The 55,973-nt window shown below is 62.9% G+C and carries 51 protein-coding genes (1 of these 51 running past the window's edge); 21 read left to right on the plus strand and 30 right to left on the minus strand.

Going from position 1 to position 55,973, the window contains the following annotated elements:
• Positions 1-297 precede the first annotated feature (297 nt).
• Positions 298-1,452, minus strand: coding sequence for a PA0069 family radical SAM protein (locus ACX3P0_RS04565; protein WP_459080755.1), 1,155 nt, complete (start codon positions 1,450-1,452; stop codon positions 298-300).
• 139 nt (positions 1,453-1,591) lie between these two features.
• Here ACX3P0_RS04565 and ACX3P0_RS04570 point away from each other — a divergent pair, with 139 nt between their 5' ends.
• The gene (locus tag ACX3P0_RS04570; RefSeq protein ID WP_459086882.1) at positions 1,592-2,095 is read left to right on the plus strand and encodes a glycosyltransferase; all 504 of its coding nucleotides are present in this window, start codon (positions 1,592-1,594) and stop codon (positions 2,093-2,095) included.
• Positions 2,096-2,126: 31 nt separating this feature from the next.
• Here ACX3P0_RS04570 and ACX3P0_RS04575 read toward each other — a convergent pair whose 3' ends face one another.
• From ACX3P0_RS04575 to ACX3P0_RS04605, 7 genes are all read right to left on the minus strand, one after another.
• Complete coding sequence (locus ACX3P0_RS04575) at positions 2,127-3,065, minus strand: alpha/beta hydrolase (protein WP_459086883.1); 939 nt, start codon at positions 3,063-3,065, stop codon at positions 2,127-2,129.
• A gap of 211 nt (positions 3,066-3,276) precedes the next feature.
• A complete protein-coding gene (locus tag ACX3P0_RS04580) occupies positions 3,277-4,059 on the minus strand; it encodes a carnitinyl-CoA dehydratase (RefSeq protein ID WP_459086884.1) in 783 nt (260 codons plus the stop codon).
• Positions 4,052-6,214 carry an acetate--CoA ligase family protein gene (locus ACX3P0_RS04585; protein WP_459086886.1) on the minus strand — a complete coding sequence of 721 codons (2,163 nt, stop codon included), beginning with the start codon at positions 6,212-6,214 and terminating at the stop codon, positions 4,052-4,054. The genes ACX3P0_RS04580 and ACX3P0_RS04585 overlap by 8 nt, the downstream gene beginning before the upstream one ends.
• Position 6,215: 1 nt before the next feature.
• Entirely contained in the window at positions 6,216-7,379 is a 1,164-nt protein-coding gene (locus tag ACX3P0_RS04590; protein ID WP_459086888.1) for an acyl-CoA dehydrogenase family protein, read from the minus strand.
• Between the two features lie 264 nt (positions 7,380-7,643).
• Positions 7,644-8,723: a carnitine 3-dehydrogenase gene (locus ACX3P0_RS04595; protein ID WP_459086889.1), complete on the minus strand. Its 1,080-nt coding sequence runs from the start codon at positions 8,721-8,723 to the stop codon at positions 7,644-7,646.
• Positions 8,720-9,349 (minus strand): HD domain-containing protein, encoded by a 630-nt coding sequence (locus tag ACX3P0_RS04600; RefSeq protein ID WP_459086891.1) that lies wholly within the window; start codon positions 9,347-9,349, stop codon positions 8,720-8,722. Before ACX3P0_RS04600 ends, ACX3P0_RS04595 begins: the two co-directional genes overlap by 4 nt.
• Positions 9,350-9,377: 28 nt before the next feature.
• Positions 9,378-10,295: a beta-keto acid cleavage family enzyme gene (locus ACX3P0_RS04605; RefSeq protein WP_459086893.1), complete on the minus strand. Its 918-nt coding sequence runs from the start codon at positions 10,293-10,295 to the stop codon at positions 9,378-9,380.
• A gap of 76 nt (positions 10,296-10,371) precedes the next feature.
• Between ACX3P0_RS04605 and ACX3P0_RS04610 the strand changes: the two genes are divergently transcribed.
• The gene (locus tag ACX3P0_RS04610; protein WP_459080746.1) at positions 10,372-11,352 is read left to right on the plus strand and encodes a GlxA family transcriptional regulator; all 981 of its coding nucleotides are present in this window, start codon (positions 10,372-10,374) and stop codon (positions 11,350-11,352) included.
• A gap of 9 nt (positions 11,353-11,361) precedes the next feature.
• Here ACX3P0_RS04610 and ACX3P0_RS04615 read toward each other — a convergent pair whose 3' ends face one another.
• From ACX3P0_RS04615 to ACX3P0_RS04625, 3 genes are all read right to left on the minus strand, one after another.
• Positions 11,362-11,571 carry a hypothetical protein gene (locus ACX3P0_RS04615; RefSeq protein WP_459080745.1) on the minus strand — a complete coding sequence of 70 codons (210 nt, stop codon included), beginning with the start codon at positions 11,569-11,571 and terminating at the stop codon, positions 11,362-11,364.
• Between the two features lie 211 nt (positions 11,572-11,782).
• The gene (xylB, locus tag ACX3P0_RS04620; RefSeq protein ID WP_459086895.1) at positions 11,783-13,237 is read right to left on the minus strand and encodes a xylulokinase; all 1,455 of its coding nucleotides are present in this window, start codon (positions 13,235-13,237) and stop codon (positions 11,783-11,785) included.
• A 148-nt stretch (positions 13,238-13,385) separates the two neighbouring features.
• A complete protein-coding gene (locus ACX3P0_RS04625) occupies positions 13,386-14,009 on the minus strand; it encodes a LysE family translocator (protein ID WP_459086897.1) in 624 nt (207 codons plus the stop codon).
• A gap of 186 nt (positions 14,010-14,195) precedes the next feature.
• Here ACX3P0_RS04625 and ACX3P0_RS04630 point away from each other — a divergent pair, with 186 nt between their 5' ends.
• The 4 genes from ACX3P0_RS04630 (at position 14,196) to ACX3P0_RS04645 (ending at position 17,583) form a co-directional block, all read left to right on the plus strand.
• Positions 14,196-14,960 carry a L,D-transpeptidase gene (locus ACX3P0_RS04630; protein WP_459080742.1) on the plus strand — a complete coding sequence of 255 codons (765 nt, stop codon included), beginning with the start codon at positions 14,196-14,198 and terminating at the stop codon, positions 14,958-14,960.
• Positions 14,961-15,056: 96 nt separating this feature from the next.
• Positions 15,057-16,223 carry a diphosphate--fructose-6-phosphate 1-phosphotransferase gene (locus ACX3P0_RS04635; protein ID WP_459086899.1) on the plus strand — a complete coding sequence of 389 codons (1,167 nt, stop codon included), beginning with the start codon at positions 15,057-15,059 and terminating at the stop codon, positions 16,221-16,223.
• A gap of 14 nt (positions 16,224-16,237) precedes the next feature.
• Positions 16,238-16,960 carry an MBL fold metallo-hydrolase gene (locus tag ACX3P0_RS04640; RefSeq protein ID WP_459087847.1) on the plus strand — a complete coding sequence of 241 codons (723 nt, stop codon included), beginning with the start codon at positions 16,238-16,240 and terminating at the stop codon, positions 16,958-16,960.
• A gap of 407 nt (positions 16,961-17,367) precedes the next feature.
• The gene (locus tag ACX3P0_RS04645; protein WP_459086900.1) at positions 17,368-17,583 is read left to right on the plus strand and encodes a DUF680 domain-containing protein; all 216 of its coding nucleotides are present in this window, start codon (positions 17,368-17,370) and stop codon (positions 17,581-17,583) included.
• A 126-nt stretch (positions 17,584-17,709) separates the two neighbouring features.
• On the opposite strand, the gene ACX3P0_RS04650 is transcribed toward ACX3P0_RS04645, so the two are convergent.
• The 10 genes from ACX3P0_RS04650 to puuE form a co-directional block, all read right to left on the minus strand.
• Positions 17,710-18,546, minus strand: coding sequence for an alkaline phosphatase family protein (locus ACX3P0_RS04650; RefSeq protein ID WP_459086902.1), 837 nt, complete (start codon positions 18,544-18,546; stop codon positions 17,710-17,712).
• Between the two features lie 89 nt (positions 18,547-18,635).
• Positions 18,636-20,225: an ABC transporter substrate-binding protein gene (locus tag ACX3P0_RS04655; RefSeq protein ID WP_459086904.1), complete on the minus strand. Its 1,590-nt coding sequence runs from the start codon at positions 20,223-20,225 to the stop codon at positions 18,636-18,638.
• A 234-nt stretch (positions 20,226-20,459) separates the two neighbouring features.
• The gene (locus ACX3P0_RS04660) at positions 20,460-22,121 is read right to left on the minus strand and encodes an ABC transporter ATP-binding protein (protein ID WP_459080737.1); all 1,662 of its coding nucleotides are present in this window, start codon (positions 22,119-22,121) and stop codon (positions 20,460-20,462) included.
• Entirely contained in the window at positions 22,114-22,944 is an 831-nt protein-coding gene (locus tag ACX3P0_RS04665; protein ID WP_459080736.1) for an ABC transporter permease, read from the minus strand. The genes ACX3P0_RS04660 and ACX3P0_RS04665 overlap by 8 nt, the downstream gene beginning before the upstream one ends.
• Before the next feature lie 9 nt (positions 22,945-22,953).
• Positions 22,954-23,913 (minus strand): ABC transporter permease, encoded by a 960-nt coding sequence (locus tag ACX3P0_RS04670; protein WP_459086906.1) that lies wholly within the window; start codon positions 23,911-23,913, stop codon positions 22,954-22,956.
• 15 nt (positions 23,914-23,928) lie between these two features.
• On the minus strand, positions 23,929-25,518 hold the full coding sequence (locus tag ACX3P0_RS04675; RefSeq protein WP_459086907.1) for an ABC transporter substrate-binding protein: 1,590 nt from the start codon (positions 25,516-25,518) through the stop codon (positions 23,929-23,931).
• A 256-nt stretch (positions 25,519-25,774) separates the two neighbouring features.
• A complete protein-coding gene (locus ACX3P0_RS04680; protein ID WP_459086909.1) occupies positions 25,775-26,368 on the minus strand; it encodes a nucleoside deaminase in 594 nt (197 codons plus the stop codon).
• Complete coding sequence (locus tag ACX3P0_RS04685; protein WP_459086910.1) at positions 26,368-26,871, minus strand: ureidoglycolate lyase; 504 nt, start codon at positions 26,869-26,871, stop codon at positions 26,368-26,370. The genes ACX3P0_RS04680 and ACX3P0_RS04685 overlap by 1 nt, the downstream gene beginning before the upstream one ends.
• A 2-nt stretch (positions 26,872-26,873) precedes the next feature.
• Positions 26,874-27,707: a bifunctional allantoicase/(S)-ureidoglycine aminohydrolase gene (locus ACX3P0_RS04690; protein ID WP_459087848.1), complete on the minus strand. Its 834-nt coding sequence runs from the start codon at positions 27,705-27,707 to the stop codon at positions 26,874-26,876.
• 26 nt (positions 27,708-27,733) lie between these two features.
• Positions 27,734-29,167 carry an allantoinase PuuE gene (gene puuE / locus ACX3P0_RS04695; protein ID WP_459086912.1) on the minus strand — a complete coding sequence of 478 codons (1,434 nt, stop codon included), beginning with the start codon at positions 29,165-29,167 and terminating at the stop codon, positions 27,734-27,736.
• Positions 29,168-29,361: 194 nt separating this feature from the next.
• Here puuE and uraH point away from each other — a divergent pair, with 194 nt between their 5' ends.
• The 4 genes from uraH to xdhC all read left to right on the plus strand — a co-directional run bounded on the left by uraH (position 29,362) and on the right by xdhC (position 34,496).
• Positions 29,362-29,730: a hydroxyisourate hydrolase gene (gene uraH / locus ACX3P0_RS04700; RefSeq protein ID WP_459086913.1), complete on the plus strand. Its 369-nt coding sequence runs from the start codon at positions 29,362-29,364 to the stop codon at positions 29,728-29,730.
• 3 nt (positions 29,731-29,733) lie between these two features.
• Positions 29,734-31,215, plus strand: coding sequence for a xanthine dehydrogenase small subunit (xdhA, locus tag ACX3P0_RS04705; RefSeq protein ID WP_459086914.1), 1,482 nt, complete (start codon positions 29,734-29,736; stop codon positions 31,213-31,215).
• Positions 31,215-33,569 (plus strand): xanthine dehydrogenase molybdopterin binding subunit, encoded by a 2,355-nt coding sequence (xdhB, locus tag ACX3P0_RS04710; protein ID WP_459086915.1) that lies wholly within the window; start codon positions 31,215-31,217, stop codon positions 33,567-33,569. Before xdhA ends, xdhB begins: the two co-directional genes overlap by 1 nt.
• 69 nt (positions 33,570-33,638) lie before the next feature.
• Positions 33,639-34,496 carry a xanthine dehydrogenase accessory protein XdhC gene (xdhC, locus tag ACX3P0_RS04715; RefSeq protein WP_459086917.1) on the plus strand — a complete coding sequence of 286 codons (858 nt, stop codon included), beginning with the start codon at positions 33,639-33,641 and terminating at the stop codon, positions 34,494-34,496.
• Between the two features lie 10 nt (positions 34,497-34,506).
• Here xdhC and dps read toward each other — a convergent pair whose 3' ends face one another.
• Both dps and ACX3P0_RS04725 read right to left on the minus strand, forming a co-directional pair.
• Entirely contained in the window at positions 34,507-34,995 is a 489-nt protein-coding gene (gene dps / locus ACX3P0_RS04720) for a DNA starvation/stationary phase protection protein Dps (RefSeq protein WP_459080726.1), read from the minus strand.
• A gap of 93 nt (positions 34,996-35,088) precedes the next feature.
• Positions 35,089-36,009 carry a LysR family transcriptional regulator gene (locus tag ACX3P0_RS04725; RefSeq protein ID WP_459080725.1) on the minus strand — a complete coding sequence of 307 codons (921 nt, stop codon included), beginning with the start codon at positions 36,007-36,009 and terminating at the stop codon, positions 35,089-35,091.
• A gap of 144 nt (positions 36,010-36,153) precedes the next feature.
• On the opposite strand from ACX3P0_RS04725, the gene ACX3P0_RS04730 reads away from it, so the two are divergent.
• The 4 genes from ACX3P0_RS04730 (at position 36,154) to ACX3P0_RS04745 (ending at position 40,778) form a co-directional block, all read left to right on the plus strand.
• A complete protein-coding gene (locus tag ACX3P0_RS04730; protein ID WP_459086918.1) occupies positions 36,154-37,371 on the plus strand; it encodes a urate hydroxylase PuuD in 1,218 nt (405 codons plus the stop codon).
• A gap of 1 nt (position 37,372) precedes the next feature.
• Positions 37,373-38,686 carry a guanine deaminase gene (gene guaD / locus ACX3P0_RS04735; protein WP_459086920.1) on the plus strand — a complete coding sequence of 438 codons (1,314 nt, stop codon included), beginning with the start codon at positions 37,373-37,375 and terminating at the stop codon, positions 38,684-38,686.
• A gap of 321 nt (positions 38,687-39,007) precedes the next feature.
• Entirely contained in the window at positions 39,008-39,511 is a 504-nt protein-coding gene (locus ACX3P0_RS04740; RefSeq protein ID WP_459086922.1) for a heme-degrading domain-containing protein, read from the plus strand.
• Positions 39,474-40,778, plus strand: a complete 1,305-nt coding sequence (locus ACX3P0_RS04745; RefSeq protein WP_459087849.1) for a glycerate kinase type-2 family protein — start codon at positions 39,474-39,476, stop codon at positions 40,776-40,778. The genes ACX3P0_RS04740 and ACX3P0_RS04745 overlap by 38 nt, the downstream gene beginning before the upstream one ends.
• A 74-nt stretch (positions 40,779-40,852) precedes the next feature.
• On the opposite strand, the gene ACX3P0_RS04750 is transcribed toward ACX3P0_RS04745, so the two are convergent.
• The 3 genes from ACX3P0_RS04750 to ACX3P0_RS04760 form a co-directional block, all read right to left on the minus strand.
• Positions 40,853-42,238 (minus strand): glutamine synthetase family protein, encoded by a 1,386-nt coding sequence (locus tag ACX3P0_RS04750; protein WP_459086924.1) that lies wholly within the window; start codon positions 42,236-42,238, stop codon positions 40,853-40,855.
• 61 nt (positions 42,239-42,299) lie between these two features.
• Positions 42,300-43,274, minus strand: coding sequence for a WD40 repeat domain-containing protein (locus ACX3P0_RS04755; RefSeq protein ID WP_459086925.1), 975 nt, complete (start codon positions 43,272-43,274; stop codon positions 42,300-42,302).
• Positions 43,275-43,277: 3 nt separating this feature from the next.
• Positions 43,278-44,366, minus strand: coding sequence for a CobW family GTP-binding protein (locus tag ACX3P0_RS04760; RefSeq protein WP_459086927.1), 1,089 nt, complete (start codon positions 44,364-44,366; stop codon positions 43,278-43,280).
• A gap of 173 nt (positions 44,367-44,539) precedes the next feature.
• On the opposite strand from ACX3P0_RS04760, the gene ACX3P0_RS04765 reads away from it, so the two are divergent.
• The 5 genes from ACX3P0_RS04765 (at position 44,540) to ACX3P0_RS04785 (ending at position 49,735) form a co-directional block, all read left to right on the plus strand.
• A complete protein-coding gene (locus ACX3P0_RS04765) occupies positions 44,540-45,718 on the plus strand; it encodes a BaiN/RdsA family NAD(P)/FAD-dependent oxidoreductase (protein WP_459086929.1) in 1,179 nt (392 codons plus the stop codon).
• 192 nt (positions 45,719-45,910) lie between these two features.
• Positions 45,911-46,399 carry a MarR family winged helix-turn-helix transcriptional regulator gene (locus ACX3P0_RS04770; protein ID WP_459080716.1) on the plus strand — a complete coding sequence of 163 codons (489 nt, stop codon included), beginning with the start codon at positions 45,911-45,913 and terminating at the stop codon, positions 46,397-46,399.
• 236 nt (positions 46,400-46,635) lie between these two features.
• Positions 46,636-47,520 carry a DMT family transporter gene (locus ACX3P0_RS04775; protein ID WP_459086930.1) on the plus strand — a complete coding sequence of 295 codons (885 nt, stop codon included), beginning with the start codon at positions 46,636-46,638 and terminating at the stop codon, positions 47,518-47,520.
• Between the two features lie 72 nt (positions 47,521-47,592).
• Positions 47,593-48,615 carry a LacI family DNA-binding transcriptional regulator gene (locus ACX3P0_RS04780; RefSeq protein WP_459080760.1) on the plus strand — a complete coding sequence of 341 codons (1,023 nt, stop codon included), beginning with the start codon at positions 47,593-47,595 and terminating at the stop codon, positions 48,613-48,615.
• A gap of 130 nt (positions 48,616-48,745) precedes the next feature.
• A complete protein-coding gene (locus ACX3P0_RS04785) occupies positions 48,746-49,735 on the plus strand; it encodes a 2-hydroxyacid dehydrogenase (RefSeq protein ID WP_459086932.1) in 990 nt (329 codons plus the stop codon).
• A 69-nt stretch (positions 49,736-49,804) separates the two neighbouring features.
• On the opposite strand, the gene ACX3P0_RS04790 is transcribed toward ACX3P0_RS04785, so the two are convergent.
• Positions 49,805-50,578, minus strand: a complete 774-nt coding sequence (locus ACX3P0_RS04790; RefSeq protein ID WP_459080713.1) for a gamma-glutamyl-gamma-aminobutyrate hydrolase family protein — start codon at positions 50,576-50,578, stop codon at positions 49,805-49,807.
• 220 nt (positions 50,579-50,798) lie between these two features.
• Here ACX3P0_RS04790 and ACX3P0_RS04795 point away from each other — a divergent pair, with 220 nt between their 5' ends.
• Positions 50,799-51,908, plus strand: a complete 1,110-nt coding sequence (locus ACX3P0_RS04795) for a TRAP transporter substrate-binding protein (protein WP_459080712.1) — start codon at positions 50,799-50,801, stop codon at positions 51,906-51,908.
• Between the two features lie 161 nt (positions 51,909-52,069).
• Here ACX3P0_RS04795 and ACX3P0_RS04800 read toward each other — a convergent pair whose 3' ends face one another.
• The 3 genes from ACX3P0_RS04800 to ACX3P0_RS04810 all read right to left on the minus strand — a co-directional run bounded on the left by ACX3P0_RS04800 (position 52,070) and on the right by ACX3P0_RS04810 (position 55,541).
• Positions 52,070-53,821 carry a TRAP transporter large permease gene (locus tag ACX3P0_RS04800; RefSeq protein WP_459086934.1) on the minus strand — a complete coding sequence of 584 codons (1,752 nt, stop codon included), beginning with the start codon at positions 53,819-53,821 and terminating at the stop codon, positions 52,070-52,072.
• Positions 53,818-54,402, minus strand: coding sequence for a TRAP transporter small permease subunit (locus ACX3P0_RS04805; protein WP_459087850.1), 585 nt, complete (start codon positions 54,400-54,402; stop codon positions 53,818-53,820). Before ACX3P0_RS04805 ends, ACX3P0_RS04800 begins: the two co-directional genes overlap by 4 nt.
• Positions 54,403-54,635: 233 nt before the next feature.
• A complete protein-coding gene (locus tag ACX3P0_RS04810) occupies positions 54,636-55,541 on the minus strand; it encodes a branched-chain amino acid ABC transporter permease (protein WP_459087851.1) in 906 nt (301 codons plus the stop codon).
• A 92-nt stretch (positions 55,542-55,633) separates the two neighbouring features.
• Here ACX3P0_RS04810 and ACX3P0_RS04815 point away from each other — a divergent pair, with 92 nt between their 5' ends.
• Positions 55,634-55,973, plus strand: partial view of a CGNR zinc finger domain-containing protein gene (locus ACX3P0_RS04815; RefSeq protein ID WP_459086935.1) — the 5' portion only. 269 nt of this gene lie beyond the right edge of the window; the window shows 340 of its 609 coding nt (coding positions 1-340); it begins with the start codon at positions 55,634-55,636; its stop codon lies beyond the right edge, outside the window.

The raw sequence follows: 55,973 nt of genomic DNA on the forward strand, positions 1-55,973 counted from the left end.
AGCTCGTCAGGCTCATAACCTGAAGGTCGTTGGTTCAAATCCAACCCCCGCAACCAAATCATAAAAGCCCGCCAGATAAACCTCCGGCGGGCTTTTTGCTGTTCAAGTACACACTTATTCAAAGAAAAACGGAGAACCGGATCGGGCAAGCCAGGTTGCGGCGAGGCTTGCGGCAGATCCGGTTCTCCGCAAATCCCTCCCAACCCGTTGGGGGGACGGGCGGGAGGGGCCGTCTTGAGGCCGGGGAGGGCCGGACGGATTGCTTTCGAGCAATGCCTATCGACGGGCGCGAACCCGTCAAAGCAGCATCAATTGCGCATTCTCCTTCACCGACGCGACGAACTGGTCGGTCCGCAGCGTTCGCCTTTCCACATTCAGGCCGAGCCGCTTGGCGGCAATCTCGAAGCGCCGGCCGATCTGCCAGGCATAGGGACCGGCGCCCTTCATGCGCTTGCCCCACTCCGAATCGTAATCCTTGCCGTCGCGCATCGAGCGGATCAGCGACATGACATGCCGGTAGCGATCCGGGTAATGGCGCAGCAGCCAATCCTTGAAGATCGGCGCCACTTCCAGCGGCAGGCGCAGCACGACATAGCCCGCCTCGCGCGCGCCGGCGGCCCGCGCCGAGTCCAGGATGCGCTCCATCTCCGGATCGGTAAGACCGGGGATGATCGGCGCGACCATCACAGAAGCCGGGATGCCCGCATCTGAAAGCTGCCTTATCGCTTCCAGCCGCTTGGTCGGGGTCGAGGCGCGCGGTTCCATCGTGCGCGCCAGCATGCGGTCCAGCGTCGTCACCGACAGCGCCACCTTGGCTAGTCCGCGCTCGGCCATGCGCGCCAGAATGTCGATGTCGCGGGTGACCATTGCCGACTTCGTCACGATGCCGACCGGGTGGCCGCGCGCCTCTAGCACTTCGAGGATTTCTCGCATGATGCGGTACTGTTTCTCGATCGGCTGGTAGGGATCGGTATTGGTGCCGATGGCGATGGTGCGCGGCTGGTAGCCTTCCTTCGACAATTCCTTGTCCAGCAGGCGCGCGGCGTCCGGTTTGGCGAACAGCTTCGATTCGAAATCCAGTCCCGGCGAAAGACCCATGAAGCTGTGCGTGGGCCGTGCGAAGCAATAGACGCAGCCATGTTCGCAACCGCGATAGGGATTGATCGAGCGGTCGAAGGAAATGTCGGGAGAGGAGTTGCGCGTGATGATGGTGCGCGGCTTTTCCACCTGAACCTCCGTCTTGAACGGCGGCAATTCCTCCAGCGATTCCCAGCCATCATCGAAGACATGACGGCTGACCGGCTCAAAGCGGCCCGACGGATTGATCCCGGCTGCACGGCCGCGATTGCGGTCCGGCCGCACCCGCATTCCGCTCTGTTCGATCATCGCATTGGCCATCTCTGCTCTTCCAACCCCAAAGGCTGCAATGTCCGCGCGCGCGATCTGTTCCATTTTCGCCCTCTCGAAAGGGTTGTCTTCTGTTTGGCGAATCGCTGTTATCATGAAATTATTCCTATCCCTGAAATGAGAACAAATCAAGAACTTTAACTCGAAGCTAGCGCCGCGCACGCCCTTCGGCTATGCGGGACGCATGCTCAGTGTGATTATCGAGACGGAAAATGACGAGGAGGGGCTGGCGCGCACGCTTGCCTCGCTGGTCGGCGGCTCGGTCGAGGGCGTCGTGCGCAAGGTGATCGTTTGTGACAAGGGCTCGACGGACCGAACGCGCGAAATAGCCGATCATGCGGGCTGCGTCCTGGTGGCAGGCGGGCTTTCGGCGGGCCTGGACACGATAAGCGACGAATGGGTGCTGCTGCTTGAGCCGGGCGCACGGCTTGCCGAAGGCTGGACCGAAAGCGTGGTCGGGCATGCGGCAAGACTGACGGCGAGCGCACGGTTTTCAAGGGCAAAGGGCAGCCGGGCACCGTTCTTGTCGCGCCGCTTCTGGCATCCGCATGCGCTCGCTCAAGGGCTTTTGATCCTCAAGCGGCAGGCAGTCGTATTGTCGAAGAGAGCCTCCACCGCAGAGGCCCTTGCGCGGGGGCTGGCCGTAAGGACGCTGCGGGCCGAAATCTGGCCGGCCGCGCCGAAGTAAAGCGGCGGACTATCCGCTTATCGCGGCTGCCTCACCAGGCCCACTCGCCTTTGCCCAGCACGGCGACCGCATCGGCGATGCGGCTGAAGCTTTCACGCGCCCGGCCCACGCTATGGCGCGCACGCAGATAGCCGTGAACCAGGCCGGGTTCTTCATGCCAGAAAGCCTTGCCGCCGGCGGCAAGCAGGCGCACGCCATAGGCTTCGCCATCGCTCGACAGCGGGTCGCATTGGGCTGTGATGATGACGGTCGGCGGTAGGTCGGCGAAATCCACATCCTTCAGCGGTGTATAGGTGATGTCGCGGGAGACATCGGCGCCGCCGGTGCGGGCGTCCTTGTAGAATTCAAGGTCTCGCAAGGTCAGCATTGGCGCTTCGGCGTGGGTCACATAAGAGCCCTTCGTCGGGTCGCCGCCAAGACCGGGATAGATCAGCACCTGTCCGATCGGAGGGCGGCGGTGCCCGCGCTTGGCGTGGGACACGGCAGCCGTCAGATTGCCGCCGGCGCTGTCGCCACACAAAAGGACCGGCTGCGTATATGTTGCCAGCGCCCATTGGAACGCCGCCAGCGCATCGTCGAAGGCGGCGGGATGCAGATGTTCCGGCGCGAGGCGGTAATCGACCGACACGACCTCATAGCCGGTGCGGGCGCAAAGCTCGGCGCAGACATCGTCATGGCTGTCGAGGCCACCGAGGATGAAGCCACCGCCGTGAAAATAGAGAACGATGGTCGCCGGTGATTGGCTGCTTTTATAGATGCGGATCGGAATTTCGTGCGCCGGCGTGGCAATGGAAGTCGTCTGCGCGCTGACGCCGTCCGGGTAGCCGGCGAAGAATTCCCGACACATGCGGTCGTAAATCTCGCGCTGCCGGGCAATCGTGTAGTCGACCGTGTCGGGCGGATAATAGGAATTGGTGCGCTCGATGAAGGCCCAGGTTTCCGCATCGATGAGTTTCTTATAGTCGGTCATGGTCGATAGATTTGCGCTCCGTCGCGCCCCCCTCTGGCCTGCCGGCCATCTCCCCCGCGAGGGGGGAGATCACCTGGCCGCGCCTCTTCCGTTCATTCTGCAACTTTGGAAGTTGGCGGGGACACCCGAGCGCATGATCTCCCCCCTCGCGGGGGAGATGGCCGGCAGGCCAGAGGGGGCAACGTAGAGCGCTGTCATTTCCGCTGAAGCCCTACTTCCCCTTCCAAACCGGCTCGCGCTTTTCCGCGAAAGCGCGAAAACCTTCCATATTGTCGTCGGAGCCATAGAGCGCGTCCACCGTCGGCAGCTGCCTTCTCGTCACCTTGTTCATGGCGTCCTGGAAGGTCAGCGCTTCGGCCACGCGCGCCGTCTCCTTGATGGCGGCGAAGACCAGCGGTGGACCGCCTGCCAGCAGGCGTGCGATCTCCCAGACGCGCTCCTCGAGCTTGTCGGCGGGCAGCACCTCGTTGACCAGACCCCAGCGATGCGCTTCCGCCACATCCATCCAGCGGCCCGTGAGCAGAAGGTCCATGGCGACGTGATAAGGAATGCGCTTGGGCAGCTTGATCGTCGCCGCGTCCGCCAGCGTGCCGGCTTTGATTTCCGGCAGCGCGAAGGACGAGTGGTCCGACGCGAAGATGAGGTCGCAGGACAGCGCCAGTTCAAAACCGCCGCCGACCGCCATGCCGTTGACGCAGGCGATGACCGGCTTGTTGAGGTCGCGCAGTTCCTGCAGGCCGGCAAAGCCGCCGACGCCGTAGTCGCCATCGACCGCGTCGCCGCCTGCTGCCGCCTTCAGGTCCCAACCGGCGCAGAAGAATTTGTCGCCGGCGGTCTTTACGATGGCGACGCGCAGGTCGGGGTCGTCGCGGAAGGCTCTAAAAGTTTCGCCCATCAGCCGCGAGGTCTTCAGGTCGATGGCGTTGGCCTTGGGCCGGTCGAGCGTGACTTCGAGGATCGAGCCCTCGCGGCGCGTGGTGATGACGTCAGACATTTTCTTTCTCCCCAAGAACCAGTAACGCGTCGGCGATCCAGGCGCCCTTGCCCTGCGCGCAGACGATGAGCGGGTTGATATCCAGTTCTTCCAGCGCGTCGGCATGCTTTCCGACGAACGCGGTGATGCCGGCAATGGCGTCGATGGCCGCCGCGAGATCGGCTTTTTCCCGGCCGCGATAGCCGTCGAGCAGCGGGAACAGTTTCAGGCCCCGCAGTGCGGCATCGATATCCGCGCGCGTCGCCGGCAACAGCACGGTGGCGCTGTCCTTGAGCAGTTCGACCAGCACGCCGCCGCTGCCCAGGGTCATGGTGGGTCCGAACACCGGATCGCGCGTGAAGCCGACGATCAGTTCCGCAACACCGCCCTGAACCATGCGCTCGACATAGAGGCCGGAACCCAGGCCGATCAGCCGGTGCGCTGCTTCGCGCACCGCGCCTTCGTCGCGCAGATTGAGCACCACCGCGCCAAGTTCGCTCTTGTGCGCAACGCCGAGCGCTTTTAGCGCGACCGGAAAGCCCAACTCGTGCGCTGCCGCGACCGCCTCGTCGGTCGAGGAAGCTTCCAGTCCATTCGGTACGGGCAGGCCGGCCTGACGTAGCATCGCCTTCGCGGCGGCTTCGTTGACCTGGCTCTTTTCCTCACCCCCCATCGGGGGGAGAGGTGTCGATGGCGGTAGCTCGAGACGGGGAGGGCGATGGGTATCAGCCGTCCCCCTCTCCGCCTCGCTTCGCTCGGCACCTCTCCCCCCTATGGGGGGCGAGGAAGGTCGCGCCCACGCCCCACCAATAAACGCCGCCGCTTCCGCCGCATCGAAGGCCTCGACGATACCGTGGATAGGCACGATGCCGCGCCGCAGCAGGTCGACCGCATGGGCTTCCGGCAAGTTCTCCAGCATCGAGGCGACGATGGCGCCCTTGGCGTTGTTTGCCTTCAGCGCCGCCTCGAAAGCGTTCACCGTGGTCCACCAGTCGGCATCCGAACAGCGATCCGTGCGCGGGAAATCCAGCACCAGCAGGTTGAGGTCGAAGCCGCCGGACGCCATAGCGTCAAAGGTCGCGGTCATCGCCGGTTCGTCGTTCCAGATGAAGGTGTTGTAGTCGAGCGGGTTGGCCACGGCGACCAGTGGCCCGAGCGATTCTTTCACGCGGGCCCGGTGGGTTTCCGTGAGAGCGGGGAAGAAGGCCGTGCGGCCTTCCGCCGTGTCGGCCATCACCGAGGCTTCGCCGCCGGAACAGCTCATCGACGACAGTTTTCCGCCCGATAGCGGGCCGATGGCGTGCAGCAGCTTCAGGGTTTCGAGGAAGGCGGGAACAGAATTGACGCGCGCTATGCCCAGTCGCTTCAGGAACGCTTCCGAGCCGGCATCGGAACCGGCCAGCGAGGCGGTGTGCGAGATGGTGGCCGCGCGCGCCTGCTCTGAGCGACCAACTTTCATCGCGACGATCGGCTTTTTCAGCTTTCGTGCGCGAGCGGCGAGCTTTTCGAAGCCGGCGACCGAGTCGAACCCCTCGATATGCAGGCCAAGTGCGGTAACGCGTTCGTCCTCGATCAGCCCGAGCGCCATTTCCGACAGGCCGGTCTGCGCCTGGTTGCCGGCGGTCATCAGGAAGGCGAGGGGCAGGCCGCGCGCCTGCATGGTCAGGTTGCAAGCGATGTTGGACGATTGCGTGATGATGGCGACGCCGCGTTCGCCGGGGTCCAGCCGCTTGCCGCCATGCTGGTCGGGCCACAACAGCGCGCCGTCGGCATAGTTGATCAGCCCGTAGCAGTTCGGTCCGATGATCGGCATGGAGCCTGCGGCCCGCACCAGTTCGCGTTGCAGGCCTTCGCCCTCGGCGTCGTCATTGCCGGTTTCGAGGAAGCCGGCCGCAAAGCATATCGCGCCGCCGGTGCCGCGCTCAGCCAGTTGCCGGATGATGTCGATGGTAAGATTGCGATTGACCGCGACGAAGGCGGCGTCGGGTGCGCTGGGCAGGTCCGCGACCGACTTGAACGCGGGTACGCCATGTACGTCCGGGCGGCTCGGATGCACCGGCCAGATGTCGCCAGCATAGCCCATTTTCAGGCACTGCTCGACGACATTGGTGCCGAACGCGCCACCGCCGATGACGGCGATCGATTTCGGGCGCAGGAGACGGTCAAGACGATGCATGTCAGCCGCCCACCGCCCGCAGCAGCGACCGCGAAATGATGTGCCTCTGGATTTCGGAAGTCCCTTCCCAAATGCGCTCGACGCGGGCGTCGCGCCAGATGCGCTCCAGCGGCAGGTCGTCCATCAGGCCCATGCCGCCATGAATCTGGATCGCCTCGTCGGCGACGAAGGCCAGCATTTCGGTGGCCTTGAGCTTGGCCATCGACATGTCTTCCTCGGTGACGGTGCCCTGGTCGTATTTCCAGCCCGCCTCGAAGACGAGCAGATTGGCCGCCTTCAACTCCATCGCCATGTCGGCGAGCTTGAAGGAAACTCCCTGGAATTTGCCGATCTGCTGGCCGAATTGCTGGCGCTGGGCGGCGTATTCGATGGAGTGGCCAAGCGCGCGCTCGGCGCGGCCAAGGCAGGTTGCGCCGACCTGCAGGCGCGTCGCCCCCAACCATGAATTGGCGACTTCAAAGCCCTTGTGGACCTCGCCCAACACCTGTTCTTTCGGGATACGGCAGTCGTCGAATTCGAGGATGGCGTTGGTGTAGCCGCGATGCGAGACGTTGCGATAACCGTCGCGCACGTTGAAGCCGGGCGTGCCCTTGTCGACGAAGAACGCGGTGATCCTCTTGCGCTTGCCGCGAGTCGTTTCCTCTTCGCCGGTGGCCATGAAGCAGATGGCGAAATCGGCGATGTCGGCATGGCTGATGAAATGCTTGGTGCCGTTGAGGATGAAGTCGTCGCCGTCCTGTACAGCACTTGCCTTCATGCCGCGCAAATCGGAGCCCGCACCCGGCTCGGTCATGGCGAGGCAGTCCCATTTCTCGCCGCGAATGCACGGGAACAAATATTTCTCGCGCTGCTCCGGCGTGCCGGCGAGCAGGATATTGGACGGGCGCGCCACGCAGGTCCAGTGCAGTGCGTAATTGGCCCGGCCAAGCTCCTTCTCGTAAAGCAGCCAGGTGAGCGTATCGAGGCCGGCGCCGCCGACATCTTCCGGCATGTTGGCGGCGTAAAGGCCGGCGGCAATCGCCTTGGCCTGCAACTCCTTGATGAGTTCCATCGGCAGATGGCCGGAGCGCTCCACCTCAAGCTCATGCGGATAAAGCTCGTTCTCAACAAAGGCGCGCGTGGTGTCGACGATAAGCTGCTGTTCTTCCGAAAGACCGAAATCCATGGCTATTTCACCTGTAAGGTTGGTTGTGCGTCCTTCGAGGCTCGCTGCGCTCGCACCTCAGGATGAGGGAGGTTGCGTGCGACATTTCTGGGCGAAGAGACATGCGCCATCAGGCGGCGTGTGCTCCTTAAGATAAGTAGCGTCGTGCGCGGCAGGACCGCAGAAATCACGTCGCACCTTGGAGTAGAGCGGCTTGTACAACCTCCCTCATCCTGAGGTGCGAGCGCAGCGAGCCTCGAAGGACGCACGACGGGGTTCATGGCCTCAGGCCTTCTTCTTACCCGCTGTCTTCTTCTTCGGCTTGTCAGCCTTGGCCTTTTCGGCTGCCTTCGACACCTTGCTGGCGGCCTGCTTGGCGAGTTGCTTGGTGTAGTCCTTGTGCAGCGCGCCGGCGCCCCAGCCCTTGCCCTTGTTCTGCTTGGACAGCGCATCCATGATGGCGACCAGATTGTCGTCGCGGATCTTTTCCAGTTCGCGGATCGACCATTTGTCGGACTGCTCGTCCGACTGCGTGGCGATCAGGTCGACCAGTTCGTCGTTGAATTCGGGCACGTCCATCAGCTTGGTCCACGGCCATTTCAGGCACGGCCCGAACTGCGCCATGAAGTGGCGCATGCCGGCTTCGCCGCCAGCGACGCGGTAGACCTGGAACATGCCCATCTGCGCCCAGCGCAGGCCGAAGCCATAGCGCATGATGTCGTCCAGTTCCTCGACGGTGCAGATGCCATCCTTGATCAGCCACAGCGCCTCGCGCCATGCCGCTTCCAGCAGGCGGTCGCCGACGAAGGCTTCGATTTCCTTGCGGATGACCACCGGCTTCATGCCGATGGAGGCATACATTTCCTTGGCCACCTCGATGGCTTCCGGAAACGTCTGCTGGCCGCCGACGACCTCAACCAGAGGTAGCAGGTAGACGGGATTGAACGGGTGGCCGACGACCAGCCGCTCGGGGTGCTTCTTCATCGCCACCTGCATGTCGCTCGGCTTGATGCCGGAAGTGGACGAGCCGATGATGGCGTTGGCAGGCGCATGAAGATCGATCTCGGCCAGCACCTTGTGCTTGAGGTCGAGCCGCTCCGGCACGCTTTCCTGGATGAAATCAGCGTCGGCTACCGCTTCCGCGATGGTTTTTGCGAAGGTCAGCTTGCCTTCCTTGGGCAGACCGGTCGGCACCATCTGCTTATAGGCGCGCCGCGCGCCCTTCATCACTTCCGAAACTTTACGCGCGGCTTCCGGATCGGGGTCGAAGATCGAAACGTCGATGCCGTTGAGCAGCAGGCGCGCTGCCCAGCCCGCGCCGATAACGCCGCCACCGATGGTGGCCGCTTTGGTGATGAGTGTCATGCCGAGGCTCCGCTTCTCTGTTTGGCTGTTTCCGGATCAATGAGCGGCACGCGCTCGCCCGCGCGGATCACCGCCGGGTCGTAGGCCTTGCGCGCAAACACTTCGAGCGCGAAAGGCGCGAAGAATTCGATCGGCAGCGTGTCGTAGTCGGGGTCGAAACTGGTCTGGTCCCAGCGTTCGCAAAACTGATCGCAATCGTCGTAGTAGGCGTGACCCGCAAAGCGGTCGCGCGCATGCGGATTGCCGCCGGTGTGCTGGGCGTAATAGAGGCGCTGGAAATCGCCATGCTTTTCCACCACCCAGGTGCATTGCTCGCGCACGAAAGGTTTCAGGATCGCGGCGGCGTATTCGTCGTGGTTGTAGGGCGCGTAGATGTCGCCGATGTCGTGCAGCAGCGCGCAGGCGATCCAGTCGGTATCGGCCCCGTCGCGCCAGGCGCGCGTCGCCGCCTGCAGCGAGTGGCCGAGCCGGGTGATCTTGTAGCCGGACAGGCCCTGATCGAGTTTCACTAATGCGTCGAGCAGGCGTTCGCCGGTCTTGGCGGCAAAATCGGTCTCATGCTCGGTCAGAAAGGCGTAATCCTCGCGGTCGCCATCCTTCATCGCGGTGAATTTAACGGTTTCCATCTTTGTTCCTCCCCGTTGTCCGCTGCGCTTACGCCGCGAGCGGCGCGCGTTTGGTCAGGTTCAGCTTCTTGCGGACTTCCTCCGGGCCGATCACGCGTGCGCCCATGTTTTCCACGATGCCGACGGCGCGTTCGACCAGTTGCGCGTTGGTGGCGAGAACGCCTTTTTCCAGCCACAGATTGTCCTCCAGCCCGACGCGGACATTGCCGCCCGCCAGCACCGAGGCGGCGACATAGGCCATCTGTTCGCGGCCGATGGTGAAGGCTGACCAGTTCCAGGTCGATGGCACGTTGTTGACCATCGCCATGAAGGTGTTGAGGTCGTTCGGCGCGCCCCACGGCACGCCCATGCACAGTTGAACCAGCGCGTCGGCGTCGAGCACTTTTTCCTCTACCAACTGCTTGGCGAACCAGAGATGACCGGTGTCGAAGGCCTCGATCTCCGGCTTGACGCCGAGCTTCGTCATCATGCCGCCCATGGCGCGCAGCATGCCGGGCGTGTTGGTCATGACGTAATCGGCTTCGTTGAAATTCATGGTGCCGCAGTCGAGCGTGCAGATCTCCGGCAGGCACTGGCGCACATGCTCCATGCGGTTGGTCGCGCCGCCCATGTCGGTGCCCTTTTCGCTGAGCGGCAGCGGGGATTCGACCGGGCCAAACACCATGTCGCCGCCCATGCCGGCGGTCAGGTTCAGCACCACGTCGACGTCCGCCGCGCGGATGCGCTCGGTCACTTCACGGTAGAGATGCACGTCGCGCTTGGGCTTGCCGGTCTCGGGATCGCGCACATGGCAGTGGACGATGGCAGCCCCCGCTTTGGCCGCCTCGATCGCCGAATCGGCAATTTGCTTGGGCGAACGCGGCACATGCGGGCTGCGGTCCTGCGACCCGCCGGAACCCGTCACGGCACAGGTAATGAAAACCTCACGGTTCATGGCCAGCGGCATTTTTCTCTCCCTATCCAATCAGAACACGATCATTGCGCCACTTGCGGCAAAGTGCTTTGCGATTTACGAAAGGCATATGGCCAAAAGCGAAAAGCCGACAATCTTTCGCACCGAGCATGCGCCGCTGAAGGTGACGCTGCTGGTATTTTCCGGTTCATCCATCATGTGCGTGGCGTCGGCGGTCGATCCGCTGCGCGCGGCCAACCGCATCGCGGGCGAGACGCTGTTCGATTTCAAGCTGGTTTCGGTGACGGGCGAAGCGCCGGTCACCACCTGCGGTTTGCCGGTGGCGGTCAGCGGACGCTTCGATGCCGCGGCGGCGACCGACATGCTGGTCGTGGTCGCCGGCTTCGGCACGCAGAACTACGCCACGGCGGCGCTGCTTGCCGGCATGCGGCGCGCCGCCCGCATGGCCCGTGCCTGCGGCGGGGTCGAGGCCGGCACCTGGCTGGTGGCGCGCGCCGGCCTGCTCGAAGGGCGCGCGGCCACCACGCACTGGGAGGACATGGAGGATTTTTCGGCGGCCTTTCCGGGCGTAGACGTGCGCCCTGACCGCTATGTCATCGACGGGCCAGTGTTCACCTCGGGCGGCGCATCGCCGACCTTCGACCTGATGTTGCACCTGATCCGCTCACGCCTCGGCATGGCGGTGGCGCTCGATGTGGCAAGCGTCTTCATCTACGATCAGGCGCGCGCCGCAACCGACGCGCAGCCGCTGGTGTCGCTCGGCCGCCTCGACGGCTACGATCCAAGGCTGGCGCAGGCGATCCGGCTGATGGAGGCGCATATCGACCAGCCGCTGACCATCGCCACCATTGCCAAGCGCACCGGCGTTACGCCGCGAACCCTCGAAAGCATCTTTCGAAAGTCCATCGGCGAGACGCCCGGCGCGTATTATCTGCGGCTGCGCCTGAACGCGGCGCGGCGGCTGGTGGTGGATACGCGCATCGCCATGGCCGACATCGCCGGGCGGACGGGATTTTCGTCCGCCGCGGGTTTTTCCAGGGCGTTTGCGCGGGCTTTCGGTGAAGCGCCGATCAGGTTACGGCGGGGGTAAGTGCAGGATTCAGGCGGCGCTGCGGTGAATTTCGCCGCCATCGATGGCCATACGCATCTGCTTTACGAGGTGGGTCTGGAAACGGCTTGCAACGGCCCGATCCCATTCGTTGCCGGTTTGGGTCTGTTCAGCGGGACGCGGCAGCGCCATCAACTTGTCGAAAATCGATCCGGCGTCGTCCTGCGAAAGCAGGGCGTCGATTTCGCGTTCGTTATGCATTATTCGCCTCCATCTTCCGGTTGATTTCATGGCCAGACTATACGAGGTCCGTGACGGCTGCATGAAGGCGAGACCTAGGCGATTGAGGGGCGGCCTGTGACAAAATTTTGCCCGGCCAAGCCTCGCGGCGAAACGCCGATTGCGTTGCCGTGTTTTCACACGCACCGGTTGATCCGGGGAGTGGCGAAACTCTCTCGCGATAATCCGATGCTTACGAGGCGACGCCTTTGATGGCGGGATAAAGCGCGCGGTAGCGCTGATAGGCGTCGGCATAGGCAGCGCCCAGAGCGGTATCCGGCTCAATCGTTTCATCGATTTCGGGCGCGGTGCAGACGCTTAGCGGATCGGCGCCGGTCGCCGCGATCAGGCCAAGGCGCGCGGCCCCGAAAGCCGCCCCGAAATCGCCGTCGGCGGGAATATCGACCGGGACGCCAAGTGCGGTGGCAATAGCCTTCAGCCAATAGCGTGAGCGCGAGCCGCCGCCGATAGCCGTCACGCGCTCAAGCTTTGTGCCGGCCGTTGCCAGCGCCTCAAGGCTGTCGCGGAAGGCGAAAGCGACACCCTCCAGCACGGCCTGCGTCAGCACCGCGCGGCTGGATTCATGGCCGAGCCCGGTGAAGGAGCCGCGAATGGCGGAATCGTTGTAGGGCGTTCGTTCGCCCGACAGATAGGGCAGGAACGAAACGCCGGTCGGTGCCTTCAGCGAAGGCCCGAGTTCGTCGGTAAGCGCGCCGGCGTCCTTGCCGGTGATCTCCGACAGCCAGTTCAGCGAATCCGTTGCCGACAGGATGACGCCCATCTGGTGCCATGTGTTTGGCAACGCATGACAGAAGGTGTGCACGGCGCTTGCCGGGTTGGGCAGGTAAGCGCCGTTGGCGGCAAACAGCACGCCCGACGTGCCCAGCGAAACGAAGGCGTGGCCTTCGCCGACCGTGCCCATGCCGCAGGCCGACGCCGCATTGTCGCCAGCCCCGCCAGCGATGGGAATGCCGGCCTTCATGCCCCATTTGGCGGCAAGCCCGGCGCGCAACGCACCGGCTTGTTGCGTGCCCTCGACCAGCTTCGGCATGTTGTCTTCGTCGAGCGAGGTCGCCGCCAGTATTTCGGGCGACCAGCGCCGCTTGCCCGTGTCGAGCCACGCGGTGCCGGCGGCGTCTGACATTTCCGAAATATATTCGCCGGTCAGCCACAGCCGCAGGAAGTCTTTTGGCAGCAGCACTTTGGCCACCTTGGCGAAGATCGCCGGCTCGTTGTTTTTCACCCACAAAAGCTTGGGCGCGGTGAAGCCGGGGAAGACGATATTGCCGGTAATAGTGCGAAAGCGCGGATCGGCGTCGAGTTCGGCGGCCTCCTTGTGGCTGCGCGTATCGTTCCACAGGATGCAGGGCCGCAGCACCGTGTCGCTTGTGTCCAGCAGCGTCGCGCCGTGCATCTGCCCGGACAGGCCGATGCCTTCGACCGCCGCCAGTTCGCTGGCGTGCGCAGCCTTGAGTTCGGCAATTGCCGCCTCGCAGGCGTCGATCCAGTCGGACGGGTCCTGTTCCGACCAGCCGGGATGCGGGCGCGAGACTTCGAGCGATGCGTGGCCCGCGCCGACAATTTTTTGCGACGCGTCGATCAACAGCGCCTTGACGCCCGACGTGCCCAGATCGAGACCCAGATACATGCTTATTCCTTCCGATCACGACGCCCTGGTCCGAAGCGCCTAGCGCTCCGTCCATTCTCCATCGGCACGTTACCAGCAAAAGTGCGAGGCTGGTAACGTGCCGCAAGCGGATTTTTTCGAGACGCGTAAAAAATACCGCGCCCGGTCGTCAGTTTCCTGAACGGATGGCGACCGTGGCGATACCCGCGCCCACCAGCAGCGTGCCGCCGGTGCGGTTGAAGACGCGGATCGCCTTGTCGTTTCCGACCAGCCTGCGCGCCCGCGCCGCAACCAGCGCGTAGCCGAAGGCATTCGCAAAGGCGAGCGTCAGGAACGTCGTCTCGAAGATCAGCATCTGGATCCAGAAATCGCCGTGCCGGTCGAGGAACTGCGGCAGGAAGGCCACGAAGAAGGTGATGCTCTTCGGGTTGAGCGCCGTGACGAGCCACGCATGCGCCATCATTTTTCGGGGCGAGGCCGTATCGGTGCGCGGTTCCGCCCGCAGCGCCCCACCTGCTCGAAAAAGCTTGATGCCGAGATAGATCAGATAGGCTGCGCCAACCAGCTTCAATACGGTGAAGACGGTGGCGGAAGCGGACAGCAGCGCCCCGATCCCCAGCATCGACAGGGTCATCGCAGTGAAATCGCCGAGCGCCACGCCGATGGCCATCGGCAGGGCGATGCGCCAGCCCTGGCCAAGCGCGTAGGAGACGACAAGCAGGATGGTCGGCCCCGGAATAACGAGAAGGATTGCCGATGCGGCACAAAAGGCGGCCCAGGTTTCGATGGTCATGTCCGGCTCCTTGCTAAAAGAAAGGATAAATCCTCGACCGGGCCAAGATGTAAAGCCTAAAAAATACAGGCCGAACCACCTGTGGTTGCAGGGTTGCGGATGCATTCACGGTTTATCAACCATGATTGTCGAAAATACCCTAACCGGCCGGACTGTGCTTCCGTGCCGTAAGCTTAGGGTTTGGGCATGCGTGAGTTGCCGCAGCAGATTATTTCGCCGGAAACGGGCGATGCGAACGAAGCCGAAAGACATGTTTCGCGACGCGCCATTCTATCGGGTGCCGGCGCAATCGCCGTGCTCGCGGCCAGCGGTTGCACGCGCACGGTCGACATGGCCGCGCTGCAACTGGACAATATGAGCACCGGCTCGATCCGCCCGATGCGGCCGAGCATCAGCGTCGACAAGCACATTACCAGCCCTGACGTGATGTATGCCGGGCTGACCGATGGCGGTTTCGTCTTGCCGGCGGTGCCTTACCAGAAGGTCAAGCCGGAATTCCGCCGCCAGATCGTCGTCAACCCCACCGGCGAGCGGCCCGGGACCATCGTGGTGCATCTTGCCGAGCGGCATCTCTATCTGGTGCAGGAAGGCGGCGACGCCATCCGCTACGGCGTCGGCATCGGCAAGGACGGTTTTAGCTGGAACGGCCGCGCCAATGTCCAATATGGCCGCGAATGGCCGACCTGGACGCCACCGCGGGAAATGATCCAGCGCAAGCCCGAACTGGTGAAGTGGCAGGGCGGCCAGCCCGGCGGCCTTGAAAACCCGCTCGGCGCGCGCGCGCTGTACCTCTATCAGAACAACCAGGACACTGGCTATCGCATCCATGGTTCGCCGGAATGGTGGTCGATCGGCAAGGCGATGTCGTCTGGCTGCGTGCGGCTTATCAACCAGGACATCATCGACCTTTATAGCCGGGTATCGAAAAGGAACCCGGTCGTCGTCGTCTGATCTGCCGGCGACCCTGGCGGTCGCCTCTTGCCTCCCCGGTTGTGTGATGCCAAGACAGGCTGACCCGCCTGTTATTCCGCATCTGGAGGAGAGAAAATGTCCGGCACATTCGTCATCGCGCAGGGCGGCGGCCCAACCGCCGTCATCAACCAGACCATGGTCGGCGCGGCGCTGGAGGTCCGGCGCAAACATCCGGGCGCAAAAGTGCTTGGCTCCATCCATGGCGTTCGCGGCATTCGCGACGGCAATTATGTCGATCTCTCCGCCATTCCCGAAGACCGCCTGCGGCTGATCGCCGGCACGCCGAGCGCCGCACTGGGTTCCACCCGCGACAAGCCCGATGCCGCCTATTGCGAAGTCGTGCTGAAGGGTCTGCAGAAAGTCGGCGCCGACGCCTTCATCTATATCGGTGGCAACGATACGTCGGGCACACAGCAGATCCTGACCGAAGCGTCCGGCGGCAAGATGGCTTTCGTGCATGCGCCCAAGACCATCGACAACGATTTGGAAGAAAACGACCACGTACCGGGCTTCATCTCGGCGGCGGAGTTCGTGGCGGGAGCCTTCCTGTCGGTCGATCTCGATTTTCGCGCGCTGCCCGGCATTTATGTCGGCATCGTCATGGGCCGTCATGCAGGCTTCCTGACGGCGGCCGCCGCCGCCTGGCGGCTGGACGAGGACAGCGGCCCGCATCTCATCTACGTGCCGGAGCGCGCCTTCTCGGCCGCGCAGTTCATCGACGACGTGCGCGCCAAGCTGGACCGCCATGGCCGTTGCATCGTCGCGGTGTCGGAGGGCGTCTCGACCGCGGACGGCAAGGCGCTGGTGGAAAGCCTGGTGCCGCCGGAAAAGCTGGAACGCGACCAGCACGGCAATTTGAAATTGTCGGGCAGCGACCTGCCCGCAGCCTTGGAACATGCGCTGGCCGAAGGGCTGCCGGGCAAGCGTGCCCGGGTCGACGCGCTGGGCTACATGCCGCGCGGCTATGTCGGTGCGATCAACGCCGTGGACGCGCAGGAAGCCTTCGACGCGGGCGCCTTTGCCGTCACGGTTGCCGAACAGGGCGGCGGCTCGGTAGCGTTGAAATATGAGGGTGGCAAGACGGTGCTGAAGAAGGTGCCGCTTGAAAACGTGGCCGGCAAGACCCGCCATATGCCGGCCGATTTCATGCAGCCCGACGCCAACGCGCTTTCCGAAGCGGGGCTCGCCTATTTCAAGCGGCTCGTTCCTGAAAAGCACAAGGTCGGCAAGCCCTTCGTGTGAGCGGCATCAAAACGATGGACAATTGGTTCAGCAAGCATCCGGTGGACGACCGCATGACGATGCTGACCGAGCCGTTCGTCCACGCATATATGCGCGCCAACATCTGGCATGTGCGGGGCAGGGATGTCGATCTGCTGGTCGATACCGGCATGGGCATCTGCCCGCTGGCGCCGCGGATCGATACGCCGGCGGGAAAGCCGCTGCTGGTCGTGGCCACCCATATCCATCTCGATCATGTCGGCTCGCTGCATGAATTTGCCGAGCGCGCTGGCCCGGCGCAAAGTGCTGCTGCCTTCGCGACCATGCCCGACGCTGCCACCTATGCCGACGAATTCCGTACCCTGGAGGGTGCTGTCTCGAAGCTGCCGCGCCCCGGCTGGAAAGCGGCCGACTACCGCATCGAGCCGGCACCGCTGACCCGCATCCTGGACGAGGACGACAGTGTCGACCTCGGTGACCGGCAATTCAGGGTGCTGCACCTGCCGGGCCATTCGCCGGATTCGATCGCCTTGTTCGACGAAAAGGACGGTACGTTCATCAGCGGTGACGCCATCTATGACGATACGCTGTTGGACGATTTGCCGGATTCCGACCGTGCCGCCTATCGGCGCACGATGCAGCGGCTACTCGATCTGCCAGTCCGCATCGGCCACGGTGGCCATGGCCCCAGTTTTTCGCGCCAACGCATGATCGAGATCGCGACCGATTACCTGCGCCACGCCGACCGAAACGGATAAATTGCCGGCATCATCGGTTGGTTTTGCAAATGATTCTGGCGCGGCCCACGGCACTCAAGCTGCGGATTTTGCTCGCGATCCTGCCTTTCAATAGTTTCGCCGGCTAGGATTTAGCCGATTTACGTCCCTATCTGTTGACGGTGTGTGCAGGACGGGGTGAACACCGGAGCGGAAACCATTTTCCTCTATTGATACAGCAATCCTTCAATCGATTGAAAAAGCACAAGAACATTGTGGCGGAGGGAGTCGGCCGCACAATTTCAACCACCGGACTCTTGGTCCAGACGGAAAATTTTCGTGACTGGAAACCACGCCACCGCTTCCCCACATCGGGGTTGTCCGAACGACGCGCTTTCCTCCCAAGACACGCCGTTTGACGGACAGGAATGAAATCTGGAGTTTTTAAAATGAAGACCATTGCTCTCACCACCGCCGCTCTCCTCGTTGCCGCTGGCAGCGCTTTCGCAGCGAGCGACCATTTCAAGGCACCGTCGGCCCAGTCCTCGACCACCGTTGACAGCACCTACACGTCTTCGGTGAATTCAAACCCGGGCGTCTACGTCGGTCAGCCGGCTGCCGCTACGACCCCCCAGGACCAGCGTACGAACTGGGGCAACAACTAAAATCCAACCGGAAACGGTGTTTCGTTTCCTTCGTCTTCTGATGCCCTGAAAATTGACCGGGTGTCGGGAGACTTCCTCACAGAGCGGCGGGCATGTCCCGCCGCTCTCTACTTTTATCGAAACGCTCTATAAAAACGGCTCGGCCTTCATCGTTGCCGGCACCGGCACGCCAAGGCGCTTGAGGATCGTCGGCGCCAGTTGCAACTGGTCGAGCAGCACGTCCGGTTTCGGTCCCTTGCCCTGCCCGAAATAATAAAGCGCGAAATCCTGCATCTCCTCGTCATGGCCGCCATGATGGCCGCGATCTGTCTGGCCATGGTCGGCGGTAACGATCACTTCGTAGCCGGCCTCGCGCCAGCGCGGCAGGAAGGCGGCAAGCATGGCGTCCATGGCGTAGACGGCATGATCCATTTCATGACAGTCGTGGCCGAAGCGATGACCCATGGAATCCAGCGTACAGGTATGCAGGATGCCGTAGTCGATGGAAAAACGCTTGGCCAGCATGGTCAGTGTGGCGAACAGGTCGACATCGCTCGGCGTCATCTGGTTGCGGGCGTTATAGCCGGTCATGGTGTGAAAGCGGCCATGGGTGATCGGTCCGCCCGGCTCGTCATATTCCATGTCTTCGACAAGATCGAACGGATAGCGGTTGAAGAATTCCGACCAGTAGGAATGCGTCACCGCGCCGGTCTTGCCGCCCGCTTTGGAAATTTCGGAGAAAAGGTCGGGTTGGCTTACGCGAAACCGGTCCTCGTTGGAGCGGATGCCGTGCACCTGCGGCGACACGCCGGTATGGATCGAGGCATAGCAGCACGCCGAGGTCGACGGCAGCACCGCGCGCATCTTCCACACGGCTGCCTCGCCCGATTGCACCCAGCCCTCCAGATTGCCCATCAGCCGCCGCCAGTTCCGATACGGCACGCCGTCGAGGATGATGAGGAGAAGTTTCGAATCGAGCGTCATTCAGGTATTCCTCAAGGATGGGCCACGCCTCATAGAATGGACGGAACGACTTTCGTCATTCCGTCCATTCTGTCAAAGGGCAGAAGGTGTCAGGCGTTCAGCCAGCACTCGGCAAGCGCGTAGCCGTCCATCATTTCGCCGATCGGGCTCTTGGCATAACCGCTGATCTTGTCGGTGGCGGCGGCATCGATGAACTGGTTGAAGAACGGCACGATCAGTCCGCCTTCGTCGCGCACCAGCATCGCCATGTCGCGATAGATCGCCTGGCGCTTGTCCTGGTCCAGTTCGCCGCGCGCGGCAAAAAGCATCTTGTCGAATCCAGGCTGCTTGAAGCGGGTATCGTTCCAGTCGGCGGTCGAGACATAGCCGGTGGAATACATCTGGTCCTGCGTGGCGCGGCCGCCCCAATAGGAAAGCGAGAAGGGCTTCTTGTTCCACACTTCCGACCAGTAGCCGTCGCCGGGCTCGCGCTTGATCTCGATCTTGATGCCGGCCTTGGCGCAGCTTTGCTGGTAAAGCTGGGCCGCATCGACAGCGCCGGGGAAGGCGACGTCCGAGGTTCGCAGAAGGACGGAGCCGGAGTGGCCGGACTTCTTATAGAGTTCCGCGGCCTTCTCCGGATCGAACTTGCGCTGTTCGATGTCGGTTGAAAACAGCGGGTAGGCCTCGTTGATCGGGAAGTCGTTGCCGACCGAGCCGTAGCCGCGCAGGATCTTCTCGAGCAGTTCGTCGCGGTCCATGGCGAGCTTGAGCGCCATGCGCAAATCGTTGTTGTCGAAGGGGGCGGTGTCGCAGAACATGTTGAACGGATAGTAGCCCTTGCCCGACACGTTCTCGATCGTCACGCCGGAAATGCGCTTGACCAGATCGACCACCTTCGGCTCGACCCGGTTGATCATATGCACCTGGCCACCTTGCAGGGCGGAAAGCCGGGCGGTGGCGTCGTTGATGACGACGATCTCGACCTGATCGGCATGGCCGGCCTTGTCGCCGAGCCAGTAATTGGCGAAGCGCTCGCCGCCGTGGCGAACGCCCGGCTGGTTGACGCTGACCTTGTAGGGGCCGGCCGAGATGCCAGCATTCGGGTCGTCCCTGCCGCCATTGGGCTGGATCACGATGTGGTAGTCGGCCATCAGATAGGGGAAATCGGCATCTGCGTCGGCAAGCGTGACGATGACTTCCTTGCCGCTCGCCTTGACGCCCTTGATGTTCTTGAGAATGCCGAGCGCGCCCGATTTGGATTTCTCGTCGGCATGCCGCTCGATGGTCGCTGCGACATCCTCCGCGCTGACGGTCTTGCCATTGTGGAACTCGATGCCGTCGCGCACCTTGATCGTCCATGTCTTGGCGTCGGAAGACGCTCCGATCTCCTCGGCTATGAGGTTGACGAGTTTGTTGTCGGGCGTCAGCCGCACGAGATACTCGCCCCACAGCTTTCCGAAGCTGAAGGTAACCTGGCTGAGGTTCAGGGCGGGGTCGAGGCTGTTGGTCGATTCGCCGCCCTGAAGGCCAGCCTTGAGGATGCCGCCCCGGACCGGCGTTTGCGCGAAGGCCCGAGTGGCCAGCGAACCGGCAAGCGCCGCCGAGACGCCGAGTGCTGCGGCCCGGCCCAGAAAGGCCCGGCGCGTTATCCGGCCTGCCGCCGCGAGTTGGGAAAGATGATCGAGTTCGGTGGTCATGGTGTTCCCCCTTTTTGAAAAACCGTCGTTTATGGTCGAGGCTGCTTCTTGACGGACTATCATCACAGCAATTTGACGGTCTGCCTCCCGCCTGGAGCATCGGATCGAAAAGTGGGATCGGCTTTCGAGTCGCTCCGACGCTCAATCGCGGCTTTTGCCGTCGTTCGAACCTCGTCTTTTCACAAACCCCGAATCTCTCGTGTGCCGCTCAATAAATCCTGAGCGCCGGGAATCCTAATTCCCGGCGCTCGCCATGCGGCGCCCGGCGATCGCCTTTTCCAGCCAGCCCATCTCCATTTCGGGCACGGAGGACAGCAAAAGGTCGGTATAGGCGTCGAAGGGCGGCTTCAGCACTTGCGATTTGGGCCCGTAGCGCACCACTTCGCCGCGATACATCACCGCGATGGAATCGGCGATCGACTTCACCGTCGCCAGATCATGCGTGATGAACAGATAGGCGACGTTTTCTTCCGCCTGCAGGTCGAGCAAAAGCTTGAGGATGCCATTGGCCACCAGCGGGTCGAGAGCCGAAGTCACCTCGTCGCAGATGATGAGCTTGGGCTTGGCCGCGAGCGAGCGGGCAATGCAGACGCGCTGTTTCTGCCCGCCAGAAAGCTCGGCCGGATAGCGGTCGAGAAAGCCCTTGCCCATCTCGATCTTGTCGAGCAGTTCGGCCACGCGCGCATCGCGTTCGCGCCCGCGCATGCCGAAATAGAACTCCAGCGGTCGCCCGATGATAGTGCCGACCGTCTGGCGCGGGTTCATGGCGACGTCCGCCATCTGGTAGATCATCTGCAACTGGCGCAGATCTTCCTTCGGCCGGTCGGCCAGCCGGTTGGCGAGCGGGCGTCCGTCGAAAGTGACGGTGCCTTGTTCTGGCGGCAGCAAGCCGGTGACGGCGCGCGCCAGCGTCGATTTGCCGGAACCGGATTCGCCGACGACGGCTAGCGTCTGGCCGGGGTAGATGTCGACCGAGACGTTCTTGAGAACCTTCACATGCCCGCCGCCATAGGCCGCCGTGACGTTCTTGACCGAAAGGAACGGTGCCGTGCCGGGCTTCTTTTCCTCGTGCTCGATCTCGTGCACGGAAACCAGCGCGTTGGTGTATTCCTGACGCGGCTCCTTGATGATCTGGCGGGTGCCGCCCCATTCGACCAGCCGCCCGTGGCGCAGCACCATGATCTCGTCCGACACCTGGGCGACGACGGCAAGATCGTGCGTGATGTAGAGGGCTGCCACGCCCGTCTCGCGGATGGCATTCTTGATCGCCGCCAGCACGTCGATCTGCGTGGTGACATCGAGCGCCGTGGTCGGTTCGTCGAACACGATCAGGTCCGGCTCGGAGCACAGCGCCATCGCCGTCATCACGCGCTGCAACTGGCCGCCCGAAACCTGGTGCGGGAAGCGCTCGCCGATATGCTCGGGGTCGGGCAGGCTGAGCGCCTTGAACAGCTTGATCGCGCGTTTCTCGGCCTCAGTGCGGCTGGCCCTGCCATGCAGAAGGGTCGCCTCGACGACCTGATCCATCAGCCGGTGGGCCGGGTTGAAGGCCGCCGCGGCCGACTGCGCGACATAACACACTTCATGCCCGCGCAATTTGCGCAAGCCATCCTTGCCACCCTTCAATATGTCGCGGCCGTTGAGGAGAACCTGGCCGCCGGTGATGCGCACGCCGCCGCGCCCATAGCCCATGGAAGACAGGCCGATGGTGGATTTGCCCGCGCCCGATTCGCCGATCAGGCCAAGCACCTTGCCCTTTTCCAGCGTCAGCGAAACGTCGTGGACGATGACGATGTTCTTGGGCGGCTCGCCAGGCGGATAGACCGTCGCCTCGATGCGCAGATTGCGGATGTCGAGCAGGATGTCCGGCTTCGCTTCGGTCTTGTCCTTAGCCATTACCGCGCCCTCCCTTGAGATCCGACGTACGGTTGAGAACCCAGTCGGCGACGAGGTTGACGGAAATACCCAGGATGGCGATCGCGGCCGCGGGAATGAGGGCTGCCGCGATTCCGAAGACGATGCCGTCCTTGTTTTCCTTGACCATGCCGCCCCAGTCGGCGTCAGGCGGCTGTACGCCCAGGCCAAGGAAGGACAGTGCCGACAGGAACAGGATGGCGTAGATGAAGCGTAGGCCGAGTTCCGAGATCAGCGGCGACAGCGCGTTGGGCAGGATTTCGCGGAAGATGATCCACAACAAGCCTTCGCCGCGCAGTTTCGCCGCCTCGACGAAATCCATGACCTCGATATCGACGGCGATGGCCCGCGACAGCCGATAGACGCGTGTCGAGTCCAGTATGCCCATGACCAGGATCAGCGTGACCAGCGTCGAGGGCAGCACCGACAGCACCACCAGCGCCATGATCAAAGTCGGGATCGCCATCAAAAGGTCGACGAGGCGCGACATCAGCGTGTCGAACCAGCCGCCCAGCACCGCGGCGCAAAAGCCGAGCGTGGCACCGAGCGTGAAGGACAGCGCGGTGGCTAGCACCGCAATGAAGATGGTGATGCGCGCGCCGTAGATCATCCGGGACAAGAGGTCCCGACCGAGATTGTCGGTGCCGAACCAGAATTGCGACGACATCGGCTGCCAGACGTCGCCGACGATCTGCGCATTGCCGTAGGGCGCGATCCAGGGCGCGAAAATCGCCGCGAGGACAAACAGCGTTGTCATGATGATCCCGATCAGCGCCGGAAGCGGGATGCGTGTTAGGTTGATCATGGCGCCGCCCTATTTCGGATGTCTGAGACGCGGATTGGCGATGATCGACGCTATATCCGCAACGATGTTGAGCGTGATGTAGACGGCAGCGAAAATCAGCCCCACGGCCTGCACGACGGGCACGTCGCGCTTGGCGACATGGTCGACCAGATATTGCCCCATGCCCGGATAGACGAAGATGACCTCGATGACGACGACGCCGACGACGAGATAGGCAAGGTTGAGCATCACCACGTTGATGATCGGCGCGACCGCGTTGGGCAGGGCGTGCTTGCGGATGATGGCAAACGCCGACAGGCCCTTGAGTTCGGCCGTTTCGACGAAGGCCGACTGCATGATGTTGAGGATGGCCGCGCGCGTCATGCGCATCATCTGCGCCAGCACCACCAGGGTCAGCGCCGCCGTCGGCAACGCGATGGCCTCGAGCCGGGCGAGGAACGGCATGCCGTCATAGACGGTCGAGATGCCCGGGAAGATCTGCCAGTGCACGGCGAAGAAATAGACCAGCAAATAGCCGATGAAGAACTCGGGAAAGGAAGTCGACGCCAGCGCCAGCCCTGAAATCAGCTTGTCCACCCAGCCATTGCGGTAGCGTACCGCAAGCAGGCCGAGAAGGATCGCCAGCGGCACCGCCACGACGGCAGCGCAGAAGGCGAGGAACAGCGTGTTCCACAGCCGCCCGCCGATCGATGTTGCGATGTCCTGCCCGCTCGAAAGCGCCGTGCCGAGGTCGCCGGTCAAGACGCCGCCCAGCCAGTGGAGATAGCGGATATAGGCCGGATCGTTCAGCCCCAGTTCCGCCCGCAGATTGGCAAGCGATTCCGGCGTTGCCGCCTGGCCCAGGATGGATTGCGCAACGTCGCCGGGAAGGATCTGGGTTCCGGCGAAGATCAGGACCGAGACGGCCAACAGCAGGATGATACCCAGCGCGATGCGCTGGGTAACGAGTTTCAGGATGGGTGAGGACATGCGCTCAAAGCCGGCTTAGGCTTCGAGCCAGCAGATCGACAAGGCGTAGCCGCCGCACATCTCTTGAGCGGGGTTGTTGACCCAGCCCTGCACGCCCTTTCCGGTGGCGTCGATATACTGGTTGAAGAACGGTACGATCAGCCCGCCCTCGTCGCGCATCACGGCGCCGATGTCGTGGTACATCTTCTTGCGCTTGTCCTGGTCGAGTTCGCCGCGCGCATCGAGCACCATCTTGTCGAAATCGGGCCGCTTCCAGCGCGTGTCGTTCCAGTCGGCGCTCGAGACATAGGCCGTCGAATACATCTGGTCCTGCGTCGCACGTCCGCCCCAGTAGGAAAGCGAGAAGGGCTGCTTGTTCCACACTTCCGACCAGTAGCCGTCGCCCGGCTCGCGCTTGACCTCGATCTTGATGCCGGCCTTGGCGCAACTCTGCTGGTAAAGCTGGGCGGCATCGACAGCGCCGGGGAAGGCGACATCGGAAGTGCGCAGCAGGATCGAACCGGTATGGCCCGACTTCTTGTAGAACTCGGCCGCCTTTTCGGGGTCGAACTTGCGCTGTTCCAGGTCGCTCGGGAACAGAGGATAGGCTTCGTTGACCGGGATGTCGTTGCCGACCTTGCCATAGCCGCGCAGGATCTTGTCGAGCAGTTCGTCGCGGTCCATGGCGAGCTTGAGCGCCATGCGCAGATCGTTGCTGTCGAAGGGCGCGGTGTCGCAGAACATGTTGAACGGGTAGAAGCCGCGGCCCGATACGTTCTGGATGGTCACGCCGGGAACGCGCTTGACCAGGTCGACCACTTTCGGCTCGACGCGGTTGACCATGTTGACCTGGCCGCCCTGCAGAGCCGCTGTACGCGCCGTCGCGTCGTTGATGACGATGATCTCGATCTGGGCGGCATGGCCGAGCTTGTCGCCCTGCCAGTAATTGGCGAACTTCTCGCCGCCATAGCGCACGCCCGGTTCGTTGATGGTCACCTTGTAGGGGCCGGCCGAGATGCCGGCATTCGGGTTGTCCTTGCCGCCGTTCGGCTGGATGACGAGATGGTAGTCGGCCATCAGGTAGGGGAAATCGGCGTTGGCGTCCTTCAGCGTGATGACGACCTCGTCGCCATCGGCCTTCATCTTGTCGATGCCCTGCAGGATGCCGAGGGCTGCCGATTTCGACTTTTCATCGCTGTGGCGCTCGAGCGTGGCGACTACGTCTTCGGCCGAAACGGTCTTGCCGTCATGGAATTCGATGCCCTTGCGGATCTTCATCGTCCAGGTCTTGGCGTCGGGCGATGAGCCGATGGATTCGGCGATGCGGTTTTCCAGGCTGCCGTCTGGGTTCAGTTCGACCAGCAGTTCGCCCCATGCCTTGCCGAAGGAGAAGTTCACTTGGGAAAGGTTCAGCGCCGGGTCGAGCACGTTGGAGGATTCGCCGCCCTGCAGGCCGGCCTTCAGCATGCCGCCTTTGACCGGGCCTTCGGCGCGCGCCGCATCGGCAAGCAGCGTGTTGGCAAACGCCGCGCTGACTCCGAGCGCTGCCGCCCGACCCAGAAAATCACGGCGGTTCAGCTTGCCGGACGCAACACGCCGGCTAAGGAATTCGAGTTCTTTAGACATTTGGTTCCTCACTCTGATGGCACGACTAGATAGTCGCTTTCTTGCTTCTTGTTGGGCCAATAATGAAGGTAAGCCGGACCATTGCGCAAGACCGAATACGACATGGCGTGGCGTAAATCGCATGTCGCGTTCGAGACAGCAACCTATGCCGATAGCCAAAATGCGACATCGGCATCGCAACCGGGGGAAATCACCAGAGATTTGGAAGAGATTGTCCGCGTGAAAAGGGGCAGCGCGACGCGCTGCAGGAGTGGTCCTAATTCAGCGGAATGTCGTTGTCAGCCTTGCTTTCCTGGTACTGCGTCGACAGTTCGTCGTAGCGGGCGGATACCCTGCCGATGCGCGCCTCGAGCCTTGCGCGTTCCGCATCCGGCAAGGCGCGGACGAGCCTGCGGATGGAGAAGCTTTTCCAATAGGCGTTTTCCGCGTTGTAGCCGCCGGGGTCGAGGGTAAAGACCTCTTTCAGGATTTTCAGATCATGCGGGATGGCGAACGAATCGCGCGAATCCTCGTGTGAAAACAAATAGTAGAAATTGTCGAACCCGGCCCAGGTGATCGCCGACAGGCATAGTGAGCAAGGTTCGTGCGTGGCGAGGAAGATGGCGTCGCCGGTGTCGACGCGTTCGGCCTTGGGCATTTCATAAAAGCGTTTCAGGCAATGGACCTCGCCGTGCCAGAGCGGATTTTCGACCTCGTTGTTGGTTTCGGCCAGAACCAGCGAGCGGTCGCCCTTGCGCAGGATGGCCGCGCCGAACAGCTTGTTGCCCTCCGCCACGCCCTTGGCCGTCATCGGCACAATGTCGTTTTCGATCACGTCGAGCAGACGGTCGATCAGCGAAATATCGGTCATCAAGCAAACTCTTCGGGCAGGTGAATTTCGTAAGGGCGCGGGAAGTAGAATTCCTCGAGGTTCGAGCCGTCGCCGCCGCGATCGACCACGACGAAATCCTGCGGCTCGCCGATCGGGGTCAGCACGCCGTGCCACAGATTGCGCTTGTAGTTCACGCCCTGGCCGGGTGCGGTAAGAAAGGCGCTCGGCGTGCCGGGACCATCCGGCCCGTCATGGCAGACGATCACCAGGAAAGGCCGTGGCGACAACGGAATGAAGGCCTGGCTGCCGAGCGGATGCCGTTCCACCATCGAAACCGATAGCGGAAATGCATAGGGCGTCGCCTTGAACAAATTGATGATGACATGGCCGTTCGGCCCGCCGGCCTCCGCGCGCGCCAGCGCGTGGTAACGCTCGCACTTGCCGTCATTGATCGGATAGTGGGTGTCGCAGTCCGTATCGATGACCTCGCCGAACGGCGCAAACGCCTCACGGGTCAGTTTCCGGGCGACGATCCGTTCCATGGTCACCGCCCGAACCCGCCAAGCTTGGCGTGTCGGTTGACGTCCTTGTAGAGCAAATAGCGGAAATTGCCGGGGCCACCGGCATAGCAGGCCTGCGGACAGAAGGCGCGCAGCCACATGAAATCGCCGGCCTCGACCTCCACCCAGTTCTGGTTGAGATGATAGACCGCTTTGCCCTCCAGCACATAGAGCCCGTGCTCCATCACATGCGTCTCGGCAAAGGGGATGACGCCGCCAGGCTTCAGCGTCACGATGGTCATATGCATGTCGTGGCGCACATCGCTGGGATCGACGAAGCGCGTCGTCGCCCATGCGCCATTGGTGTCGGGCATGGCCAAGGGCGCTATATCCGCCTCGTCGGCGAAAAAAGCTTCCGGTACTTCGATGCCGTCGACAACTTCATAGGTCTTGCGGACCCAGTGGTAGCGGGCGGGGCCGCTGCCCTCGTTGCGCACCTGCCAGTTGCTGGACGGCGGGATGAAGGCGAAGCCGCCGGGCTTGAGGCTGTGCTTTTGCCCGTCCAGCGTGACGGTCAACTGGCCCTCGACCACGAATAGCGCACCTTCCGCGCCGGCGTCCGGCTCGGGGCGGTCCGAGCCGCCGCCGGGAAGCACTTCCATGATGTATTGGGAAAACGTCTCGGCAAAGCCCGACAAAGGCCGCGCCAGCACCCAGGCGCGGGTCTTGTCCCAATGTGGCAGCGGGCTGGCGACGATGTCGCTCATCACGCCCTTTGGGATGACGGCGTAGGCTTCGGTAAAAACGGCGCGATCCGTCAGAAGCTGGGTCTGCGGCGGCAGGCCGCCGGTTGGGGCATAATAGGTGCGGCCGGACATTGTCTTCCTATCCATCGGTTCGGGGCCTATTGCGGCAGCATGTCTTTGAGGCGAAGCAGCGCGATGCGCTCCACCTGTTTGCAGGCAGTCTTGAGTTCCGTCTCGCGGGGGTTGCCGATGCGGGCTTCGAATTCGGCAAGGATTTCGTCCTTGTTGCGGCCCTTGGCGGCGATGATGAAGGGAAAGCCGAAGCTGGTGACATAGGCCGCGTTGAGCTTGGAAAACAACTCGCGTTCCCTGTCGGTCAGCGCATCGAGCCCGGCTGAGGCCTGCTCCTTCGTCGATTCCGGCGTCAATTGCCTGGCCTGGGCGATCTTGCCGGCAAGGTCTGGGTGCGCCTTGAGCACGCTGAGCCGTTCCGCTTCGCTGGCCGAGCGAAAGACGCGGCAAAGCGCGTTGTGCAGGCCGCCCGCGCTGTCATGGGCAGCGCCGAGTTCAAGTTCGTAAGCGCGTTCGGCCACCCAGGGCGAATGCTCGAACACGCCGTCGAAGCTTTTTACGAAATCGCTGCGGTCCATGCGCGAAGGCCGCAGTGCCGCCGCTTCATGGGGATGATGCTCGTGCCAGTGCCGGGCGATGTCGATGCGCCGGGGCAGCCATACCTTGTCGTGGCTTTTGACGTATTCGAGGAAGCGCTTCAGCGCCGCCGCGCGGCCCGGGCGGCCGATCAGGCGGCAATGCAGGCCGACGGTCATCATCTTCGGCCGCCCGGCCTTGCCTTCTTCATAGAGCGTGTCGAAACTGTCCTTCAGATAGGTGTAGAACTGCTCGCCGTTCGAAAAACCCGCCTGGATGCCGAAGCGCATGTCGTTGACGTCGAGCGTATAGGGGATGATGAGCAGCGGCTCCATGGCATGGCCGTGGCCGTCATGGTCGAGCCAGTAGGGCAGGTCGTCGTCATAGGTGTCGGAGCAGTAAGCAAAGCCTCCGGCCTCGGCGACCAGCCGCACCGTGTTTTCCGACGAGCGGCCGGTATACCAGCCGGTCGGGCGCTCGCCCGTCACTTCGGTGTGCAGCCGGATCGATTCCTCGATGTCGCGGCGCTCGTCTTCCGGCGAATGATCGCGGTAGTCGATCCATTTCAACCCGTGCGTGGCGATCTCCCAGCCGGCTTCCTGCATGGCAGCAAGCTGGTCGGGCGAGCGCGCCAGCGCGCTGGCCACGCCGTAGCAGGTGGCCGGCACGTTCGCCTCGGTAAACAGGCGATGGACCCGCCAGAAGCCGGCGCGCGCGCCATATTCGTAGATCGATTCCATGTTCCAGTGACGCATGCCCTGCCAGGGGGCAGCCCCCGTGATCTCGGACAGGAAGGCTTCGGATGCCTTGTCGCCGTGCAGGATGCAGTTTTCGCCGCCTTCCTCGTAGTTGACCACGAACTGGACGGCGACATGCGCGCCACCCGGCCATTTCGGGTCCGGCGGATTGGCGCCGTAGCCACGCATGTCTCTTAGATAATGCATCCGTCTATCTCCCCCGCAATGGAGCTGCCGTTTGAGAATAGTCCAAACTATGCCGTGGCATTCCCCCGAAAAATTTGAAAGTGTTTTTGGGGCAAGCCGCTCGACCACGTCTTATGCTACGCCGTTAAATGGCGCACAATATCAGCGATATAGGCAAGTGGCGGCCAAGGGGCGGGCCAAGGGAGGCGGTCATCATGGGAGCAGCATCATCCGGCGGGAGCCTGACCACGCATGTGCTGGACACAGCGACGGGCAAACCGGCGGCGGGCCTTTCCATCCGCTTGTTCAGCGTCTCCGGCGACAGTCGTACCCATCTGAAGACCGTGGTGACCAATCAGGACGGGCGCTGCGACGCGCCGCTGCTCGCGGGCGAGGAGTTCAAGACCGGCGAATACGAACTGGTGTTCGCCGCCGGGGATTATCTGCGCCGGCAGGGCACCGAACTGCCGCAGCCCGCCTTTCTCGACAGCGTACCGATCCGCTTCGGCATGGCCGAGGCGGTGCATTATCATGTGCCGTTGCTTGTTTCGCCCTACGGCTACTCCACATATAGGGGGAGCTGAACCATGCCAAATCCCACCACCCGCCATGAACTGCGCTTCATCCTCAATGGCGAGGATGTCGCCATCAGCGACATCGCGCCCGACGCGACGCTGCTCGACTGGCTACGGCTTTCCCGTTCGCTGCGCGGCACCAAGGAAGGCTGCGCCGAGGGCGATTGCGGCGCCTGCACTGTCCTGATCGGCAAGCTGACGGCCAAAGGCCTCGTCTATGAAGGCGTCAATGCCTGCATCCGCTTCATGGGCTCGCTCGACGGCTGCCATGTGGTGACGGTGGAGCACCTGCACGGCGACGGCAAAAGACTGCATCCGGTGCAGCAGGCGCTGGTGGATTTCCACGGCTCGCAATGCGGCTTTTGCACGCCCGGTTTCGTCATGTCGCTCTATGGGCTTTGGATGCGCGATTCCAGCCCGTCCAATGCGGCAATCGAAAAAGCCTTGCAGGGCAATCTCTGCCGCTGCACCGGCTATGAGGCGATCATGCGCGCCGCGCGTGCCATTTCCAGCTATGGCAAGGCGCAAAACGATCCGCTGCGCGTCGAGCGTGAGGCGATCACGGCTAGGCTGAAGGCGCTGCATGACGGCGCGCGCGTCGAGATCGGCTCCGGCAAGAAGCGCCTGATCGTCCCGGCCAATGCCGACGATTTTGCCGCTCTGCTCGAGGCCGAACCAACCGCTACCGTCGTTGCAGGCTCGACCGATGTCGGCCTGTGGGTGACCAAGCAGATGCGCGATATTTCGCCCGCGATCTTCATCGGCAATCTCGATGGGCTGGGCGAAATCTCTGCAACGGGCGGTGTCGTCAGCATAGGCGCGGGCGTCACCTACACGGAAGCCTTCTCAACGCTTTCAAAGCATATTCCAGCACTTGGCCCGTTGGTTGATCGCATTGGTGGCGAGCAGGTGCGCAACATGGGCACCATCGGCGGCAACGTCGCCAACGGTTCGCCGATCGGCGACACGCCGCCGCCCTTGATCGCGCTGGGCGCGACGCTGACGTTGCGCAAGGGAGAACAGCGGCGCACCATTGCGCTCGAAAAATACTTCATCGCCTATGGCAAGCAGGACCGCCAGCCGGGCGAGTTCGTCGAGAAGGTCACCGTGCCGGTGCCGGCGAATGGCGAAAAATTCGCCGTCTACAAGATCACCAAGCGCCGCGACGAGGATATCACCGCTGCCCTTGGCGCGTTCTTCATCGCGCTGGCCCCGGATGGAACGGTTGCCGAAGTTCGCATCGCCTATGGCGGCATGGCGGCGACGCCGAAGCGGGCCAGCGCTGTCGAACAGGCCCTTATCGGCAAACCGTGGACGGAAGTGACGGTCGAGGCCGCGATGGCCGAATACGCCAATGACTTCTCGCCGCTCACCGACATGCGCGCTACCGCCGAATATCGGTCGATGGCCGCGCGCAATCTGCTGCTGCGGTTCTTTGCGGAAACCAGCGGCACCAAGGGGCCGATCCAGGTTTCCCGGCATGAGGCGGCATGATGACCAAGCACACTCCCAACCTGAAGGCCGTAAAGATCAGCGGCGGCGTCGCCACCGAGCGCAGCCATGATTCAGCCCACAAGCATGTCAGCGGTACGGCGGTCTATATCGACGATTTGCCGGAACCGGCCGGTACGCTTCATCTCGGCATGGGCCTCTCCACGGTCGCTCACGGCCTCATCAAGGCCATGGACCTTTCGGCGGTGAGCGCCGCGCCCGGCGTCGTGGATGTGCTGACCTGGAAGGATATTCCCGGGGACAACGACATTTCGCCCAGCGGCATGCACGACGATCCTGTTCTCGCGCAGGACAAGGTGTTGTTCCACGGCCAGCCCGTCTTCGTCGTTTTGGCAACGACGCGCGAACAGGCCCGTCGCGCTGCCCGCCTGGCAAAAATCGAATATGAGGAACTGCCCGCGACCATCGAAATCTGGGACCTGAACCCGGAAACGGACCGCCAGGTCACTACGCCGATGGTCCTTAAGCGCGGCGATGCGGCGGCGGCCCTTGCCACGGCCCCACGGCGCGTAAAGGGCCGCATGAAGCTTGGCGGGCAGGACCATTTCTATCTCGAAGGCCAGGTGTCGATGGCCGTGCCGGGCGAAGACGATGAAGTGACGGTCTATTGCTCGACGCAAGGGCCGACCGAAACGCAGCATATGATCGCGCATGCGCTGGGCGTGCCCAACCATGCGGTGACGGTGGAAGTGCGCCGCATGGGCGGCGGCTTCGGCGGCAAGGAAACACAGGCCAACCAGACCGCGGTGCTGGCGGCGATTGCCGCCAAGAAGCACAAGCGGGCGGTGAAGCTGCGCATGGACCGCGACGAGGACATGACCGCTACCGGCAAGCGGCACGATTTCGCCATCGATTACGACATCGGCTTCGACGACGAGGGCCGCATTCTCGGTATCGACTACATTTTCGCGCTGCGTTGCGGCTTTTCGGCCGATCTGTCGGGTCCGGTCGGCGACCGGGCGCTATTTCACTGCGACAACACCTATTTCTACCCGGCCGTTCACGCTATCTCGGCGCCCTTGTTCACCAATACGGTTTCCAACACCGCTTTTCGCGGCTTTGGCGGACCGCAAGGCATGGTCGGGGCTGAGCGTGTCATCGACGAGATCGCCTTCGCGGTCGGCAAGGACCCGCTCGAAATCCGAAAACTGAATTTCTACGATCCGATGGACAAGCGGGCCGGCCGCGACGTCACGCCCTATCACCAGAAGGTCGAGGACTGCATCATCCAGCGCATCGTGGCGGAACTGGAGGCAAGCGCCGACTATGCCGGGCGGCGGCGCGAGATCGCGGCCTTCAATGCCAACAGCCGCTTCATCAAGCGCGGCATCGCCCTTACCCCGGTCAAGTTCGGGATTTCGTTCACCCGCACCGATTCCAACCAGGCCGGCGCGCTGGTGCATGTCTATACCGACGGCTCGGTCCACATGAACCATGGCGGCACCGAAATGGGGCAGGGCCTGCACCTGAAGGTGGCGCAGGTGGTGGCCGAGGAATTCCAGATCGACATCGAGCGCGTCAAGATCACCGCCACGACCACGGCCAAGGTGCCGAATACCTCGCCGACCGCTGCCTCGTCGGGTGCGGATTTGAACGGCATGGCGGCGCAGAACGCGGCCCGCCAGATCAAGGAACGGCTGATCGACTTTGCCGCCGAAGCGCATCAGGTTCCAAAGGATCAGGTCGTTTTCCTTCCCAACCGGGTGCGGGTCGGCAACCAGGAGATTTCCTTCAACGATCTGGTCAAGCAGGCTTATACGGCGCGCATCCAGCTTTCGGCGGCGGGGTTTTATAAGACGCCGAAGATCCATTGGGATCGCGCCAAGGGCAAGGGGCATGCCTTCTACTATTTCGCCTATGGCGCGGCCTGTTCGGAGGTGTCGGTCGACACACTGACCGGCGAATATGTGGTCGAGCGCACCGATATATTGCACGATGCCGGCCGCTCGTTGAACCCGGCCATCGACCTTGGCCAGGTCGAGGGTGGTTTCATCCAGGGTATGGGCTGGCTGACCACGGAGGAACTGTGGTGGGACGGCAAGGGCCGGCTGCGCACGTATGCGCCGTCCACCTACAAGATTCCGCTGGCGTCTGACCGGCCGAAAATCTTCAACGTCGCGCTGACCGACTGGTCGGAAGCCTATGAGCCGACCATCCATCGCTCCAAGGCCGTCGGCGAGCCGCCCCTGCCGCTCGGCCTGTCGGTATTGCATGCGCTGTCGGACGCGGTGGCCAGCGTTGCCGACCACAAGATCTGTCCGCGCCTCGACGCGCCGGCAACGCCGGAGCGCGTGCTGATGACAATGGAAAGGCTGAAGCAGGAAGCCGGGAAATAGCGTCGGCGGGGGTGTGCCGGAGGTGAGTGTGCCGAAGAAGCCCGCCGTCCAAGCCATGGGAGGTCGCACATGACGTCGACCGTGCAGGAATTGAAGGATTTCCTTGGCTCTGCCGAGCTTCTTGCCCTTGTCGAGGTCGCGTCGGCGAAAGGCTCGACGCCGCGCGAAAAGGGCGCATCCATGCTGGTTTCCGCTTCGGCCATTCATGGCACCATCGGCGGCGGCCAGCTTGAATTCATGTCGATCGACAAGGCGCGGCAGATGCTGTCACCCAACGGGCACGATCTTCGCGCCACGCTCGATATTCCGCTCGGGCCGGAAATCGGCCAGTGCTGCGGCGGCAGGGTGGAAGTGCTGATCCGCCGGATCGACGACGCGCTTGCGGCGGAATTGATGGCGGCGGCGGAAGTCGAGGAAGCGGGCCTCCCACAGGTCTGCATTTTCGGCGGCGGTCATGTCGGGCAGGCGCTGGCGGCGGCGATTGCGCTGCTGCCGGTTCAGGCCATCGTGGTCGAAACACGCGCCGATGCGCTGGAAGGCATGCCGGAAGCGGTCGAGACGCGGTTGACGCCGATGCCGGAGGAAATCGTGCGGCAAGCCTTGCCCGGCGCTGCCTTCGTCGTGCTCACCCATGACCACGCGCTGGATTTCCTGATCGTCGCGGAAGCGTTGAAACGCGGAGACGCGGCCTATGTCGGCATGATCGGTTCGAAAACCAAGAAAGCGACTTTCAAAAGCTGGTTCCTGAAAACCGCCCGCGGCAACGAGGCGGAATTTGCCCGCCTCGTTTCACCGATCGGCGGCGACGCCGTCAAGGACAAGCGTCCGCGCGTTATCGCAGCGCTCGCCGCCGCCGAAATCATGACGGCGCTTGCGCAGAGCATCGCGCCGGTCGCGCCGCCAAAACGGCAGCGCGTAACCGGGTAAAATCGAAAAACTATTCTTTTTCCTGCGTGTGGGCTTCCAGGAACCACAGCGATTTGTCGAGCGAACGCGAATAGGCGGTGAGGATGTCGGCGGCATCGGCATCGCCCGCCTCGTCCGTATCGTCGATGGCTGCGCGGGCATTGTTTGCCGCCAGCGCATAGCGCTCGATCAGCGCCGCGAGGTGGTCCTTGGTCTTGTAGATGTCGGTCGGATAGGGCTTTAGCGGCGATGCCTTGACCACGGCCTGCGAGGTGCCGATGGCGGTGCCGCCCAACTGTACCGCACGTTCGGCGATCGTATCGACATGTACGTCGAGTTCGGCGCGAAAACCGTCCAGCATCTCGTGGATGGCGATGAACTGCGGCCCCTTGAGGTTCCAGTGCGCCTGCTTGGTGATGAGCGCCAGGTCAATCGCGTCGGCGAGACGGGCGTTGAGAATGTCGATCGAGACTTTCTTGGCGTTGGATTTGAGATCGTTGTGTGTGGGATGAGAGGCCATCGGGAACTCCATAGGGTTAGGTCGCGAAGGGCGGCCAGCGCCGGTCGCGCATTCCATTAATGTGCGAGGCGCGCACCGGTTCCTCAACTGCTTCTATTTGCCCGCCAGAAGGTCTTTTATCAGCCGCTGGCAGCGCTCGGCCATGAAGTCGAGCAGCAGCCGCACTTTGGGGTCCTGCAACTTCTTGTGCGGGTAGACCGCGGCGAACTGCACCGGTGTTGGCGGCGTGGCTGCCAGGATCACTTTCAGCCGCCCGTCGCGCAGATACGGCTCGACCTCGAAGCGCGGCTTGTTGATGATGCCGCGCCCCGAAAGCGCCCAGCCGGTCAGCACATCGCCGTCATCGCTGTCGAACGGCCCGTGCACTTCGAATTTGTGCGGCCCGGTCGGCATTTGCAGCATCCAGTAGAACTCCCGGCTGCCGGGATAGCGCAGCATAAGGCAATCGTGCTTTCGATCCAGAAGGTCGCTCGGGTCGTTCGGCTCGCCATGCGTTTCGAGATAGGCGGGCGCCGCGACCAGCACGCGCTCGCAATCCATGATGCCGCGCATGCGCAGCGAGGAATCCTCGATGATCCCGAGCCGGAAGGCGACGTCGATGCCTTCCTTCATGATATCGACATTATGGTCGGAGAGCCGCAGCCGCACCTCGATATCGGGATATCTGTCGCGAAAATCGGGAATGCCCGAAGCGATCAGGCGGCGTCCGAGCCCCAGCGGCGCAGTGACCTTGATGGTCCCGCGCGGCTGGCCGGAAAGGGCGCTGACGGCGGCCTCGGCATGCGCGATTGCGTCCATTACCTGTTTTGCGCCTTCATAGAAAACCGTACCGTGTTCGGTCGGCATCAACTGCCGCGTCGTGCGGTTGAACAGGCGCACGCCCAGATGCTTTTCCAATTCCTTGATGCGGTTCGAGGCGACCGCTGGCGAGATGCGCATGTCGCGTCCCGCGGCCGACAGATTGCCCAGTTCGACGACGCGGACGAAAACGGAAATGTTGTCCAGATAGGCCATGTTGGGTTTCGATCCGTGGCTTTCAGGCGGCTGCGTGGGTGGACCGTAGTATTTTACATTTTTTTTTGAAAGTCCTCGTGCGCGCCACCCCTTTTCGTTTACGCGCCAGCCCGTAAAGTCGCAGGCTCGAGAGGAAGGACGATCATGCTCGATTTCGCGATTTTCTGGGAGTGGCTCGCCTTTGCGGTGCGTTGGCTGCATGTCATCACCGCCATCGCCTGGATCGGCTCGTCCTTCTATTTCGTGGCACTCGACCTCGGTCTGCGTCAGCGTCCCGGCCTGCCCGCCGGCGCTTATGGCGAGGAATGGCAGGTGCATGGCGGTGGTTTTTACCACATCCAGAAATATCTGGTCGCGCCGGCCGAGATGCCCGAGCACCTGACCTGGTTCAAATGGGAAAGCTACGCCACGCTGCTGTCGGGTTTCGCCCTGCTCGCCATCGTCTATTACGCGGGTGCGAGCCTGTTCCTGATCGACCCGAACGTGCTCGACGTATCGGTGCCGGTCGGCATCATGATCTCGATCGCCTGCCTCGCCTCGGGCTGGATCGTCTACGACGTGCTGTGCCGCTACCTGATCGGCAAGGCCGACACCGGCCTGATGCTGCTGCTCTACGTCATCCTGGTGTTCATGGCGTGGGGGCTGACGCATCTGTTCACCGGGCGCGCCGCCTTCCTGCATCTGGGCGCCATCACCGCCACCATCATGTCGGCCAACGTCTTCATGGTCATCATCCCCAACCAGAAGATCGTCGTCGCAGACCTGATCGCCGGGCGCAAACCCGATCCGAAATACGGCCAGATCGCCAAGCAGCGCTCGCTGCACAACAATTACCTGACGCTGCCCGTGCTTTTCCTGATGCTGTCCAACCACTATCCGCTGGCGTTCGGGACAGAGTTCAACTGGGTCATCGCCTCGCTGGTATTCATGATCGGCGTGCTGATCCGGCATTATTTCAACACGCATCATGCCAGGAAGGGCAACCCGACCTGGACGTGGCTGGTGGCCCTCCTCCTGTTCATCGTCATCATCTGGCTGTCGACGGTGCCGAAAGTGCTGACCGGCGAGCCTAAAGTGTCGGCGGCTGCTGAAATTTACGTGGCTTCCGCGCATTTTCCGGCGGTGCGCGACACGGTAATGGGCCGCTGCGCCATGTGCCATGCGGCCGAACCGTCTTATGAAGGCATCTATCATGCGCCGAATGGCGTGATGCTGGATACGGATGCGGGCATTGCCGCGTATGCCAAGGAAATCTACCTGCAGGCCGGCCGCAGCCACGCCATGCCGCCGGCTAACGTCACGCAGGTCACCGACAAGGAGCGCGCCCTGCTGGTAAGCTGGTTCGAGGGCGCGGGGAAATAGCATGACGACAACACTCCTGCGCGGCCGCACGCTTTCCTTTCTGCGCTGGCCGGAAAGCATCGATGACGCGGCCGCTTACCGCTATGAGGAAGATGGCGGCCTGCTGATCCGCGACGGAAAAATCGTCGCTGCCGGTGGCTATGCCGAGATCGAAAAACAGGCGGGCGAGGGCGCGAAAAAGATCGACCACCGGCCGCACCTGCTGCTGCCCGGCTTCATCGACGCGCATGTTCATTTCCCGCAGATGCAGGTCATCGCCAGCTATGGCGCGGAGCTGCTCGACTGGCTGAACGTCTACACTTTCCCGGAAGAGACGAAATTCGCCAACGCGCAGCATGGCCGCCGCATCGCGCGCCTGTTCCTGGACGAGATGCTGCGCCACGGCACCACGACGGTCTCGGCCTATTGCTCGGTGCACAAGGCGTCGGCCGAGGCGTTTTTCGAGGAAAGCCACGCCCGCAACATGCTCAACATCGCCGGCAAGGTGATGATGGACCGCAACGCGCCGGAGGGCGTGCTGGACACGCCGCAATCCGGCTATGACGACACCAAGGCGCTGATCGGCGACTGGCACGGCAGGGGCCGCCAGCTTTATGCCATCACGCCGCGCTTCGCCATCACCTCGTCGCCGGAGCAGATGGAGATGGCGGGCGCGCTAGTGAAGGAATTTTCCGGCCTGCATATGCAGACGCACCTGTCGGAAAACCACGCCGAAATCGCCTTCACGCAGGAACTCTATCCGTGGGCGCGCGATTATACCGACGTCTACGAGCGTTACGGATTGCTCGGCGCAAAAAGCCTGTTCGGCCATTCGATCCACCTGTCCGAGCGCGAGGCGGACGCGCTGTCGGACAGCGGTTCCATCGCCGTGTTTTGCCCGACATCCAATCTGTTCCTTGGCTCCGGCCTGTTCGACTACCAGCGCTATCGCCGCCGCGAAAAGCCGCTGCGCATCGCCACCGCCACCGATGTCGGCGGCGGCACCAACTATTCCATGCTGCGCACCATGGACGAGGGCTACAAGGTGATCGCGCTGAACGGCGAGAAGCTGAACCCGTTCCAGTCCTTCTGGCAGATCACGCGCGGCAACGCCGAAGCGCTGTCGGTCGCGGAAAAAGTGGGCACGCTGGCGGAAGGCACCGACGCGGATGTCGTCGTGCTGGATTCGAGCGCGACGCAGGGAATGAAGCTTCGCATGGAGACAATCGAAACGTTGGCGGAGGAATTGTTCCTGCTGCAGACGCTGGGTGACGACCGCGCCGTGCGCGAGGTCTATGTGGCCGGCAGAGCGGCCAAGAGCGACATGGCTGGGTAGTGCGCCCTTCGAGGCTCGCTTTGCGAGCACCTCAGGATGAGGACGGTGGTGCAACGGGATTTTAAAGCGGGGGTTCGAACGGCGGTGATCCTCATTCGCACCGTGGGAAATCATGCATCGGCTCAGCCACGCCTGAGCCAACTACTACCTCCCTCATCCTGAGGTGCGAGCAAAGCGAGCCTCGAAGGACGCACAACGCCGAAGCAAACGCCAACCTCCCTCATCCTGAGGTGTGAGCGGAGCGAGCCTCGAAGGGCGCACAGCGCTTGACCGGGCGATACTTGTCGTACAAATCGGACGATAAGTTTCAAGGGAAGAAAAATGACCGCAGCCGACGATATCGAGACGATCAGGCGGCAGGAGGCCACCCTCGTCTTCGACAGTTTCGACGAGGCGACCGCGTTCTCCATCGGCTCGGCGATCCGCGAGCGCGGCATGGCGGAAAACATGCCGATTGTCATCGATATCCGCACCTTCGACCGCCCGCTTTTCTATGCAGCACTGCCCGGTTCGAACGCCTCCAACCCCGATTGGGCGCGGCGCAAGATCAATGTCGTGAAGCGCTTTCTCAAAAGCACCTACCGCATGGTGCTGGAGCAGGACCGGCCCGACCGCACCTTCAAGCCGGGCGAGGGGCTGGATATCACCGACTATGTGCTGGCCGGCGGCGGCTTCCCCATTACCGTGAAAGGTACCGGCGTCATTGGCGTCATTGCCGTTTCCGGCCTGCCAGAGCGCGACGACCACGGCGTCGTCGTGGATGCCCTATGCGCTTGCCTCGGCAAGGATGCCAAGGCGCTGGCGCTGCCGAAGGCAGGAGAGTGAAGTGGCGGTCATCGATCCCAAATCCTTCCTGACCTCCATCTTCGACATCGCCGTTGCCGCCGCCGATCCGGAAAGAACCATCCGCAGCCATTTGCCGGGCAAGCCCAAGGGCCGCACCGTCATTGTCGGCGCAGGCAAGGGGGCGGCGCAGATGGCGGCCGCATTCGAGAAGGCGTGGGACGGACCGCTGGAGGGGCTGGTCGTCACCCGCTACGGCTATGGTGCGAAGACCGAGCGTATCGAAGTCATCGAGGCCGCCCATCCCGTTCCTGACCTGGCCGGGCTGGAAGCATCGCGCCGGCTGCTGGAGAAGGTTGCCGGCCTGACCGAGGACGATCTCGTCGTGGCGCTGATCTGCGGCGGCGGCTCGGCGCTGCTGCCGTCGCCGGCACCCGGCCTGACGCTGCCCGACGAGATCGCCGTCAACGAGGCGCTTCTGGCCTCCGGCGCGCCTATTTCGGCGATGAACGCCATCCGCAAGCATCTCTCCTGCATCAAGGGCGGCCGGCTTGCCGCCGCCGCATGGCCGGCAAAAGTCGTGTCGCTGGTGGTGTCCGACATTCCCGGCGACAACCCGGCGCTGGTCGCCTCCGGGCCGACGATTCCCGACGCCGCCAACCGCGAGGATGCGCTGGCCGCGATCGCCGCCTATGGCATGAAGCTGCCCGAAGCGGTGATGGCGCATATCGGCTCGCCCGCCGCCGATGCGCCGCGCCCGGACGACGAAAAATTCGCCCGCAACGAGGTGCATTTGATCGCTTCCGCCGCCGTATCGCTGGAAGCCGCCGCCGCGGAAGCCGCGCGTCATGGCATCGATGCGGTTATTCTGTCGGATTCCATCGAGGGCGAAGCGCGCGAAGTGGGCTCGGTCCATGCAGCCATCGCCCGTGAGGTCGCGGTGCGAAACCGGCCGTTCAACAAGCCGGTGCTGATCCTGTCGGGCGGCGAGACGACCGTGACGCTTAGAGCCAAGGGCAAAGGCGGCCGCAATTCCGAATTCCTGCTGGCCTTCGCCATCGGCATCGCCGGGGTCCACGGCATCCATGCGCTCGCCGCCGACACGGACGGCATCGACGGCTCGGAAGACAATGCCGGCGCGTTTGCCGATGGCTCGACCGTCCAGCGCATGCGCGCGGCAGGCGTCGACGCAAAAGCCATGCTGGCCGGCAACAATGCCTGGACCGCGTTCAATGCGGTGGACGATTTGTTCGTGCCCGGCCCGACCGGCACCAATGTCAACGATTTGCGGGCGATTTTGGTGCGGTAGTGGCGAGGCAAATGCCACCTCCCTCATCCTGAGGTGCGAGCGGAGCGAGCCTCGAAGGACGCACCACGCTGCCATCACACCTCGTGCAAATAGAGGTGGTAGTCCAGTTCGCTGACGGTGCGCGCCACGCGCAGATATTCGGATTGCTTGATCGCCACGAAGGTGCGGTGCAGATCCTCCCCCAGGGCGCTTTTGAGAAACGTCGATGCCCGTGCCGCCTCGATTGCGGCGCGCCAGTCGACCGGCATCGTGGTGCGCGTTTCAGCCGCTTCGTAGCCGTTGCCGACGGTTTCGGGGCCGGGATCGAGGCCTTCGTCGAGCCCTTTGACGATGCCCGCCAAAACGGTCGCGGCGACCAGATAGGGATTGGCGTCGACGCCCGACGGCCGGTGCTCGATGCGCCTGCTTTTCTTGTCGCCCGCCGGCACGCGCAGCGCTACCGAGCGGTTGTTGACGCCCCAGGTCGGCGTTACCGGCGCGTAGGATTGCGAGACGAAACGCCGCCATGAATTGGCATGCGGCGCAAACACCAGCATCGATTCCGCCATGGTCTGGATAAGCCCGCCCAGACCCTGCAGGAGGGGCAGGGAGCGGGTTTCGCCATCCGTCTCCGTAAAGACGTTCCTGCCGTTCTCGTCGAGCAGCGAAACGTGGAAATGCATGCCGGAGCCGGCGTATTTCTCGATGGGCTTGGCCATGAAACAGGCGGTCACGCCGTGCCGGCGCGCCTGCGTGCGCACCAGCCGCTTCAGCATGACCAGATCGTCCGCTGCCCGCATCACGTCCTCGCGGTAGTTCAGCGTCAATTCGTACTGGCCCGGCGCATATTCCGAAATCACCGTCTCGGCCGGAATGCCCTGCAGCTTCGCGGCCTGGTAAATATCGGAAAACAGCGGCTCCATGCCGTGCAGGTGATCGACCGAATACACCTCTGTCTTGGCCGAATGGCGGCCGTCGAGCACCGCGCGCGCCGGCTGCACCTTGCCGTCGCCGTCGCGCTCATTGGCGAGGAGAAAAAATTCAAGTTCGAAGGCGCCGGCCGGATGAAGCCCCTTTTCGGCCAGGATTTCGACCTGACGGGCAAGCGCGTGGCGCGGATCGGAGGTCATCGGCGCGCCGTCGAGATGGTACATCGACATCATTACCTGCGCGCGCGGCGGCTGCGTGCCGTGCAGCGGCGCCAGCGTTCCGGGAATGGGCCAGGCGCGCAGATCGCCGTCGCCGGTTGCCCAGATCAAGCCGGTTTCGTGGACATCCTCGCCGGTGATATCGAGGCCGAGCACGGAAATCGGCATGTGCCGTCCGCCCTCGAAAACCGGCACCAGTTCATGCCGGCGGATGATTTTTCCACGGCCGACGCCATTGGCGTCGATAAGCACGATATCCACCGCCTCGATTTCGGGATGGCGTTCAAGGAAGGCTTTCGCCTCGGTGGGCGTCGAACCCGAAGGTGAAGTCATGATGGCGCTCGGTTGAACCTTGTGCTTGTCTCATGCCGCACGCTTCCCCGCAACTGGGGCTTCAGGCGGAAATATCGATGACGCCGCAATCGCCGGTGGCGCTGCCGAAGACCACGCGCCGTTCGCTCTTGTCCCACATCATCGCGATGATCGCGCCCTTGCCCGGCCGGCGCAGCAGCACTTCCTTGGCGTCTTGAAAACGCGCGGCGATGACCATGCCGTCGTCGTAGCCGATGGCGGTGACGTCTTCGCTCGGGTGGCAGGCCACACAGGTCACCATGGCGTTGCCGCGCGTGCCGAGTTCCAGCGGGGCCTTGCCCATCGGGCCGTCCTTGCCCGAAAACGGCCAGACGATGGCCGCCGGCGCGCCGGAGCTTGCCAGCCATTTGCCCTTGGCAGCCCACGACAGGCTCTTCACCTTGCCCGGATAGCCCGACATGCGCATGTGCTTGCCGTCGGCAAGCTTCCAGCCATGCAGCGCGTTTTCCTGCATGGAGGTGACCAGGAAATTGCCGTCCGGCGAAAAGGTGATCCCTGTATGCGCGCCGGCCCATTCCAGTTCAGTCGGCTTGCCCTCGGCAGCGGGGAAATGCAGCGTTGCGCCATTATAACGAGCAACGCCGATGCGCATGCCCTTTGGCGAAAAGGCGACACCCTCGACCGAGCGCGGATGCGAAAATTCCTTCGACCTACCGTCGTTGAAACGCACGTAGGCCGTCTTGCCGGTGCCATAGGCGACCGCGCCTTGCGGGCCGGCTGCGACGTTGGCGATCCATTTCCTGCCCGCGCTCGCCAGTTCGGTGGCTTTTCCGTCAGCCTCGACGGCAAACACCTTGCCGTCTTCGCCGCCGGTGATCAGCCGGTCACTGGCCGGGTCATGGACGGCGCAGAGCAGGCCGTCATTGGCCTGCATGGTTTTCTGGCCGTGATCGAGCCGATGGATCGAGCCATCCGCCATGGCGAAATGCGGGACGTCATTCAGGAAGACGGCGGCGATGCAATGACCGTCGAGGTCGAGAGGCGCAACTGTCGGCATGTGTCAGGCTGCTGCCTGGCAGGCATCGAAGCTGTTTTTCAGCCTCTCGGCGTCGAGTTCGCGGCCGATGAACACCAGCCGGCTTTCGTGCTTTTCGCCGTCTTTCCACGCGCGCTGGTGGTCGCCTTCGATGATCATGTGCACGCCCTGGATGACGTAGCGCTCGTCGTCGCCCTTGAGCGCAATGATGCCTTTCAGCCGCAGGATGTTGGGGCCTTCCATCTGGGTGATTTTTTCGATCCACGGGAAGAACTTTTTAGGGTCCATCTCGCCGCCGCGCAGCGAAACCGACTGCACCGTCACGTCATGAATGGCGGACGGATGCGCATGGTCGTGATCATGATGATCGTGGCCGTGATGGTCGTGGTCATGATGATGGTGATCGTGATCGTGGTCGCAATCCGGGCCGCACTCATGGTCGTGGTCATGCTCGTCATGCGCTTCGAGGAAATGCGGGTCGTTCTCCAGCGCGCGGCTGAGATCAAACGCGCCGCGATCCAGAACGTCCGTCAGCGGCAGGCCGGCGCGGGTGGTGCGGTGGATTTTCGCGGCCGGGTTGATGGCGCGGATCGTTGCTTCGACGGCGCGCAATTCTTCGGGCGTCACCAGGTCGGTCTTGTTGAGCACGATGACGTCGGCAAAGGCGATCTGGTCCTCGGCCTCTTTGGAGTCCTTGAGGCGCAGCGGCAGGTGCTTGGCGTCGACCAGCGCCACGACAGCATCGAGCTTGGTCTTCGAGCGCACGTCGTCGTCCATGAAGAAGGTCTGCGCCACCGGCACCGGGTCGGCGAGGCCCGTCGTCTCGATGACGATGGCGTCGAAGCGGCCGGGGCGGCGCATCAGGCCCTCGACCACGCGGATCAGGTCGCCGCGCACCGTGCAGCAGACGCAGCCATTGTTCATCTCGTAGATTTCCTCGTCGGATTCCACGATCAGCTCGTTGTCGATGCCGATCTCGCCGAACTCGTTGACGATCACAGCGTAGCGCTTGCCGTGGTTTTCCGAGAGAATCCGGTTGAGCAGCGTGGTCTTGCCGGAACCGAGATAGCCGGTAAGCACGGTCACGGGAATTTGCGTCTGGGTGTCGCTCATGTCTGAACCTCGAAGGGGATTTGTTGCCTCCATATAGGATGACGCGCGGCGTTTTGCACGACCAATCCCGCCTGTTTCGCATTGGGCCAGGTCGCGGCCTTTTGCGTTGAAAATTGCGATGCAAAGCACCGATCGCAGGTTATAGAGAGGTTTTGGTCTCGGGGACTGGGTTTTTGGATTTTTTCGATGTCGTGATCGTAGGCGCGGGCGCTGCCGGCATGATGTGCGCCATCGAGGCGGGCAAACGCGGCCGCACCGTACTGGTGATCGACCATGCGCGCACCGCCGGCGAAAAGATCCGTATCTCCGGCGGCGGCCGCTGCAACTTCACCAACATCCACGCCAGCCCGAAGAACTTCCTGTCGCAGAACCCGCATTTCTGCATCTCGGCGTTGAAGCGCTACACGCAGCATGATTTCATTGCACTGGTGAAAAGCTACGGCATCGCCTTCCACGAAAAGACGCTGGGGCAATTGTTCTGCGACGGGTCGGCCACGCAGATCATCGCGCTGCTGCTGGAAGAAATGAAGCGCCACGGTGCGGTGCTGCGGCTGAACACACGCGCGGAAAAAGTCGAAAAGAGCGCAGATGGTTTCGTCGTCGGGCTTGAGGACGGACCAGTGCGCTGCGCCTCGCTGGTGGTGGCGAGCGGCGGAAAGTCGATCCCCAAGATGGGCGCTTCGGGCTGGGGCTACGACCTTGCCGCGCAATTCGGCGTGGCGGTGGTCGAGACGCGGCCTGCCCTTGTGCCGCTGACCTTCGAGCCGAATACGCTGGAGCGCTTGAAGCCGCTGGCGGGCATCGCGGTGGATGCCGTGGTGTCGTGCAACAAGACAAAATTCTCGGAAGCCATGCTGTTCACGCATCGCGGCATCAGCGGGCCTTCCATCCTGCAGATCTCGTCCTATTGGCGCGAGGGCGACGAGATCGGCATCGCCATGCTGCCGCAAGTCGATGTATTCGACGCTTTGCGCGCGGCGCGCGCTGAAAACGGCAAGCAGGCGGTGCAGACGGTGCTGGCGGCCTTCCTGCCCAAAAAGCTGGCGCAGACCATCGCGGAGCAGCTTGGCGCTTCGAAAAACCTGGCCGACATGCCGGACAAGGAGTTCCGCCGCGTCGAGGCCGCCGTCAACTACTGGCGCATCAAGCCGGCCGGCTCGGAAGGCTATCGCACGGCCGAAGTGACGCTGGGCGGCGTCGATACGCGCGATCTGGATTCGAAGACCATGGCCGCCAGAGCGGTGCCGGGCCTCTATTTCATCGGCGAGGTGGTGGATGTCACCGGCTGGCTCGGCGGCTACAATTTCCAGTGGGCGTGGTCCTCCGGCTGGTGCGCCGGGCAGGCGGTTTGAGGCTCGCCAGACAGGGGCGAACGATAAAGCAGAGCCGGATAACGACTGTCATCTAACTGTAATCTGGCTCTGCCATAAGCATGTCGCTGCGGTTTCGCTTGCCGGCAAAGGGCTTTTCGCGGGCGAAAGACGGGGCGATTGCAAGCGAGGCATGATTATATTGCCCGCCTATCACGGACCCGAGAGGAAGACATGGCCAAGCCAGACAGAACCGCGACGATGAACCGGCTGCATTCGGCGGCAAGGCTGGCGCGCACGGCGCTCGCCGCCCGCCTTCTGGCGCACGGCTTTTATGCCGGCCAGGACCAGATCATGCTGTCGCTGGAGGAAGAGGACGGCCAGACGCCCGGCAAGCTCGCCGCTCGCCTCGGCGTCCGTCCGCCGACCATCACCAAGACCATCAACCGCCTGCAGGCACAGGGTTTTCTGGACAAGCGCGCTTCCGATGCCGATGCGCGCCAGGCGCATATATTCCTGACCGATCTTGGCCGCGGCACCATCCGCGCCATCGAGAAATCGGTGAAAAAGACCGAAAAGCAGGCGCTGAAGGGCCTCGACAAGAAAGAGCAGAAAGTGCTGTTCAAGATGCTGGCCCGCATCGAGGCGAACTTGTTGGACGAAGAACTGGACCTTGCCGAAGAGAGCCCTGAGATCGAAGGCAAACACGACGCTGAAGAGTAGGCACGACGCTGAAGAGTAGGCACGACACCGAAGAGTAGGCCGTTTCATTCTATTGCAGCCGCCGAACGCGCCGGCGGCTGGCCTGCCTGCGCAAAGCCTGTAGGCCAGGGCGGCCTTTGGTCTTGCCGCCGCGTGTCAATTCACGCACAAGGCTGATGTCCGAATGAAACGGTCTTGTCTTGCCACACCCTTCCTCAAAATCAGAACAAGCGACACCGCCAACTGCGATCATCTACATGATCGTCACCTATATCGGTTTCACTTTTCTGGACTCGTCCAGCAAGTTTCTCGTGCTCGCCGGCATCGCCCCGTTCTTCATCGCCTGGTGTCGTTTTGCCGGCCATGTCGTGCTGGTGGTCCTCTTGTTTCGCGGCTGGAAAGATAGCCGGCGGTTCCTGGCCAAAAACCTGCCCGCCCATGTCTTGCGCGGCGCGTTCCTTGCCAGTTCGACCGTCTTCAACGTCATGGCGCTGCGCTATCTGCAACTGGCGGAAACGACCTCGATCTATTTCTTCGCACCGATGGTCATCACAGCCCTTGCCGGCCCCATGCTTGGCGAATGGGCGGGCTGGCGCCGTTGGCTTGCCATCTGGATCGGCTTTGCCGGCGTGCTCGTCATCACCCGGCCGGGCGTCGGCGTTTTCGGCATCGGCCACGCCTTTGCCCTGGCGGCCATGCTGGCGAACTGTTTCTATGTCATCATGACCCGGCGCATGTCCGCCACCGAAACGCCGGAAAGCCTGATCCTGTTTGCCGCCCTTGCCCCCGTCATCCTGCTTTTGCCGATGCTGCCCTTCTCGCTGACGCTTCCGGCCACGCCCCTGCAATGGCTCATCCTGGCGATGCTGGGCGTCTTCGGCGGCGTCAGCCACTGGTTTCTGATCAAGGCCTACAGCCTTGCCACCGCCACCGCGCTCGCGCCCTATCCCTATTCGCAGATGATCTGGATGATTGCTTTCGGCTGGCTCATCTTCCACCAGTTCCCCGACAACTGGACCCTTGCGGGCGCCGCCATCATCGTCGCCAGCGGTCTCTACATCGTCCACCGCGAGCATCGGCTGCGCGTGCGCAATCGCGCGGCACCCGGCGCCGAGACGGAAGTGCTGGCGAAAACGCTTTGACTCGCCAAAAATCGGTGGCATAAGCCGCGTTTAAATTGTTTAAACAAACGGTTTAAACCGGGGGCCACTCCACTGGCACAAAAGATCAAGCTATCGACCATCGCCGACGCGCTCGGCGTGTCGACCGCCACCGTCTCGCTGGCGCTGCGCGACAGTCCGCTGGTTGCCGCTTCGACGCGCGAGCGCATCAAGGACCATGCGCGCGCCATCGGCTATATCTACAACCGTCGCGCCGCTAGCTTGCGCACCTCGCGCTCGGGCATTGTCGGCGTCGTCGTCCACGACATCATGAACCCGTTCTATGCGGAAATCCTGCGCTCCATCGAAAGCGAACTCGACCGCAGCCGCCAGACCTTCATCCTGTCCAACCACTATGACCAGCTTGAAAAGCAGCGCCTCTTCATCGACACGCTGCTGCAACTCGGTGCGGACGGCGTCATCATGTCGCCGGCCATCGGTACGCCGGCTTCCGATATCCTGATGGCCGAGGAAAACGGCCTGCCGGCGGTGCTCATCGCCCGCGATGTCGAGGACGCGCATGTGCCGGTGTTTCGCGGCGACGACGCCTACGGCACCGCACTTGCCACCAACCATCTGATCTCGCTCGGCCACAAGCGCATCGTCATGATCGGCGGGACCGAGCAGACCTCGACCGGCCACGACCGTTATCAGGGCTATGTCAACGCGATGGAAGCGGCGGGGCTGGAGGTCAAGCCGTCCTGGCGCATTTCCGGCCCGCGCACCAAGCAGGCCGGCTTCGAGGCGGCCAGCCAGTTCCTGGCGCTGAAGGACAAGCCGACCGCCGCCTGCTGCTGGAACGACCTCGTCGCCATCGGCCTGATGAACGGCATCGCGCGCGCCGGGCTGGTTCCGGGCGTCGACGTTTCCGTCACCGGCTATGACGATCTGGAGGAAGCTTCGATCGCAACGCCGGCCCTCACTACGGTGTGGAACGGCCAGCGCGAGGTCGGCCGCCGCGCCGCAAGCGCGCTGCTCGACAAGCTCAACGGGCAGACGGTTCGCCCGTCGCAGGAACTCATCAAGCCCGAACTGCATGTGCGCCAGTCCACCGGAAAGCCGGTGGAGCGCAGTTAGATCGCGGTGCGTCCTATCGGACGCACAAAGGACGATCTAACGCTTTGATTGAGCATTGGAATAATCCGAAAACCGGATTCCACTTTTCGGTCCGATGCTCTAAGCTCGACCCTTACCGCAGGAAAACGCCATGGCCGCCGACCTTCGCTCGATACCAATCCTGGTGCCCGGAAAGTTGTATGAGCATGCCGTCTCGCGCATCGGCGAGGAATTTCACCTGGTTTCCATCGAGCGCATCGACCCAGTGCTGGTAACAGTCGAACTGCGCGACACGGTGCGCGGCATTGCGGCTTCGCCAGCCATCGACAAGGCGGTTCTCGGCGCGGATTTCCTGAACGCGCTGCCCAATGTCGAGATCATCGCCAATTTCGGCGTCGGCTATGACGGCGTCGACGCCGCCTATGCCGGGCAGCACGGCGTCATGGTCACCAATACGCCGGACGTGCTGACGGAAGAGGTGGCCGACACGGCGGTCGGCCTGCTGATTTCTACCATCCGCGAGTTTTCGCGCGCGGAAAGCTGGCTGCGCGCCGGAAACTGGGTGGCCAAGGGCAACTATCGCCTGTCGCCGCTCACGCTGCGCGGCCGCACCATCGGCATCTTCGGCCTCGGCCGCATCGGGCTTGCCGTCGCCCGTCGTCTGGAAGCTTTCGGCCTGAAGATTGCCTATCACAACCGGCGGCCGGTCGAGGGCGTCGCCTACGCCTATCATCCGACCCTGAAGGGTCTGGCCGCGGCGGTCGATACGCTGATCTGCATTGCGCCGGGTGGCGCCGCCACCGAAAATGCCATCAACGCCAAAGTTCTTTCAGCGCTGGGCAGCAATGGCGTGCTCGTCAATATCGGGCGTGGCTCGACGGTGGATGCCGACGCGCTCGCCGCAGCGCTCGCCAACGGCACGATTGCCGCCGCCGGATTGGACGTTTTCGCCGACGAGCCGAACGTGCCGCAAGCCTTGCTCGATGCCCCGAACACGGTGCTTTTGCCGCATATCGCTTCGGCCTCGGTCCACACGCGCCGCGCCATGGCGGACCTTTGCGCCGACAATTTGGTTTCGTGGTTCCAGGATGGCAAGGCGCTTACGCCGGTGCCCGAAACGGTCAATGTGAAGGCGAAGTAGGGGGTTCCCAAGAGGGAGGATTACTGGGGCTGAATTACCCCCACCCGAAAGGAGCGGCCTCCCCAAATTCTACTCCGCTGCCGTCCGCGCGGCGGTTTTCGCGGTAGCATGCGCGCGCACGGCGTCGCCGAAGGCCTGAAAAATCCGGGCCGACGCGTCGTCCGACTTCACCCAGTATTCCGGGTGCCATTGGACGCCGACTGCGAAACTGCGTGAATTGCGGACCGAAACGGCTTCGACTGTACCGTCCTGCGCCACCGCCTCTATCTGCAGGTTCGGGCCCAGCCGGTCGACGCCCTGGCGGTGAACCGAATTGACCAGGATGTCGCCCGCGCCGAACACGCCGGCCAGGCAGCTTCCCGGCTTGATCGAAACGCTCTGGCGGATCGCGAAGCGCTCGTCCTGTTTGTCGCTGACGGGCGCGCGGTGGTCGAGCGCGCCTTCGCGTTCCTGTATTTCGGTTCCGAGCGAGCCGCCGAGCGCGACGTTCAGTTCCTGAATGCCGCGGCAGATGGCCAGCAGCGGCACTCCGCGCTCAATAGCGCGGCGGATGAGCGGCAGCGTCGTGGCGTCGCGCGCCGGATCGTAAGGGCCGTTGGCCTCGCTGGCGTCGCCGCCATAAAGCGATGGATGAACGTTGGATTTGGAGCCGGTCAGCATCACGCCGTCGACGCGGGAAAGCAATTCGTCCAGGTCGAGCCGGTCGCCGAAGGAAGGCACCAGCACCGGAAACACGCCGGCAGCGGAAATCACCGCTTCCAGATATTGCTGCGGGGCGGCATGCCAGATGTAGTTCTCGAACTGTTTGACATCGGTCGAGACGGCGACGAGAGGCTGGGACATTCGGGTGGCTGTTCCTGTGGTCGGGTGTATTGCCTGATATCAAAATAGGCGATCCGCCGTCGTATTTCCATGGCAAGTTTTATCGCGTGCCAGGACGTGCATGCCGCGCGAAAGCCTCCGCTGGACACTGGTTCTTCGGCGTGTATTGTTTCGTCGCGCCTGCTCGCAAGACCAACGCTTCTGGAGGGGCGGCGTCACTATTGCCAACAGGGAGGAATTCATGGATCGTCGCTCATTCATTCGCAAGGCTGGCGTTACCGGCGCAGGGGCGGCTGCGGCCGTTGCAACGCTTGCCGCGCCGGCCATCGCCCAATCCAACCCCAAGGTGACGTGGCGGCTGACCTCGTCCTTCCCGAAGTCGCTGGATACCATCTATGGCGGCGCGGAAGTTTTCTCCAAGATGCTCAAGGAAGCCACCGACGGCAATTTCGAGGTTCAGGTCTTCGCCGCCGGCGAACTGGTTCCGGGCCTTCAGGCGGCCGACGCCGCCACGGCGGGCACCGTCGAGGCGTGCCATACGGTCGGCTATTACTATTGGGGCAAGGACCCGGTCTGGGCGCTTGGCTCGGCGGTGCCCTTCGCGCTCAACGCGCGCGGTATGAACGCCTGGCTCTACCATGGCGGCGGCAACGAACTGTACAACGAATTCCTGGCCACGCAGGGGCTGGTCGGCTTTCCGGGCGGCAACACCGGCACGCAGATGGGCGGCTGGTTCCGCAAGGAGATCAACACCGTCGGCGACCTGTCGGGGCTGAAGATGCGCATCGGCGGCTTTGCCGGCAAGGTGGTGGAAAGGCTTGGCGTCGTGCCGCAGCAACTCGCCGGCGGCGACATCTATCCGGCGCTGGAAAAAGGCACAATCGACGCAGCCGAATGGGTCGGTCCCTATGATGACGAAAAACTCGGCTTCCAGAAGGTCGCGCCCTATTACTACTATCCCGGCTGGTGGGAAGGTGGCCCGACCGTCCATCTGATGTTCAACAAGGCCAAGTTCGACGAACTGTCGCCCGTCTACAAGTCGCTGGTGCAAACAGCGGCGCGCGCGACCGATGCCGACATGCTCCAGAAGTATGATTATCTCAATCCGGCGGCGGTAAAGTCGCTGGTTGCGAACGGCGCGCAGCTTCGTCCGTTCAGCCAGGAGATCATGTCGGCCTGTTTCGACAAGTCCAACGAGGTCTATGCCGAGATGATGGCGTCCAACCCGACCTTCAAGAAGATCTGGGAATCCATCACTGCCTTCCGCAAGGAGCATTATCTGTGGCAGCAGGTTGCCGAATATAATTTCGACACCTTCATGATGGTCCAGCAGCGCGCCGGCAAGCTGTAAACGCCTGAGCCTGAAAGTCGAAAAAGAGCCCCGGAGCGATGCTTCGGGGCTCTTTTTATTAGAGCATCGGATCGAAAAGTTGAACCCGATTTTCGGATTATTCCGATGCTTAATCAAGGTGTTAGAGCGTCCTTTGTGCGTCCAATTGGACGCACGGCGCTCTAGTTGAAGCTGGGCGGCGTCGACAGGTCCGGGGCGGGTGCTGCCGGTGCAGGTGCGGGTGCCGGCGCGCCGAAGCTTGGCGGCTGCGACAGGTCGGGCGTCGATGGCGAGGGCGTGCCTATCGGTGCGCCGAGGCCCGGCATTTCCGGCAGTTTGAATTCGATCGTGCCTGGGTCCACCACCGGGCCTTTGTAATGCATGACCATCTGCGGGAAGGCGATGGTCAGGCCGATCATCAGCACCTGGATGAAGACGAACGGCACCGCTCCCCAATAGATCTGCCCGGTCGTCACCGGCTCGATGCGCTTGCCCGTTATGCGATCGAGATAGGGCACGCGCGCCGCAACCGAGCGTAGGTAGAACAGCGCGAAGCCGAAGGGCGGGTGCATGAAACTCGTCTGCATGTTGACGCCCAGAAGCACGCCGAACCAGATCAGGTCGATGCCGAGCTTTTCGGCGGCCGGGGCCAGCAGCGGCACGATGATGAACGCCAGTTCGAAGAAATCGAGGAAGAAGGCGAGGAAGAACACCAGGATATTGACGAAGATCAGGAAGCCGACCTCGCCGCCGGGCAGCGACACCAGAAGGTGCTCGACCCACAGATGGCCGTTGACGCCGTAGAAGGTCAGCGAAAAAACCCGCGCGCCGATCAGGATGAACAGCACGAAGGCCGACAGCCGTGTCGTCGAGGTCAGCGCCTGCCGGATGACGTCGATGGTCAGCCGCCGTTTCGCCGCCGCCATGGCGAGCGCGCCGACCGCCCCCATCGCGCCGCCTTCGGTCGGCGTGGCGATGCCGAGGAAGATCGTGCCCAGCACCAGGAAGATCAGCGCCAGCGGCGGGATCAGCACGATGACGACCTGCTGCGCCAGCCGCGACATCATGTTGAAGTTGAACGCCTTGTCGGCCAGCGCGACGCAATAGATGAAAATGATGCCTGCCGTTGCGCCCAGAATGTCGGCATTCTCGCCCTGGGTCGGCGCCAGATAGCGATAGGCCGCATAGGCCACCGCGACGGTGGCCACGAGCGCCGCGATCAGCGACAGCACGCCATGGCCGAGCGTTCGCGCCTCCAGCGGCAGCGCCGGCACCATTTTGGGCCGCACGATCGAGACGATCAGGACGTAGCTCATATAGAGGCCGGTCAGCACCAGGCCGGGGATCAGCGCTCCGGCATACATGTCGCCGACCGAGCGGCCCAACTGGTCCGCCAAAACGATGAGAACGAGCGACGGCGGGATGATCTGCGCCAGCGTGCCGGACGCTGCGATGACGCCGGTGGCGAGCCGCCGGTCATAGCCGTAGCGCAGCATGATCGGCAGCGAGATCAGCCCCATGGCGATGACGGAGGCGGCAACCACGCCCGTGGTGGCGGCAAGCAGCGCGCCGACGATGACGACCGCATAGGCGAGCCCGCCGCGGATCGGCCCGAACAATTGCCCGATCGTATCGAGCAGATCTTCGGCCATGCCGGAGCGTTCGAGCACGATGCCCATGAAGGTGAAGAACGGGATCGCCAGCAGCGTCTCGTTGGCCATGACGCCGCCATAGAAGCGGTCGGGCAGGGCATGCAGCAGCGGCCAGGCGAGATTGATCAAGCCGTTGGAATAGGGCGCGAGTTCCACGCCGATGAAAAAGAAAAGCAGCCCGTTGGCTGCAAGCGAGAAGGCGACGGGATAACCGACCAGCATGAAGACAATCAGCGAGCAGAACATGATCGGCGCCATGTTCTGGGCGATGAATTCCATCATGTGCGCACCTCGCCGGCCAGCGCCTTGGCTTCGAGTTCCGCCTGCTCGTGGGCCGAAATGAACGGGTTCGGGTCATCCATGTGGCCGCGCAGGATGGCGATCTTCTTGATGATTTCCGAAACGCCCTGCAGGGCAAGCAGGAAAAACCCGGCCAGCAGCATCGCCTTTGCCGGCCAGATGATCAGGCCGCCGGAATTGGTCGACATTTCGCCGCTGCGGATCGAGCGGAGTGTGTAGGGGCCAAGATAGACCACCATCAACACCGCGAAGGGCATCAGGAAGAAGACGTGGCCGAACAGGTCGATCCAATGCTGCACGCGGCGCGAAAACATGCCGTAGACGATGTCGATGCGGATGTGCTCGTTCTGCTTCAGCGTATAGGCGGCGGCAAGCAGGAAGGCCGCGCCGAACAGATACCATTGCAGTTCGAGCCACGCGTTCGACGACGAGTTGAAGACTTTGCGGATGATCGCGTTGCCGGCGCTGACCAGGATCGAAACCAGGATCAGCAGCGACACCGCCTTGCCGATGAATTCATTGATGCGGTCGATGCCGCGCGAGACGGAAAGAAGCACAGCCATCTGCCGGTCCAGCACGATGCCCGCCAGCACGAACAGGACGATTGCCAGCAAAACGAGAAGGGCCGGCGACAAATAGATGGCGAAGAAAAATCCCACCGGCGTTCCTCCCTGTCTGCGGACGCCGCCGGGGGTAACCCCTGTTTTCGACGCGATAAACGGTATGCCGGGTAGCCCGCCCGGTCAATATCCTGGGAACCAGCCTTGGGATTCCAGGAAGCGGCCTGGGGAAGAACCTAAACCGCCTTGACGCGGTCGCGCGTTGCGCCGACCAGCACCAGCATGGCGACCAGAAGGCCGTACATCCAGGCGTCACGCCATTCGATGGAAAAGTAGCCGGCCCAAAGCGATTCGCAGATGCCGAAGGCGGCAGCGCCCAGCGCTGCCTTCACGGGCGACAGGAAGCCACCGACTGCCGTTACGAACAGGATTTTCAAGCCATAGACCAGTCCGTCGCCGAAGCCGATATTGCCGTAGTAGAGTCCGGCCATGACGCCGGCCATGGCGGCGCAAAGCGCGCCCGCCAGAACCGCCCCGCGAAAGACAGCGAGCGTATCGACGCCGCAAAAGGCGGCGGTGAGCGGATCGTCGGACACGGCGCGCCATTTGCGGCCGAAACTCGATTTCGCCAGCACCCATCCCGCCAGCGCCACCGTGATCGCGACGACGGCGCAGTCGACAAGCTGGATGACCGTCAGCGTAGCCTTGAAAGCGCCGTCATGGGCAAACACGACCGGCCGCGACAGTAGCGGCGGAAGCCAGAAATCGCGTGCGTCCGCAGCGATGCGCGCCAGTTCCATCAGCACCACCAGGACGCCCAGCGTGGCGGCGACGATGGTGTTGGGCGACCGATCCGCCAGCGGCTCAAACACCCGGCGCGACAGAATGCGGGAAAGCAGGCCCGCATGGAGGAAAGCGGCGGCGACGCCGAGCGCCAGCGTGACCGGCAATGTCAGCCAAAGCATGTCATAGCCATAGACGGCGGTCAGGATCATTGCCTGTCCGCAAAAGGCGAAGATCGCGCCATAGGCGAGGTTGATGCGGTGCAGGACGCCGTTGGTCAGCGCGTAGCCGAAGGCCAGCAAGGCATAGAGCGCGCCGGAGTGCAGCCCGTTCAAAACCTGCTGAAAGAAATAGAGCATGCGCCTGGCCATTGCGGAAATGCGGGGTTCCATTCAATGCTGCGCCGTCAATTCTAACTTGTCAAACTCGATTTACCAGTTAGAATTGGCGCATGACGGTTTCGTGGATACCCCATCGTTTCGCCGGCGGCGTGCTCGCGCTCGACACGGCCAACACCGTCGTGCTGCGGGGCGATCCGCAAAAGACCTTCGACCGTTTCGACGACCCGGCCGAGATCGCGCGCTTTGCAGAAGTGGCAAGCACTATTCGCGCCTCCGAGCTTGGCGGCAGGCGGCTGGCAGCGCCACGGCCGCAGCAAATTGCGCCGGTGGTGGTGGCCATTCGTGAAGCGACCGACCGCCTGTTCAGGCGTGCCGTGCACGAGGGCGCGCTCGATACCGGCGCGTTGCCGCCGCTGCTCGAAGCTTGCGCCAAAGGGTTGGCGGGAACGG

This window comes from Mesorhizobium sp. A556 (assembly GCF_054489545.1).

Excerpts from the sequence above, each read along its gene's own strand:
- guaD (WP_459086920.1), top strand. The coding sequence starts at position 37,373 with ATGACGACAACACTCCTGCGCGGCCGCACGCTTTCCTTTCTGCGCTGG.
- ACX3P0_RS04725 (WP_459080725.1), bottom strand. The coding sequence starts at position 36,009 with ATGGCCTATCTGGACAACATTTCCGTTTTCGTCCGCGTCGTCGAACTG.
- ACX3P0_RS04600 (WP_459086891.1), bottom strand. The coding sequence starts at position 9,349 with ATGGAAACCGTTAAATTCACCGCGATGAAGGATGGCGACCGCGAGGAT.
- ACX3P0_RS04685 (WP_459086910.1), bottom strand. The coding sequence starts at position 26,871 with ATGGAACGGATCGTCGCCCGGAAACTGACCCGTGAGGCGTTTGCGCCG.
- ACX3P0_RS04805 (WP_459087850.1), bottom strand. The coding sequence starts at position 54,402 with ATGGCTGTGCTTCTTTCCGTCTCGCGCGGCATCGACCGCATCAATGAA.
- ACX3P0_RS04625 (WP_459086897.1), bottom strand. The coding sequence starts at position 14,009 with ATGACCATCGAAACCTGGGCCGCCTTTTGTGCCGCATCGGCAATCCTT.
- ACX3P0_RS04660 (WP_459080737.1), bottom strand. The coding sequence starts at position 22,121 with ATGGCTAAGGACAAGACCGAAGCGAAGCCGGACATCCTGCTCGACATC.
- ACX3P0_RS04655 (WP_459086904.1), bottom strand. The coding sequence starts at position 20,225 with ATGACCACCGAACTCGATCATCTTTCCCAACTCGCGGCGGCAGGCCGG.
- ACX3P0_RS04690 (WP_459087848.1), bottom strand. The coding sequence starts at position 27,707 with ATGTCCGGCCGCACCTATTATGCCCCAACCGGCGGCCTGCCGCCGCAG.
- ACX3P0_RS04570 (WP_459086882.1), top strand. The coding sequence starts at position 1,592 with ATGCTCAGTGTGATTATCGAGACGGAAAATGACGAGGAGGGGCTGGCG.
- ACX3P0_RS04790 (WP_459080713.1), bottom strand. The coding sequence starts at position 50,578 with ATGTCCCAGCCTCTCGTCGCCGTCTCGACCGATGTCAAACAGTTCGAG.
- ACX3P0_RS04580 (WP_459086884.1), bottom strand. The coding sequence starts at position 4,059 with ATGTCTGACGTCATCACCACGCGCCGCGAGGGCTCGATCCTCGAAGTC.
- ACX3P0_RS04810 (WP_459087851.1), bottom strand. The coding sequence starts at position 55,541 with ATGCTCTATTTCTTTCAGCAGGTTTTGAACGGGCTGCACTCCGGCGCG.
- ACX3P0_RS04585 (WP_459086886.1), bottom strand. The coding sequence starts at position 6,214 with ATGCATCGTCTTGACCGTCTCCTGCGCCCGAAATCGATCGCCGTCATC.
- ACX3P0_RS04740 (WP_459086922.1), top strand. The coding sequence starts at position 39,008 with ATGACCGCAGCCGACGATATCGAGACGATCAGGCGGCAGGAGGCCACC.
- xylB (WP_459086895.1), bottom strand. The coding sequence starts at position 13,237 with ATGTATCTGGGTCTCGATCTGGGCACGTCGGGCGTCAAGGCGCTGTTG.
- ACX3P0_RS04730 (WP_459086918.1), top strand. The coding sequence starts at position 36,154 with ATGCTCGATTTCGCGATTTTCTGGGAGTGGCTCGCCTTTGCGGTGCGT.
- ACX3P0_RS04800 (WP_459086934.1), bottom strand. The coding sequence starts at position 53,821 with ATGATGGAATTCATCGCCCAGAACATGGCGCCGATCATGTTCTGCTCG.
- ACX3P0_RS04760 (WP_459086927.1), bottom strand. The coding sequence starts at position 44,366 with ATGAGCGACACCCAGACGCAAATTCCCGTGACCGTGCTTACCGGCTAT.
- xdhB (WP_459086915.1), top strand. The coding sequence starts at position 31,215 with ATGACCAAGCACACTCCCAACCTGAAGGCCGTAAAGATCAGCGGCGGC.
- puuE (WP_459086912.1), bottom strand. The coding sequence starts at position 29,167 with ATGCATTATCTAAGAGACATGCGTGGCTACGGCGCCAATCCGCCGGAC.
- ACX3P0_RS04605 (WP_459086893.1), bottom strand. The coding sequence starts at position 10,295 with ATGCCGCTGGCCATGAACCGTGAGGTTTTCATTACCTGTGCCGTGACG.
- ACX3P0_RS04755 (WP_459086925.1), bottom strand. The coding sequence starts at position 43,274 with ATGCCGACAGTTGCGCCTCTCGACCTCGACGGTCATTGCATCGCCGCC.
- ACX3P0_RS04610 (WP_459080746.1), top strand. The coding sequence starts at position 10,372 with ATGGCCAAAAGCGAAAAGCCGACAATCTTTCGCACCGAGCATGCGCCG.
- ACX3P0_RS04635 (WP_459086899.1), top strand. The coding sequence starts at position 15,057 with ATGTCCGGCACATTCGTCATCGCGCAGGGCGGCGGCCCAACCGCCGTC.
- xdhC (WP_459086917.1), top strand. The coding sequence starts at position 33,639 with ATGACGTCGACCGTGCAGGAATTGAAGGATTTCCTTGGCTCTGCCGAG.
- ACX3P0_RS04640 (WP_459087847.1), top strand. The coding sequence starts at position 16,238 with ATGGACAATTGGTTCAGCAAGCATCCGGTGGACGACCGCATGACGATG.
- ACX3P0_RS04775 (WP_459086930.1), top strand. The coding sequence starts at position 46,636 with ATGATCGTCACCTATATCGGTTTCACTTTTCTGGACTCGTCCAGCAAG.
- ACX3P0_RS04680 (WP_459086909.1), bottom strand. The coding sequence starts at position 26,368 with ATGACCGATATTTCGCTGATCGACCGTCTGCTCGACGTGATCGAAAAC.
- ACX3P0_RS04770 (WP_459080716.1), top strand. The coding sequence starts at position 45,911 with ATGGCCAAGCCAGACAGAACCGCGACGATGAACCGGCTGCATTCGGCG.
- uraH (WP_459086913.1), top strand. The coding sequence starts at position 29,362 with ATGGGAGCAGCATCATCCGGCGGGAGCCTGACCACGCATGTGCTGGAC.
- ACX3P0_RS04650 (WP_459086902.1), bottom strand. The coding sequence starts at position 18,546 with ATGACGCTCGATTCGAAACTTCTCCTCATCATCCTCGACGGCGTGCCG.
- ACX3P0_RS04645 (WP_459086900.1), top strand. The coding sequence starts at position 17,368 with ATGAAGACCATTGCTCTCACCACCGCCGCTCTCCTCGTTGCCGCTGGC.
- ACX3P0_RS04750 (WP_459086924.1), bottom strand. The coding sequence starts at position 42,238 with ATGACTTCACCTTCGGGTTCGACGCCCACCGAGGCGAAAGCCTTCCTT.
- ACX3P0_RS04615 (WP_459080745.1), bottom strand. The coding sequence starts at position 11,571 with ATGCATAACGAACGCGAAATCGACGCCCTGCTTTCGCAGGACGACGCC.
- ACX3P0_RS04575 (WP_459086883.1), bottom strand. The coding sequence starts at position 3,065 with ATGACCGACTATAAGAAACTCATCGATGCGGAAACCTGGGCCTTCATC.
- xdhA (WP_459086914.1), top strand. The coding sequence starts at position 29,734 with ATGCCAAATCCCACCACCCGCCATGAACTGCGCTTCATCCTCAATGGC.
- dps (WP_459080726.1), bottom strand. The coding sequence starts at position 34,995 with ATGGCCTCTCATCCCACACACAACGATCTCAAATCCAACGCCAAGAAA.
- ACX3P0_RS04595 (WP_459086889.1), bottom strand. The coding sequence starts at position 8,723 with ATGACACTCATCACCAAAGCGGCCACCATCGGTGGCGGCGTTATCGGC.
- ACX3P0_RS04590 (WP_459086888.1), bottom strand. The coding sequence starts at position 7,379 with ATGGATTTCGGTCTTTCGGAAGAACAGCAGCTTATCGTCGACACCACG.
- ACX3P0_RS04675 (WP_459086907.1), bottom strand. The coding sequence starts at position 25,518 with ATGTCTAAAGAACTCGAATTCCTTAGCCGGCGTGTTGCGTCCGGCAAG.
- ACX3P0_RS04630 (WP_459080742.1), top strand. The coding sequence starts at position 14,196 with ATGCGTGAGTTGCCGCAGCAGATTATTTCGCCGGAAACGGGCGATGCG.
- ACX3P0_RS04795 (WP_459080712.1), top strand. The coding sequence starts at position 50,799 with ATGGATCGTCGCTCATTCATTCGCAAGGCTGGCGTTACCGGCGCAGGG.
- ACX3P0_RS04665 (WP_459080736.1), bottom strand. The coding sequence starts at position 22,944 with ATGATCAACCTAACACGCATCCCGCTTCCGGCGCTGATCGGGATCATC.
- ACX3P0_RS04745 (WP_459087849.1), top strand. The coding sequence starts at position 39,474 with ATGCCAAGGCGCTGGCGCTGCCGAAGGCAGGAGAGTGAAGTGGCGGTC.
- ACX3P0_RS04670 (WP_459086906.1), bottom strand. The coding sequence starts at position 23,913 with ATGTCCTCACCCATCCTGAAACTCGTTACCCAGCGCATCGCGCTGGGT.
- ACX3P0_RS04565 (WP_459080755.1), bottom strand. The coding sequence starts at position 1,452 with ATGGAACAGATCGCGCGCGCGGACATTGCAGCCTTTGGGGTTGGAAGA.
- ACX3P0_RS04785 (WP_459086932.1), top strand. The coding sequence starts at position 48,746 with ATGGCCGCCGACCTTCGCTCGATACCAATCCTGGTGCCCGGAAAGTTG.